We start from the raw sequence: 57671 nt of genomic DNA on the forward strand, positions 1-57671 counted from the left end.
ACCTCTAAAAGTCATAATATCTGATGTTACTTGTTGCATGTCATCATTCCTCTTTCTTTTTTATTGTAATATATTGTAAATAAATAGTAATCGTATGTATATTGAATGTCATGCTAAATAAAGTTATATTTTACTAAATGAAATATAACATTGTTTGAGGTGATTTCTCAGTGTATAAAACTTATCAATCAGTTAAAACATATTTTTATAGATGGTGGGGATATTAAGTTAAAAAGCTTAAAAACATCTTATCATAAATATTAATCTTAAGTTAGCACTCACGAAAAGGTCATTGTTAACATTAGCATTTAAGGTCAAGTCGCGATGATTTAGAGAATCCTCGACATTTTTTGAAATAATCATTAACTTGCTCACTATATTATTTGATGAGTATCTCTCAGAAAAGCGGGTATATATTTAATGATTATTCTATATATGATAGTATAATGAACTGTAGACAGGTATTTAATTTAACAGAGGTGAAATTGAGATGTGGAATTTTATTAAATGTGTATTTAAATTCGTATTTAGCTTAGTTGCTATTACAACGCTAGTTGCTGGTGTTGGTGTGGTAGCTTTTGCATATATCTTCAAGAAAGATTTTGAAGATATTGAAAGAAAGACTAAAGAAATTATTTCTGATATTGAAAGTAAAAATAATTAATAATACCGAGGCGAGAACAATATTGATTGTTCTTGCCTTTTTTTTGAGAAAAATTAAGATAACTAGACAATATCTAAAATATCAAATACAGAAAGTTTTTGGCGTTGTTGTGATTTATAAATATGACCTTCAATTTCATAATTTATAGCATCAATACGATAAATGATTAAACGAAGAGAATCAATAAAGCCGTTATTATAAAATTTAATTTCTACCGGTTGCGCATATTGTAATGCTTCATGTAATCGGATATTTAACTCAGTCAATTGATCATCTGATAATATGGGACGAGTGATTTTGTTCTGATCGATAATATACCGTTGAATTGTTTCGAATTGCTCAGGTAATGTTGCAAAAGGTGCCCATTTTATCATGCCTCTTCCCATAGGTATATTGCTATCTAATAATTCACATGGAATATTACGATAATCAGTTTCCTCTTCATAATTTGTCATCATTTACTCACCTCAATCTAATAATTACATTATACGAACATACGTTCTATTTTGCAACAAGAAATTGGTAATGATAATAAAATTTACTTTGAATTTAGCGAATGATGTTTTATAAAAAGGGATATTTGATGGCGAATTTGTTGCGTCAATAAAAAGATTTTTAATAATATTTATAAATATGACTTTAAGTTAACGATACAAATCTTAAACTATTATCCTCAGTATTGGATATAATTCGCTGGTGTTTTTATGAGTGTGTACATGATAAATAATTGTTAATTCGCACTAAAATTTAATAAAATAGATATAAGACTAACATGGAGGGGTTAAAGCTATGACACAAGGATATATTGGTTCATATACTAAAAAAAACGGCAAAGGAATTTATCATTTTGATTTAAATGAAGACCAGTCAAGTATGGATTTATTAGAAACAGGATTTGAATTAGAAGCATCTACATATTTAGTACGTAATAACCATTTTTTATATGGAATCACTAAAGAAGGTGAGCAATGTGGTGTTGCCAGCTTGAAAATTGATGGAAATGGCAAATTAAGTTTGTTAAACAAGTGTTTACCTTCAACAGCTGGGACAGGTTGTTATGTATCACTTTCAGAAGATAAGCAATACTTATTTGAAGCTGTATACGGTGCTGGAATTATACGCATGTATGAATTAGACACATATACAGGTGAAATCGTACGCTTGGTTCAAGAACTCACACACGATTTTCAAACAGGTTCACATGACAGACAAGACCGACCACACGCACATTATATTAATCAAACGCCAGATGGTAAGTATGTTGCTGTAACGGATTTAGGTGCAGATAGAATCGTTACTTATACATTTGATAAAAATGGCTTTGAATTTTACAGCCAATCTCAATTTAAAGACAGTGATGGTACAAGACATATTGAGTTTCATAATAATGGAAAATATGCATACGTTGTGCATGAATTATCAAATACTGTAAGTGTGACTAAGTATAATGATGGCAAATTTGAAGAAGTTGAACGTCATTTAACAATTCCTGAAAATTTTGATGGAGATACTAAACTGGCAGCAGTAAGATTATCCCAGGATCAACGATTCTTGTATGTATCAAATAGAGGGCATGATAGTATTGCAATTTTTAAAGTACTTGAAAATGGTCAACACTTAGAATTAGTCACAATTACTGAAAGTGGAGGAGAATTCCCAAGAGACTTTAATATTACATCATCAGATAAGTTTCTAGTTTGTGCACATGAACAAGGAGATTCAGTCGTTACTGTGTTTGAAAGAAGTAAAGAGACGGGTGAAATTACACGATGTGATAGTAGTCAAAAAGCTCCTGAAGGTGTATGTGTTATATTTTAACTATTAATAGATAATAAGAAAGAAACCATGTTTCCGAACTAATTGAATGTATCTTGCAAAATAATATTTTCAAGACATCATAGCAGGGAAGCATGGTTTGTTTTAATTTTATTATCTAATTTTTAAAGAAAGCTTTAATGTATTTGAATTTACCTTTATATGGTGGTAAATGTAGCCCTGATTCTAATCGAGTAGATTTGAAAATGTAACTTTTTTCATGAGTAAAGGTATCGAATGAATATTTACCATGATAACGCCCCATACCTGATGTACCTACACCACCAAATGGTAAATTAGGATTTGCTAATTGCATCAATGTGTCATTAATAGCACCACCACCAAACGATAATTCATTTAATACACGTTGTGTTGCATTTTCATCTTCGCTAAATAAATAAAGACTTAAAGGTTTAGGTCTTTGTTGAATAAAATTAATAGCTTCATCAAATGATTGATACGTTAAAATCGGTAAGATTGGGCCGAATATTTCTTCTTGCATAATTGCTGCATCACTAGTTACATTATCTAACAATGTCGGCTCAATGTAACGTGCTTCTTCATCACTATGACCACCAAATACAATATTCATTTGCGCATCATTAAGTAAAGTTGTAAGACGATGATGATGCTTCAGATTTACAATGCGTCCATAATCTGGACTTTGTTGAATATTTTGACCATAAAATTCACGCAATGTTTTGGATAGGGCTGTTATTAAATCATCTTTCACAGATTCGTGGACTAAAATATAATCTGGTGCGACACATGTTTGTCCTGCATTTGTGAATTTACCAAAACAAATCCGCTCACTTGCAACTTTAATATTTGCTGTTTCATCTACAATGACAGGGGATTTTCCGCCCATTTCTAATGTTACTGGTACTAAATTTTGGCTTGCAGCTTGATAAACCACTTTACCTACATTTTCACTTCCTGTAAAGAAGATGTAGTCAAATGGTAAATGAATTAAAGTTTGTGTTTCTTCAATCCCACCTTCAATAACTTCAATGTAATTTGCATCAAATGTATCATTGATTAAACGCTTTATAACATTGGCAACATTTGGTGTTAATTCAGACGGTTTAATGATAGCTGTATTTCCAGCAGCAATTGCTCCTATAAGTGGTTCGAATATTAATTGGAAAGGGTAGTTGAAAGGCGCAATAATTAGTACTGTTCCATAAGGTTCTTTTTTGATATAACTTTTGGTTGGAAATAAATATAAGGGTGTGTCTACGTTTTTAGTTTTAGTCCAATTTTTAAGTTCTTTCCGTGCATTTTTGATACTTTTTAAAGTAATACCGATTTCTGTGGCATATGCTTCAACTTTGTTTTTACCCAAATCTTGAAATAATGCTTCTAAAATATCATGTTCATATGATTTGATGGCTTTACTTAATTTTTTTAACTGTTGTTTACGAAAATTAACATCTTTTGTCTGTTGTGTATTGAAAAAGGCTTTATTATTATAAAATGATTGCTCGATACTATTCATATTGATAAGAACCTCCTTATTATTAATTTTTTTGAAAAGATGACAGATAGCTTTTTTAGCGTATTTTAAAAATTTAATCGTCATCTTAATAATATATTGTTAATGTTAAAAAAGTGTGATGAGTCAATTGTAAATATATTTATAACTTTAATCATAACGAAAAAGGTATAGAGAAAACAAAAATTTATACTTGGCGTTGTAAATATAGTTTTAAAAGGTAAAAGAATGTCGGAATAAAGTTACAGAAATTACTATATATTATATTCATCAAGGTCAAGTAGTAGTGCTAAAGTTAACATCACGGGATAGCTATATCGTGACCTTAAAATGGTAAATGTATGTACATATCTCTCGTTTTGCAGTGAGTATATTATTTTTCGACGTACAAAAAACAGTTCATTAAAAGTAAAATTACATCTACTTTAATGAACTGTTGTTAAATTATATAATGTCAAAAATTGAGCAGTTACGTATGAAATTTATTTTGTCAATGCTTCAGTGATTTGAGGTACTATTTGTTTTTTACGAGAAACAACACCAGATAAAAATGCCATATCATCTTCTAATTGAACATTGAATGCCTCACCGACTTTATCTTTTTCAGCACCTACAACTAAGATTTTAGAATCACTATTAATAATATCAGTTACAACAAGTACGAATAAGTCGTATTTTTCTTGAGCACTAACAGCAAGCATTTCTCGTTCTAAATCTTCTTTGCGATTTAACACTTCATCAAGGTCAACTGCATTGACTTGTGCAATACGTGTCACGTAATCACCCATAGTGAATGATTTAGCATCCATATTTAATAAGAATTCAACTGATTTGTCAGTTGTTGAAGCGCCTGCTTTTAACATATCTAAGCCGTATTTTTGAATATCAACTTTAGCGATATCTTTTAATTCTTCAGCTGCTTTAACATCTTGTTGTGTACATGTTGGTGATTTGAAAAGTAAGCTATCTGAGATAATTGCTGATAACATTAAACCAGCAATTTCAGGTTTAATTTCAAAGCCACGTTCTCTGAACATTTTGTAAAGGATTGTAGCTGTACAACCAACAGGTTCAGCACGATAACATAAAGGACCAGCAGTTTCGAAATTCGCAATTCTATGATGATCGATTACATGCTTAATTGTAGCAGCGGCAATTGTATCAGAGCTTTGTTGAAATTCGTTGTGGTCAACTAAGATAACATCTTGTCCTTCAAGATTATCAGTTAGTAATTCCGGAGCAGGTACATTAAATGTATCTAACGCGAATTGTGTTTCTGCGCTTACATCACCTAAGCGGTATGCTTTAGCACCTGAATTGCCTCTAAGTTGTTCAAATTCTGCCATAATAATCGCAGATGAAATTGCATCAGTGTCTGGATTTTTATGTCCGAAAATATATGTTTTAGCCATTGTCAAATATCTCCCTTGTATATTGTATTCTTTAAAATTATTTTAGCATGATTTAAACGTGTTGTTCTACCTCTGCACCTAATGAGTTTTTGAAATGTGCAAGTGCCCACTCATGCCCTTTTTGATTAAATGAAGCTACACCCTCAGCAGGCACTGAAATTTTATAGCCTAAATTGTATGCAGAAATTGCCGTGTGTAATACGCAAATATCAGTACATACGCCAACGATTTCTACTTGATTAATACTTCTTTCTCTCAATAAACTATCAAGTGGGGTACCAAAGAACGAATCGTAGCGGGTTTTGTCAATGAAATGTACATTAGATTGCGCTTTGATTGTTTCATATAATTTACCAACTTTACCGTATAATTCTCTGCCACGAGTTTCTACTATATTGTGTGGTGGGAATAATTTACTTTCAGGATGATGAATGTCATGTAAATAATGTAAATCCATTAAAAAGAATATATGGTCTTGATAATAATTAAAATCATTGATACGAGAAACAATAAAATCTTCTATATTTTGTCCGGGTTTACCACAAGTAAGTAAGCCATCGTCTGCGATAAAATCATATGAATAGTCAACAACTAATAGTGCGCGATGTGTCATTCAACATCTCTCCTATATAATAATAAAATAAACTCCCATCTATTCATAAATGCTAGAGTAATTTTTAACCCAAATGGTTAATATATAAATATAGATTAAGTATATAGATTAATCAACTTTTTTGGAAGAGTAAATAACGTAATCACTCAATATTATGGGATATTTTTGAACTATATTTTAAAAAATGAATTTATAAATACTAGATTTGGCAGGTAAGTAACTAAGATTGCAATGCGGCGATTTATGAATATATGTATGCTGTGGATTTTAAAAAAGTAACTTAAAGTAATGTTGGTACGTGAATCTAAACAAATATATAAGGTTATAAATTAAATAATGGGATATTATAAGAAGTAATTAGAAAATAAACAAAGGATGACAATTTATGCATATTAATGCGAAAGATTTTGGATTAACTGGTCATAATACAAAGAAAGATACACGAGCAATACAACGCGCACTAAACTATGGTTATCGGAAGCAGACAACGGTGCATATACCAAAAGGTACATATGATATTTGTAAACCATTAACGATATATGGTAATACAACATTAGTTCTGGATAATGAAACGATATTAAGACGTTGTAATTCTGGAACGTTATTAAAGAATGGACACCGTTATGGATTTTATAGAGGTTATAATGGTAACAGCCATATTCATATTAAAGGTGGAACGTTTGATATGAATGGTGTGGATTATCCTTACAATAACACGGCCATGTGTATGGGACATGCGGAAGACATTCAATTAATTGGCGTGACAATTAAAAATGTAGTTAGTGGTCATGCTCTTGATGCGTGTGGTATTAATGGACTTTATATCAAAGATTGTTCGTTTGAAGGATTCGTCGATTATAGTGGAGAACGTTTTTACTCTGAAGCGATACAGCTAGATATTCAAGTACCTGGCGCTTTTCCGAAATTCGGAACCACAGATGGCACGATTACTAAAAATGTCATAATTGATCATTGTTATTTTGGACCTTCTGAATTGCCTGAAATGAGAAGCTGGAATCGAGCTATTGGCTCACATGCGAGTAGACATAATTGTTATTACGATAATGTTCACATTATTAATAATACATTTGAAGATATACAAGGCTATGCATTGACACCTTTGAAATACAAAGATACGTACATTATTAATAATAGATTTATTGATTGCCAAGGTGGAATAAGATATCTAGGAGTAAGAGATGGTAAAAATGCAGCGGATGTATTAACTGGACAAGATTTAGGATCACAGGCTGGTATAAATCTGAATATCATTGAAAATGAATTTTTAGGACCAATGGAAAAAGATGCTATACATGTGCGCAATTACAATAACGTAAAACATAAAGATGTTCTAATAGTAGGTAATAAATTTAATAATCTATTGCAGGAGATACATTTAGAAGATATTGATAGAGTATTTTTAAGTTCAATTGAAGCGGATATTAAAGTGACGACAATTAATGTCAATGATATAAAAAAATAGAAAGTGGATATAAATAGGATTGAGAGTAAGAAATAATTTCTTGAAAGCGCATTCATAAAACGGTATAAATATGCTATAATAAACCCAATTATCTGAAAAAAGGGGCATTTTGACGGTAATGATAATACAAGTTATACAACTTTCTGTATGTTTTTAAAGTTAGTTAGCTATGCTTGGCAGAATCAAATGAGGGGGATTTTTATGGCTATTTTTAACCAATATCAATTAACGACTTCAAAAAGATATTTAACTTTCTTTTCAACATCAAAGAAAAAGAAACCATTTAGTATGGGACAACTTATTGGGCTAATATTAGGGCCATTACTATTTCTTTTAACTTTAGTGTTTTTTCATCCACAAGACTTACCTTGGAAAGGCGTTTATGTATTAGCAATTACTTTATGGATTGCAACATGGTGGATTACAGAAGCGATACCAATCGCAGCGACAAGTTTATTGCCAATTGTGTTGTTGCCATTAGGACATATACTTACACCAGAACAGGTATCATCTGAATATGGTAATGATATTATCTTTTTATTTTTAGGTGGATTTATATTAGCGATTGCTATGGAAAGATGGAACTTACATACGAGAGTAGCTTTAACAATAATTAATTTAATTGGTGCGAGCACTTCGAAAATATTACTTGGATTTATGGTTGCAACGGGATTCTTATCGATGTTTGTATCGAATACTGCGGCAGTAATGATCATGATTCCAATTGGTTTAGCAATAATTAAAGAGGCACATGATTTGCAAGATGTTAATACGAATCAAGAAAGTATTAAAAAATTTGAAACATCATTAGTTTTAGCAATTGGCTACGCTGGTACTATTGGTGGATTAGGCACGCTTATCGGAACGCCCCCATTAATTATTTTAAAAGGACAATATATGCAACATTTCGGACATGAAATTAGTTTTGCGAAATGGATGATTGTAGGGATTCCGACAGTCATTATTTTATTAGGCATTACTTGGCTTTACTTAAGGTATGTTGCATTTAGACATGACTTAAAATACTTACCTGGTGGTCAGGACTTAATTAAACTAAAGTTAGATGAGCTTGGAAAGATGAAGTATGAAGAAAAAGTGGTACAAACCATTTTTGTCCTCGCCAGTTTATTATGGATTACAAGGGAATTTCTATTGAAAAAATGGGAAGTAACTTCAGCTGTAGCAGATGGTACAATAGCTATTTTTATTTCAATACTATTATTTATTATTCCAGCTAAAAATACTGAAAAACATCGACGTATCATTGACTGGGAAGTAGCAAAAGAGCTCCCTTGGGGCGTATTAATTTTATTTGGTGGAGGTTTAGCTTTAGCAAAAGGGATTTCGCAAAGTGGTTTGGCAAAATGGTTAGGTGAACAGTTGAAATCATTAAATGGTGTTAGCCCAATTCTTATCGTAATAGTCATTACTATTTTTGTTTTATTTTTAACTGAAGTAACATCGAATACGGCTACGGCAACGATGATTTTACCAATTTTAGCAACATTATCTGTAGCTGTGGGTGTTCATCCATTGTTATTAATGGCGCCAGCAGCGATGGCGGCTAATTGTGCATACATGTTACCAGTTGGAACGCCGCCTAATGCAATCGTCTTTGGCTCTGGAAAAATTTCTATTAAACAAATGGCATCAGTAGGATTTTGGGTAAACTTAATTAGTGCGATTATCATTATATTAGTTGTATATTATGTCATGCCGATAGTTTTAGGTATTGATATAAATCAACCATTGCCTTTGAAATAGCAAATGAAGTTTAGAATAAAAATAAAAAGCAACATTAACATATGCAAGAACTAGTTGTAAATATATATAAACAATGCAAACAAAAGAAAGTCAACCAAGGATGGATTCCAATTTTAATCCTTGGTTGACTTATTATTTTAATTAAATTATAGAACCTAGAAAATAAAGTTTAATTAAAGGCGCCAATCATTTCTACTTTGAAATCTAAGGTTTCTAAAATAGCAATGACTTTCTTTATATCTGTTGTAATTGCAGAATCAGCCTGAACGAAAAAACGATACATACCTAATTGTGTTTTTAAAGGACGAGACTCGATCCAAGATAAATTAATATTAAACAAGGCAAATGTATTAAGTACACTTGCTAACAACCCAGGTTTATCATGCATTGGTGTAATTAGAAACATCAGTGATGTCGCATTTTGATCAAATCGCTGCTGATTTTTAATAACTAAAAAACGTGTCACGTTATGTGGGTAGTCTTCAATATGTGTATCAATAGGTGTAAAACCATAAGATTCACCACTACCCAAAGGTGCAATTGCTGCAACGCCATTTTCAATTTTGGTCAAACTTTGAATTGTACTGTCGACATAATCGTATTCAAATTGATGTTGATGTATGTAATTTGTTGTTTGACTGATTGCTGGTGCAATAGAATACACTTTTTTAATATCAGAAATGGAATCTGTATCAATACCATATAATGCAAAGTTAATATCTAAACGTATTTCACCGTGTGCAAAGACATCTTGTTGTGCAAGTGCATCTGCCACAATGTTGATTGTTCCTTCTATAGAATTTTCAATAGGGACAACACCAATCGATGTATTATCATCTGCAACTGCTTTGATGACTTCAAATAAATTTGACTTTGGTTGAAAAGTTATTTCATTTTCAGAAAAATACTGACGACAAGCCAAATATGAAAATGTACCTTTAGGTCCTAAATAATATAATTGCATATGCTACACCTCTACTAACTTAATGATGGAAAGGGCACTGGTTAGCATTTGATTCTTTCTTTTTATAGAAAAAGTTTGGATCTTTTACTGTATTGTCATATCCATGGTGATAATTTGACGTCAATGTTGGAGATAATGGCGGTGCTAGCCAAGACCATTTTCCAGTAACTTGACGACCTTGTTGTGCTTCATTACGTTCGAATAGTTCGAATTGCTTTGCAGCAGTCAAATGATCGACAATTGATACGCCTTCTTTTTTAAAGGAATGATACACAGCATAGTTCAGTTCAACAAGTGCTCGATCTTTATTAAATGAATTATTTTTAAGTGTATCAAATTCGAACGCATCTGCAACTTTTTCTAGTAAATTGTAACGGTAATCATCAATAAAGTTACGTACGCCAATTTCAGTTACCATATACCAACCGTTAAAGGGTGCGGTTGGATATACAATGCCGCCGATTTTTAAATCCATATTGGAAATGATAGGGACTGCATACCATTTTAAGTTCAATTTTTTTAATTTTGGATAGCAATCATGTTCAATGGGTACTTCTTTAATTAATGAAGTAGGATATTCGTAAAATTTAACTGATTCATTAGGTAATTGGTAAATTAACGGTAACACGTCAAAATTAGTACCTTTTCCTTGCCAACCTAAATGATTTGCTAAGCGTGTGACTTCTTTTTCAACAGGATCACCACAATTGTCATAGCCTGCATATCGAATAAGTTGATTGTTGAAGATTTTGGGCCCATTTTTTGGTGCATATATAGTAATATAAGGCTTTAATTTACCATTGTTTGTGGCTTGAGTAATATGATTAATAATTGATGATAAAAATGATTCTTCATCCTGTACATCTCTCGCATCAACTACATTGAGTGAATCCCAAAATAAGCGTCCAATACAACGATTTGAATTACGCCAAGCCATCTTAGCACCATAAATAAGTTCTTCTTCTGTATGTGTATATGTCCCAGTTTCTTTTATTTCTAGTTCTATGTCATGTAAACGTTTATTGATAATTTGCGTTTCATAATGACACTCTTTATACATGTTTTCTATGAAAGCTTGAGCCTCTTTAAATAACATTAACAACACCTCACTTTATATTATAATCTACATTTTTAAAATACTCTTATAAATTATGTATCTGTCATTAAATTGTTGCATGATTAAGATTGAAAGTCTGTAAAATAAGGGACTCTATTACATATTAAAAATTGAATTATGATAAAATGTAAGAAAATATTTAGGTCGATTGGAGAGATACGAGTGTACCAATTAAAAGACGACAGTTTAATGCTACATAATGATTTATATCAAATAAATATGGCTGAAAGTTATTGGAATGATAATATACATGAAAAAATGGCTGTATTTGATTTATATTTTAGAAAAATGCCATTTAACAGTGGATATGCAGTTTTTAATGGTTTAAAACGTGTGATTGATTTTATAGAGCATTTTGGTTTTTCAGAATCAGATTTAGAATATTTAAAATCTATCGGATATAAAGATGATTTCTTGTCATACTTAAAAGATTTAAAATTTACAGGAAGTATTCGTTCAATGCAAGAAGGAGAACTATGTTTTGGAAATGAGCCATTACTTCGTGTGGAGGCACCGTTAATTCAAGCACAGTTAATTGAAACTATTTTGTTAAACATTGTAAATTTCCATACTTTAATTACAACAAAAGCAAGTCGAATTCGTCAAATTGCATCAAATGATAATTTAATGGAATTTGGTACACGTCGTGCCCAAGAGATTGATGCTGCATTATGGGGGGCTAGGGCTGCATACATTGGTGGATTTGATTCTACTAGTAATGTCAGAGCAGGGAAACTATTTGGTATACCGGTTTCAGGAACACATGCACATGCATTTGTACAAACTTATGGAGATGAATATACTGCTTTTAAAAAATATGCTGAAAGACATAAAAATTGCGTATTCTTAGTAGATACATTCCATACTTTAAAATCAGGAGTGCCGACTGCAATTAAAGTGGCTAAAGAATTAGGCGATAAAATTAACTTTGTAGGTATTCGACTTGACTCAGGAGATATTGCATATTTATCTAAAGAAGCAAGACGTATGCTTGATGAAGCAGGATTTACTAATACTAAAATTATTGCATCAAATGATTTAGATGAAGAGACAATTACAAGTTTAAAAGCACAAGGAGCTAAAGTAGATTCATGGGGTGTTGGCACTAAATTGATTACAGGGTATGACCAACCAGCATTAGGTGCAGTATATAAACTTGTTTCGATAGAAAATGAAGATGGGACATATAGCGATCGCATTAAATTATCAAACAATGCAGAAAAAGTTACGACTCCCGGTAAGAAAAAAGTATATCGCATCATTAATAAGAAAACCGGTAAAGCAGAAGGGGACTATATTACTCTAGAAAATGAAAACCCATATGATGAAAAGCCGTTAAAACTATTTCATCCTGTTCATACCTATAAAATGAAATTTATAAAATCTTTCGAAGCGATTGATTTACATCATAATATTTATGAAAATGGAAAATTAGTATATCAAATGCCGACGGAAGATGAATCACGAGATTATCTAACTCAAGGTTTACAATCGATTTGGGATGAAAATAAACGATTCTTAAACCCACAAGAGTATCCAGTCGATTTAAGCAAGGCATGTTGGGATAATAAACATAAACGTATTTTCGAAGTAGCAGAACATGTTAAGGAGATGGAAGAAGATAATGACTAAATTACAAGATGTTATTGTAGAAGAAATGAAAGTCAAAAAAAGTATTAATAGTGCTGAAGAAATTGCAGAATTAAAACAATTTGTAAAAAGCTATGTACAATCACATTCATTTATTAAATCACTCGTATTAGGTATTTCAGGTGGGCAAGATTCAACATTAGTAGGAAAGTTAGTACAAATGGCAGTAAATGAATTACGTGGAGAAGGTAATGAATGTACATTTATAGCAGTTAAGTTACCTTATGGTATTCAAAAAGACGCACACGAAGTTGAACAAGCATTGAAGTTTATTAATCCGGACGAGATTGTCACAGTAAATATTAAACCTGCAGTTGATCAAAGTGTTCAATCATTAAAAGAAGCAGGCATTGTACTTACAGATTTTCAAAAGGGAAATGAAAAAGCCCGTGAACGTATGAAAGTACAATTTTCAATTGCATCAAATCGTCAAGGTATTGTAGTAGGAACCGACCATTCAGCCGAAAATATTACAGGTTTTTACACGAAATATGGTGATGGAGCTGCAGATATTGCGCCAATATTTGGTTTGAATAAACGACAAGGACGTCAATTATTGGAATACTTGGGGGCGCCAAGACAATTATACGAAAAAACACCAACGGCAGATTTAGAAGACGACAAACCGCAGCTTCCTGATGAAGAAGCATTAGGAGTGACTTATGAAGCAATTGATGATTACTTAGAAGGAAAACCAGTTGCATCAGAAGATCAAAAAGTGATTGAAAATCACTATGTTAGAAACGCACATAAACGTGAATTGGCATATACAAGATACACATGGCCAAAAGTATAAAAGCAAGACTTTTATTAGGCAGAGGTAATTGTATATTTAGCTAAATGACTGAATCAACGATAAATGAGACAAAAATGAAAATCTTAAATAAATATTTTAAAATTCAAATCTGTGAAATGTGCATATAAAGCTAACTGAAATAATTTTAAGTATAAATCTAAAATAAGCTTAATTCACTATTTATTTCTTAGAGATTTCGTACTATATTATATTAATATGCATTCATTATGATTAGATTGAAACGGATCGAAAATTAAAGTGTAATTGAAAGAGAGTGTGGCGTCTTATGTCATTCGTAACAGAAAACCCATGGTTAATGGTATTGACTATATTTATCATTAACGTTTGTTATGTAACGTTTTTAACGATGCGAACAATTTTAACGTTGAAAGGATATCGTTATATTGCAGCGTCAGTAAGCTTTTTAGAAGTATTGATTTATATCGTTGGTCTAGGATTAGTAATGTCTAATTTAGATCACATCCAAAATATTATTGCATATGCATTTGGCTTTTCAATTGGTATCATTGTTGGTATGAAAATTGAAGAAAAACTTGCACTTGGTTATACAGTAGTAAATGTAACTTCGGCAGAATACGAGCTTGATTTACCAAATGAATTGCGAAATTTAGGGTATGGCGTTACACACTATGCTGCATTTGGACGAGATGGTAGTCGAATGGTAATGCAAATACTGACACCAAGAAAATATGAACGTAAATTAATGGATACAATCAAAAATTTAGATCCAAAAGCATTTATCATTGCGTATGAGCCAAGAAATATACATGGTGGTTTCTGGACAAAAGGCATTCGTCGTAGAAAACTTAAAAATTATCAACCGGAAGAACTTGAAAGTGTTGTAGAACATGAAATTCAAAGTAGCTGATAATGAAACTATTACTGATTGTTTAACTCGAATGAAGAAGCAAGGATATATGCCTGTAAAACGTCTTGAAAAACCTGTATTTCAAGAACAAAAAGATGGAACAATTGAAGTTTCACATCAAGAAATCATTTTTGTCGGAAAGAAAATTCAATAACATAATCCAATTTAAATAATGATTATTTGAATTGGAAAGGCTATTCAAAGTTTGAGTGATTATAATTTGAATAGCCTTAGTATTTATACATGCAAGATGCTCAATCCATATTGTATGAGAAACCCCCAGCAAGCTATATAAAGCATATGCTGGGGGTTCTTAATATTTTAAAATCATTGTTAAATTATATATATCATCGCTTTTTCTAAAACAATCTCATCGCATGAAATTTTTTCTTCCTAGAGACCTTTAATAAGATTAATAGTTTACTTAATCATATCTAGATAGTCTTATGACCTATGTTTAATGAAAGTCATTCTAGGAGAAGTTCCCAAAGCTTCTGTGTTCATTATTGTTAGTAGTATTTTATTATCATTTGGTATAAATATTTCAATAACAATTGAGCTATTATTTTTATTATATAATGTGAGTTGTTTGTGTTCTGCATTTATATATTTGCAAATGTAATCAGAATCGTCTGAGGTACTGAGAATAAATTTTAAAGGGCTATCATTTAAATCTTGAGGATGCCATTCTCCCTCAATAATATTAAGATAATACTTAGCCTCTGAATTACATTTGAATTTATCAATACTAAATAATTCAAATTGTTCCATAATATTATTTACCTTTCTAAAATACAAATTTTAATAACCATAAATAGATGAATACCATTGATAATGGTCGCCATTGGATACTGGAATAACATTGTTTTTAGCATCTTGAGTCATAAAACCATTATCCCATGGATTCCATATAATGATAACCTCTTGTCCATTGTCTAATTTAGCGTTCCCAACAACTGCCATGGCATGCCCTGCGTGCATACCGTTTCTTGATTCTACTCTACTACCTAAAACAGCAATTCCTTTATTATTTTTAGTAAGATTGTCAACTTCATTATATGTAGTCATTCTATTAAGAAATTGTGGATTTCTTCCCTGAGTTTGTCCAAAATAAATCATCTCTCTTGGTGTTAAACCAGTAAATTGGAATTGTTGTCCTTGTATGTTTGGGTGTAAAAATCTCATAACAGCTTCTGCATGATATTTGTTAGTATTATAAGTTGCATTTAGTAATGCAGACATCGTATAGCCTGCACACCAACCATTGTTACCTTGAGTTTCTCTTATATTGAAATTCTCAAGTTTATTTACATATTGCTCGTTGTAAGTATAATTATTACTTTTAAATTGACTAGTTGGCATAGTGACAGAAGCTTTTTGCTTTAGTTGCGTTACATTATTGCCAGTAGGTATACTCTCGGTCTTTTTTACCTTTTTATCTTCTAGACGTGGTGTTTTTAGTACGAGTTTAGCTTTATGATTTTGAGTTACCACATAGTAACCTTTTGAGTTTGTCAAAATAGTAATTTGTTGATCTTTATATTGATTTAAGACTTTAGATAAAAATGGAGAAACATTGATTGTGTATTTAGAAGATGAACTAGAATACTTAGTGACTTTTGGTGAAATTGTAACTATATAATCGATATTACCTTCAGTGTTCAAAACTGGAAAATAATAATTACCATCACTCTTCTTGTTGAATTTATAAATTTTAAAAGGTTCACCAAGTGTATACGAGGCTTTCTCTTTATTATAGATTTTATCAAGTGAAGTAACATAAGAAAGATAGTCTTTTTGCGCTAAATTACGTACGTCAGTAGGAACTCTCTTATCCTCGACATTAACTTGCACATGCTTCTTATCTTTTGCTTTGATATTTGAATTGCTCTCAGCGTTTGCAATAGGGGTAACACTTAAAGAAAGTATTAAACTTAAAGCTATTAATTTTGGAAAGTTTCTTTTCATATAAAAACTCCTTTATTTTATTATAAAATAATTATATTAAATTTAGTTAAGAGTTTCAATATAATTTTTTAATCTATGTTTAAAAAATATTTAATTTTTACACATTATCAGTTTATGTAATAATTTAGTAGCTTATTTACTAAATTGTTAGCATCTCATTCAATAATTAATATGATCGAAAGTTTCATGAAAATATATTAGTCGATTTTGAAAGAAGCGTAGTTAATTTATGTCTTTCTATAAGAATTTACTATTAAGAAAATCTCTGCGTATTTTTCTATAATCAGTTTCGTATTTATACGATTCTGGAGTTCAATATTAATGGCTTATATTTAAAATGTTACACCTATGCAATAGAACATATATTCTTTTTGTGAGTAGAAAATTTGTTATATTAGAAGTGAATAATTTTAAAACATATTATGAAATCTAAGAAGAAATATTATGAAACTAGGTAAAGTAGATTGTTGAAAATTCCATACAATAGGAGAAGTAAAGTGAATAATATCTGGTATTACTAAAGCTATTGATTGTCCTAATTGTAATAAAAAGTTGGATAGTGTAGGTGAGGGGAGAAAAACTAAAATGCAATAATATATTCTTAATGGATCATTATAAATGCCAATTAGATTAAAGTGTTGCGAACATTTACAATTAGAAATCAGTATTAATCTGCAATAGATAATTGTATTAATGTAAAAAATAAAATAAAATGAGAATATACGGAAATTTTTTATACATTTATAACCAATTCTGTTAAACTGTGAAGAGTAGAGTTAAAAACGAACATTATAAAACTTATAACGATTAATGTTCTGTTTATTATAAAAAATCTGAGTATACATACGATAGGAGTTAAAAAAATGATTGAACGTTATTCTAGAGAAGAAATGTCTAATATTTGGACTGATCAAAATCGCTATGAAGCATGGTTAGAAGTAGAAATTTTAGCATGTGAAGCATGGAGTGAATTAGGTCATATTCCTAAAGAAGATGTACAAAAAATTCGCCAAAATGCAAAAGTAAATGTCGAACGTGCTCAAGAAATTGAGCAAGAAACGCGCCATGATGTTGTAGCTTTTACTAGACAAGTCTCTGAAACACTAGGTGAAGAACGTAAGTGGGTACATTATGGTTTAACTTCTACTGATGTTGTAGATACAGCTTTGAGTTTTGTTATTAAACAAGCGAATGACATTATTGAAAAAGATTTAGAAAGATTTATCGAAGTTCTAGCTGAAAAAGCGAAAAATTATAAATATACATTAATGATGGGACGTACACATGGTGTTCATGCAGAACCAACAACATTTGGTGTTAAAATGGCACTATGGTATACGGAAATGCAACGTAACTTAAAGCGTTTTAAACAAGTTAGAGAAGAAATCGAAGTTGGTAAAATGAGTGGTGCAGTAGGTACATTTGCTAACATTCCACCTGAAATTGAAAGTTACGTTTGTAAGCATTTAGGAATCGGAACAGCGCCTGTTTCAACACAGACATTACAACGCGACCGACATGCTTATTATATTGCGACATTGGCATTAATCGCGACGTCTTTAGAAAAATTTGCGGTTGAAATTCGTAATTTACAAAAGACTGAAACAAGAGAAGTGGAAGAAGCTTTTGCAAAAGGACAAAAAGGATCATCTGCAATGCCGCATAAACGAAATCCAATAGGTTCTGAAAATATAACTGGTATTTCAAGAGTAATTCGAGGATACATTACAACTGCATATGAAAATGTGCCACTATGGCATGAAAGAGATATATCTCATTCTTCAGCTGAGCGAATTATGTTACCAGATGTTACAATAGCATTAGATTATGCATTGAATCGTTTCACTAACATTGTGGATCGCCTGACAGTATTTGAAGATAACATGCGTAATAATATTGATAAAACTTTTGGATTAATTTTCTCACAACGAGTTTTACTTGCATTAATTAATAAAGGCATGGTTCGCGAAGAAGCTTATGATAAAGTACAACCAAAAGCTATGACATCATGGGAAACAAAAACACCTTTCCGTGAATTAATTGAACAAGATGAAACAATTACAAATGTTTTATCAAAAGAAGAATTAGATGAATGTTTTAATCCTAAACATCACTTGAATCAAGTTGATACTATTTTTGTACGTGCAGGATTATCAGAATAATTGACGAAGTGACGCTATAGACCCGAACATAAGTATAAATTGCTACACTTTAGTAGATTAATGCGTTAAAATGACATAAAGAATAAAATTATAGGGGTTGTTTCGATATGCAAATTGAAAAATTACGTGGTAAAGCGTTAGATGAATTATTTGATGCAATACTAACGTTGGAGAATAGAGAAGAGTGTTACCAATTTTTCGATGATTTGTGTACTGTAAATGAAATTCAATCACTGTCTCAAAGATTACAGGTTGCGAAAATGATTAAGCAAGGTTATACCTATGCAACAATCGAACAAGAATCTGGGGCGTCAACGGCAACGATTTCTAGAGTGAAGCGTTCATTGCAATGGGGTAATGATGCTTACACAATGATTTTGGATCGTATGAATATTGAAACAAATGAATAATAAATAAACAGCAAACAATGATTATCTATCCTTTAAATCAAGATAGATAATCATTGTTTTTTCACGAAAATTTTTATATAGAAAAAGACGATAAAATTCATGTTAAGTCTTTAGAACTAGACACTTAAAAATGCTATAATCATATGTATGTTAAAAAAGGAGTTTCGGAAAATGTATGACATTAAAAAATGGCGCCATATTTTTAAATTAGACCCAGCAAAACACATTTCGGATGATGATTTAGATGCAATTTGTATGTCTCAAACTGATGCAATCATGATTGGTGGAACTGATGACGTTACAGAAGATAATGTTATTCATTTAATGAGTAGAGTTAGACGGTACCCATTACCTTTAGCGCTCGAAATTTCAAACCTTGAAAGTGTTATGCCTGGATTTGATTTTTATTTCATACCAACAGTTTTAAATAGTACAGATGTGTCATTCCACAACGGTATATTACTACAAGCACTTAAAACATTTGGGCATAGTATTGATTTTGAAGAAGTAATATTTGAAGGATATGTTGTTTGTAATCCTGAAAGTAAAGTAGCAAAGCATACAAAAGCGAATACAAATTTATCGAAAGAGGATATTGAAGCATATGCTCAAATGGCAAATTACATGTATCGTTTACCAGTAATGTATTTAGAATATAGTGGTGAATATGGAGATAGTTCTATAGTAAAAGCTGCCTCAGAACATTTAACAGAAACGCAGCTATTTTATGGAGGCGGTATTTCATCAGAACAACAAGCAGTAGAGATGGCAGCTATTGCAGATACAATTATTGTCGGTGATATTATTTATAAAGATATAAAAAAAGCATTAAAAACAGTGAAAATAAAGGAGTCTAGTAAATGAATGCGTTATTAAATCATATGAATACAGAACAAAGTGAAGCTGTAAAAACAACAGAAGGACCATTGTTAATTATGGCAGGTGCTGGTTCAGGAAAGACACGTGTTTTAACACATCGAATTGCTTATTTATTAGACGAAAAAGATGTCTCACCTTACAACGTTTTAGCAATTACTTTTACTAATAAAGCTGCAAGAGAGATGAAAGAACGTGTTCAAAAATTAGTTGGCGATCAAGCAGAAGTGATTTGGATGTCTACATTTCACTCTATGTGTGTTCGTATTTTACGTCGTGATGCGGATCGTATTGGTATTGAGCGTAATTTTACGATAATTGATCCTACTGACCAAAAGTCTGTTATTAAAGATGTTTTGAAAAATGAAAATATTGATAGTAAAAAGTTCGAGCCACGTATGTTTATTGGAGCAATCAGTAATTTGAAAAATGAACTTAAAACACCGGAAGATGCTCAAAAAGAAGCAACTGATTACCATTCACAAATGGTTGCTACAGTTTATAGTGGGTATCAGCGACAATTATCGCGTAATGAAGCATTAGATTTTGATGATTTAATCATGACAACTATTAATTTATTCGAACGTGTACCAGATGTATTAGAATATTACCAAAATAAATTCCAGTATATACATGTAGATGAATACCAAGATACGAATAAAGCACAATACACATTAGTTAAGTTATTAGCTAGTAAATTTAAAAATTTATGTGTTGTAGGTGATTCGGATCAATCAATCTATGGCTGGCGTGGTGCTGATATTCAAAATATTTTATCCTTTGAAGAAGATTATCCAGAAGCGAAAACAATCTTTTTAGAGCAAAATTACCGTTCAACAAAGACAATTTTAAATGCGGCAAATGAAGTAATTAAAAATAATTCTGAGCGTAAGCCAAAAGGGCTATGGACTGCGAATACAAATGGTGAGAAAATTCATTATTATGAAGCAATGACTGAACGTGATGAAACGGAATATGTTGTACGTGAAATTATGAAACATCAGCGTAATGGCAAGAAATATCAAGATATGGCAATCTTATATAGAACGAATGCTCAATCACGTGTGCTTGAAGAAACATTTATGAAATCGAATATTCCATACACTATGGTTGGTGGTCAAAAGTTCTATGATCGTAAAGAAATCAAAGATTTACTTAGTTACTTGCGTATGATAGCCAACAGTAACGATGACATAAGTTTGCAACGTATTATAAACGTCCCAAAACGTGGTGTCGGGCCTTCATCGGTTGAAAAGATTCAAAATTATGCACTTCAAAATAATATCAGTATGTTCGATGCACTTGGTGAAGCTGATTTTATTGGATTATCTAAGAAGGTGACACAAGAGTGTCTTAATTTTTACGAATTAATTCAGAATTTGATAAAAGAACAAGATTTTTTAGAAATTCATGAAATCGTTGATGAAGTTTTAAAAAAATCAGGATATCGAGACATGCTTGAACGTGAAAATACACTAGAATCTCGAAGTAGATTAGAAAACATCGATGAATTTATGTCAGTTCCACAAGACTATGAAGAAAATACACCATTAGAAGAACAATCACTTATTAACTTTTTAACAGATTTATCATTAGTTGCAGATATTGATGAAGCGGACACTGAAAATGGTGTTACTTTAATGACTATGCACTCTGCAAAAGGTCTTGAATTTCCAATAGTCTTTATAATGGGTATGGAAGAATCATTATTCCCACACATAAGAGCTATTAAAAGTGACGATGATCATGAAATGCAAGAAGAGCGACGTATTTGTTATGTGGCAATAACTAGAGCAGAAGAAATATTATATATCACACATGCGACATCTAGAATGTTATTTGGTCGTCCACAGTCAAATATGCCATCAAGGTTTTTAAAAGAGATTCCAGAATCATTATTAGAAAATCATTCAACTTCAAAACGACAAACGATTCAACCAAAATCTACACCATTTGCGAAACGGGGGTTTAGTCAACGAACAACATCAACGAAAAAACAAGTGACGTCATCTGATTGGAACGTAGGTGACAAAGTGATGCATAAAGCATGGGGAGAAGGTATGGTAAGTAACGTAAATGAAAAAAATGGTTCTATTGAACTGGATATTATTTTTAAATCACAAGGACCAAAACGTTTACTAGCACAATTTGCCCCAATTGAAAAAAAGGAGGATTAAGGGATGGCTGATTTAACGTCTCGTGTTAACGAGCTACATGATTTATTAAATCAATACAGTTACGAGTATTATGTACAGGATAGTCCATCTGTGCCAGATAGTGAATATGACAAATTATTACATGAACTTATCCAAATTGAAGAGGAACATCCTGAATATAAAACTGTAGATTCACCAACAGTTAGAGTTGGTGGCGAAGCCCAAGCCTCTTTTAATAAAGTTAATCATGATACACCTATGCTTAGTTTAGGAAATGCCTTCAATGAAGAAGATTTAAGAAAATTTGATCAACGCATACGTGAACAAATTGGTAGTGTTGAATATATGTGTGAATTGAAAATCGATGGCTTAGCAGTATCATTAAAATATGTTGATGGATACTTTGTTCAAGGTTTAACACGTGGTGATGGAACAACAGGTGAAGATATTACCGAAAATTTAAAAACAATTCATGCGATACCTTTGAAAATGAAAGAACCATTGAATGTAGAAGTTCGTGGTGAAGCATATATGCCGAGACGATCATTTTTACATTTAAATGAGGAAAAAGAGAAAAATGGGGAGCAATTGTTTGCAAATCCTAGAAATGCTGCAGCTGGTTCATTAAGACAGCTAGATTCTAAACTTACTGCAAAACGAAAACTAAGTGTATTTATTTATAGTGTGAATGACTTCACTGATTTTAATGCCCGTTCACAAAGTGATGCTTTAGATGAATTAGATAAGTTAGGTTTTAAAACAAATAAAAATCGTGAACGTGTAAGAGATATTGATGGTGTTTTAGAATATATTGAAAAATGGACGAGTCAAAGAGAATCATTACCCTATGATATCGATGGTATCGTAATCAAAGTAAATGATTTAGACCAACAAGACGAAATGGGATTCACACAAAAATCACCAAGATGGGCTATTGCCTATAAATTTCCGGCAGAAGAAGTTGTTACTAAATTATTAGATATTGAATTAAGTATTGGACGAACAGGTGTGGTGACACCAACTGCTATATTAGAACCTGTAAAAGTTGCTGGAACAACTGTTTCAAGAGCATCACTACACAACGAAGATTTAATTCATGAAAGAGATATTCGTATTGGTGATAGTGTAGTCGTTAAAAAAGCAGGAGACATTATACCTGAAGTTGTGAGAAGTATACCAGATCGTCGACCTGATGATGCTGTAACTTATCATATGCCAACACATTGTCCGAGTTGTGGTCATGAATTAGTTCGCATTGAAGGTGAAGTTGCACTTCGCTGTATTAATCCAAAATGCCAAGCTCAACTTGTTGAAGGCTTAATTCATTTTGTATCAAGACAGGCCATGAATATTGATGGCTTAGGTACTAAAATCATTCAACAATTATATCAACATGAGTTAATTAAAGATGTGGCTGACATTTTTTACTTAACTGAAGAAGACTTACTTCCATTAGAAAGAATGGGACAGAAAAAAGTTGATAATTTATTGGCAGCAATTCAACATGCTAAATCGAATTCACTTGAACATTTATTATTTGGTTTAGGTATCAGACATTTAGGAGTTAAAGCAAGTCAAGTTTTGGCAGAAAAATATGAAACGATGGAACGTTTATTGACAGTAACTCAGGAAGAATTAATTGAAATTCATGATATTGGTGATAAATTGGCACAATCCGTAGTCACATATTTAGAAAATGAAGATATTCGTGCTTTAATTCAAAAATTAAAAGATAAACATGTTAATATGATTTATAAAGGTATCAAAACATCAGATATTGAAGGACATCCTGAATTTAGTGGTAAAACAATGGTATTGACTGGTAAGTTACATCAAATGACGCGTAATGAAGCATCTAAATGGCTTGCATCACAAGGTGCTAAAGTAACGAGCAGTGTAACTAAAAATACAGATGTTGTCATTGCAGGTGAAGATGCGGGATCAAAATTAACTAAAGCACAAAGTTTAGGTATTGAAATTTGGACAGAACAACAATTTGTAGATAAGCAAAATGAATTAAATAGTTAGAGGGGTATGTCGATGAAGCGTACATTAGTATTATTGATTACAGCAATCTTTATACTCGCTGCTTGTGGAAATAATAAAGATGACCAAGCTGGAAAAGATAACAAAAAGCATAACAGTAGTTCAAGTCAAGTAAAAGAAATTGCCACTGATAAAAATGTGCAAGGTGATAACTATCGTACATTATTACCGTTTAAAGAAAGTCAGGCAAGAGGACTTTTACAAGATAATATGGCGAATAGTTATAATGGTGGCGACTTTGAAGATGGTTTGCTGAACTTAAGTAAAGAAGTTTTTCCAACAGATAAATATTTATATCAAGATGGTCAATTTTTAGATAAGAAAACAATTAATGCTTATTTAGACCCTAAGTATACAAAACAAGAAATTGATAAAATGTCTGAAAAGGATAAAAAAGATAAGAAAGCAAATGAAAACTTAGGTCTCAATCCGTCACATGAAGGTGAAACGAATCCTGAAAAGATTGCGGAAAAATCACCTGCATATTTATCCAACATTTTAGAACAAGATTTTTATGGTGGTGGAGATACAAAAGGTAAGAATATTAAAGGTATGACAATTGGTTTAGCTATGAATAGTGTTTATTACTACAAAAAAGAAAAAGATGGACCGACTTTTAGTAAAAAACTAGATGATAGCGAAGTTAAAAAGCAAGGTAAACAAATGGCTAGTGAAATATTATCAAGATTACGTGAAAATGACGATTTAAAAGATATACCAATTCATTTTGCAATTTATAAGCAATCAAGTGAAGATTCAATTACACCAGGTGAGTTTATCACACAAGCGACTGCAGAAAAGAGTCAAACAAAGCTTAATGAATGGCATAATATCAATGAAAAATCAGCTTTATTACCTTCTTCAACAGCAGCAGATTATGATGAAAATTTAAATAATAATTTCAAGCAATTTAATGATAATTTGCAATCATATTTTTCTAATTTCACACAAGCAGTAGGGAAAGTTAAATTTGTTGATAAAAAACCACAACGTTTAGTGGTAGATTTGCCAATCGATTATTATGGACAAGCTGAATCAATTGGTATTACTCAGTACGTTACTGAACAAGCGAATAAATATTTCGATAAAATTGATAACTATGAAATTCGTATTAAAGATGGTAACCAACCACGCGCTTTAATTAGTAAAACAAAAGATGATAAAGAACCACAAGTTCATATTTATAGTAATTAATTACTAATACATTTAAATAAAGCAAAAAGGTACTATTGCTAATCTAATTTGATTAACAGTAGTACCTTTTTAATATGTTAAAACTAATGATTTATTTTTCTCGAACAATATCTCTAACTTTATTTAAATCTGTTTCTACAAATGCACCTGGTTTTTTAGTAAGTTTACTTACAACATACGTAACGATAACACTTACAATAAATCCTGGAATGATTTCGTATAAACCAAAGATTTCATTAATCTGTGCTAATGGTTTAATCCATGCAATCCAAATAATAACAACAAGGGCACCTGATACCATGCCGCTTACAGCACCTGCACGTGTTAAACCTTTCCAATAAAGTGAGAATAACACAAGTGGACTGAATGATGCGCCGAATCCTGCCCAAGCATTACCAACTAGGTTTAAAATTGTATCATTTGGATTCCATGCGATAGAAATTGCAACAATAGCTACTACTAATACTGATAATCGTCCAACCATAACGAATTCTTTTTGATGCGTTTTTGCTTTTTCTTCACCACGAATTAATTTGTAAAAATCTTCTGTTAATGAGCTTGAAGTTACAAGTAATTGTGATGAAATTGTACTCATAATTGCCGCTAAAATTGCAGCTAGTAAGAAACCACCAACAAGAGGATGGAAGAGTACTTGGCTCATTACTATAAATAATGTTTCTGGATCTTCTAATTTAATATGATAAGCAGGTACAAATGCGATACCAGTTAATCCAACAGCAACTGCACCTAATAAACCAACTGCCATCCAGCTAATTCCTAAACGTCTAGCTTTTGGTAACATTTTATGTGATTTGATAGACATAAATCTTACTATAATATGAGGTTGACCGAAATAACCTAATCCCCATGAAAATAGTGAAATAATACCTATGAATGATAAGCCTTTAAATAAATTTAAATTAGTAGGTTTCATAGCAGCTACATCATGAAACGTACCCCAACCATTTAAGTTCATCATAGCAACAATAGGGACCATAACCATCGCGATTAACATAATGACACCTTGGAAGAAATCTGTAATTGATACAGCTAGATAGCCACCAAAGAACGTATAGAAAATAACAATGAAAGCAACTAAAATTAAACCGAAATGGTAGTTTAAACCGAAGGCACTTTCAAATAATTTACCACCTGATACGAATCCGGAATGTGTATATAAAGTAAAGAATACAACAATGATTAATCCTGAAATAATTTTAAGAATATTATTTTTATCGTTTAAGCGGTTTTTAAAGAAGTCAGGTAACGTAATGGCATCTCCAGCTAATTCAGTATAAACACGAAGCCTAGGTGCAACAACAAAATAATTAATGTAAGCACCTAATGTCAAACCGATTGTAATCCACATTGCTGAAAGTCCAGTACTATACACAGAACCTGGAAGACCCATAATCATCCAACCACTCATATCCGATGCTCCAGCTGATAAAGCAGTGATGTATGGACCAATGCTACGTCCACCTAACATATACTCGCTTAGGTTGCCAGTTGCTTGTTTATAGCCATAAAAACCAATAACAATAAGTATTAAGAAATACACGGCAATCATTATATAGGTTTGCCAATTGGCGTCAACTTGTTGACTTAATGCTGTCCCCATTGTAAGCATGATAAACACTCCCTTTATTTAATTTATAATTTAGTTACATGAAAACATTATACATAAAGATAAAAGTTTAGAAAAGTAGGAAAATTAAATTTATTCAGTTGTAAATACTTTTATAGCAATAAAGAAAACGCTTACGTAATTTTGGTTATGTGCAAATTTTTATAATTAAAATTGCATAATCATAATATTATATTAAGGTACACAAAATATAAAATGACTTTGAACACTTTAAATAGTGAACGTCTTATGAGTGAGTAAACCTATACAGATTGTATAAATTTATAGTTGCATCTCATAAATACTTAGATTTTTAAATGGAAATTTGATACAATTTAGTGATGAATGAATAAAAGGAGGCTTTTATTAATGACAAAAGTTACACGTGAAGAAGTTGAGCATATTGCAAATCTTGCACGACTTCAAATTTCTCCTGAAGAAACGGAAGAAATGGCCAACACATTAGAAAGCATTTTAGATTTTGCAAAACAAAATGATAGCGCAGATACAGAAGGCGTAGAACCTACATATCACGTTTTAGATTTACAAAACGTTTTACGAGAAGATAAAGCAATCAAAGGTATTCCACAAGAGTTAGCTTTGAAAAATGCCAAAGAAACAGAAGATGGACAATTTAAAGTGCCTACAATCATGAATGAGGAGGACGCGTAAGATGAGTATTCGTTACGAATCGGTTGAGAATTTATTAACTTTAATTAAAAATAAAAAAATTAAACCATCTGATGTTGTTAAAGATATATATGATGCAATTGAAGAGACAGATCCCACAATCAAGTCGTTTTTAGCACTTGATAAAGAAAATGCAATAAAAAAAGCACAAGAGTTAGATGAATTACAAGCTAAGGACCAAATGGATGGCAAATTATTTGGTATTCCTATGGGGATAAAAGATAACATTATCACTAATGGTTTAGAAACAACTTGTGCAAGTAAAATGTTAGAAGGCTTTGTACCAATTTATGAATCAACTGTAATGGAAAAACTTCATGGTGAAAATGCTGTTTTAATCGGTAAATTAAACATGGATGAGTTTGCAATGGGTGGTTCAACTGAAACTTCATATTTCAAAAAGACAGTTAACCCATTTGATCATAAAGCTGTACCTGGTGGTTCGTCAGGTGGATCTGCAGCAGCAGTTGCAGCAGGCTTAGTACCATTCAGTTTAGGCTCAGATACTGGTGGTTCAATCAGACAACCAGCAGCATATTGCGGTATTGTAGGTATGAAACCAACTTATGGTCGCGTATCTCGATTTGGATTAGTTGCTTTTGCATCGTCATTAGATCAAATTGGGCCATTAACTCGTAATGTAAAAGATAATGCATTAGTATTAGAAGCAATTTCAGGCTTAGATGCAAATGATTCTACAAGTGCACCTGTTGAAGATGTAGATTTTACATCTGATATCGGTAAAGATATTAAAGGATTAAAAGTTGCATTACCTAAAGAATATTTAGGTGAAGGTGTAGCAGTGGATGTCAAAGAAGCAGTTAATAAAGCTGTAGAAACATTAAAATCTTTAGGCGCTATTGTTGAAGAAGTGTCATTACCAAATACAAAATTTGGTATCCCATCTTACTATGTTATCGCGTCATCTGAGGCTTCATCAAACCTATCACGTTTTGATGGTATTCGTTATGGATATCACTCTAAAGATGCACATTCTTTAGAAGAATTATATAAAATGTCAAGATCTGAAGGTTTTGGTAAAGAAGTTAAACGTCGTATTTTCTTAGGTACATTTGCGTTAAGTTCAGGATATTACGATGCATACTATAAAAAATCTCAAAAAGTTAGAACATTGATTAAAAATGACTTTGATAAAGTATTCGAAAATTATGATGTAGTAGTTGGTCCAACAACACCTACAACTGCATTTAACTTAGGCGAAGAAATTGATGATCCATTGACAATGTATGCCAATGATTTATTAACAACACCAGTAAACTTAGCTGGCTTACCTGGTATTTCTGTTCCTTGTGGACAATCAAATGGCCGACCAATCGGTTTACAATTCATTGGTAAACCATTCGATGAAAAAACGTTATATCGTGTCGCTTATCAATATGAAACACAATACAATTTACATGACGTTTATGAAAAATTATAAGGAGTGGAAATCATGCATTTTGAAACAGTTATAGGACTTGAAGTTCACGTAGAGTTAAAAACGGACTCAAAAATGTTTTCTCCATCACCAGCGCATTTTGGAGCAGAACCTAACTCAAATACAAATGTTATCGACTTAGCATATCCAGGTGTCTTACCAGTTGTTAATAAGCGTGCAGTAGACTGGGCAATGCGTGCTGCAATGGCACTAAATATGGAAATTGCGACAGAATCTAAATTTGATCGTAAGAACTATTTCTATCCTGATAATCCAAAGGCATATCAAATTTCTCAATTTGATCAACCAATTGGTGAAAATGGATATATTGATATTGAAGTTGACGGTGAAACAAAACGAATCGGTATTACACGTCTTCACATGGAAGAAGATGCTGGTAAGTCAACACATAAAGGTGAGTATTCATTAGTTGACTTGAACCGTCAAGGTACACCGTTAATTGAAATCGTATCTGAACCAGATATTCGTTCACCTAAAGAAGCATATGCTTATTTAGAGAAATTACGTTCAATTATTCAATACACTGGTGTATCAGACGTTAAAATGGAAGAAGGGTCTTTACGTTGTGACGCTAACATCTCTCTACGTCCGTATGGTCAAGAGAAATTTGGTACTAAAGCCGAACTGAAAAACTTAAACTCATTTAACTATGTACGTAAAGGTCTAGAATACGAAGAAAAACGCCAAGAAGAAGAATTGTTAAATGGTGGAGAAATTGGACAAGAAACACGTCGCTTTGATGAATCTACAGGTAAAACAATTTTAATGCGTGTTAAAGAAGGTTCTGATGATTACCGTTACTTCCCAGAGCCAGACATTGTACCTTTATATATTGATGATGCTTGGAAAGAACGTGTTCGTCAGACAATTCCTGAATTGCCAGATGAACGTAAAGCTAAATATGTAAATGAATTAGGATTACCTGCATATGATGCACACGTATTAACATTAACTAAAGAAATGTCAGATTTCTTTGAATCAACAATTAAACACGGTGCAGATGTTAAATTAACATCTAACTGGTTAATGGGTGGCGTAAACGAATATTTAAATAAAAATCAAGTAGAATTATTAGACACTAAATTAACACCAGAAAATTTAGCTGGCATGATTAAACTTATCGAAGACGGAACAATGAGTAGTAAAATTGCTAAGAAAGTCTTCCCTGAGTTAGCAGCTAAAGGTGGAAATGCTAAACAAATTATGGAAGACAATGGCTTAGTTCAAATTTCTGACGAAGCAACACTTCTAAAATTTGTAAACGAAGCATTGGATAATAATGAACAATCAGTTGAAGATTATAAAAATGGTAAAGGCAAAGCTATGGGCTTCTTAGTTGGTCAAATCATGAAAGCTTCAAAAGGTCAAGCTAATCCTCAGTTAGTAAATCAACTATTAAAACAAGAATTAGATAAAAGATAAATATAAATAACAACCCTTGATTGTAGATAATGGTGCAATCAAGGGTTTCTTCATAGCTATCAAAAATTATATAGTTTATTCGATTATTCATAGTTCATGTAATTAGTAAAAATATTAATTTTATTAATGTGTTAGCTTTAATTATATAAAGGCAAACTGTATAATATAAAGGTATAAAACATTTTGTATAAAGACAACTTCATATTTACAACTTCATTTTTAAGAGAGAATATCAAAAATGGCAATCAAAATATAGTCGATATCATATTGCTTGGAGAATGTTCATAGTAGCTCAAGTACATAAAGATATGTCGTGAATGAAGCATAAAAGTCTATAAAGGTAAAATATAAAAGAGCGTGCTGAAATTACACTAAGTATACAAGTATTTGGTGTATACCTAAAAGATCGTTTAATATAAAATATATGAATTTTAAGTAGAGGGATAAGATATGAGGAAACGTGCAAGAATCATTTATAACCCGACATCAGGTAAAGAACAATTTAAAAGAGATTTACCTGATGCCTTAATAAAATTAGAAAAAGCCGGATATGAAACGAGTGCATATGCAACTGAGAAAATTGGGGATGCCACACTTGAAGCGGAAAGAGCTATGCATGAAAATTATGATATAATCATCGCTGCCGGTGGAGACGGTACATTAAATGAGGTAGTTAATGGAATTGCAGAGAAACCGAATCGTCCTAAATTAGGTGTTATTCCTATGGGAACAGTAAATGATTTTGGACGTGCTTTACATATACCTAACGAAATTATGGGTGCATTAGACGTCATCATTGAAGGTTATTCTACTAAAGTAGATATAGGTAAAATGAATAATCGTTACTTTATCAATTTAGCTGCTGGTGGACAATTGACTCAAGTATCATACGAAACCCCAAGTAAGTTGAAATCAATCGTTGGTCCTTTTGCCTATTACATTAAAGGTTTCGAAATGTTACCTCAAATGAAAGCTGTTGATTTAAGAATTGAATATGATGGTAATGTTTTCCAAGGAGAAGCTTTATTATTCTTTTTAGGTTTGACAAATTCAATGGCAGGTTTTGAAAAATTAGTACCAGATGCGAAATTGGATGATGGATATTTTACTTTAATTATTGTTGAAAAATCAAATCTTGCAGAACTAGGGCATATTATGACTTTAGCTTCACGAGGTGAACATACAAAACATCCAAAAGTTATATACGAAAAAGCCAAAGCAATTAATATTTCTTCATTTACAGATTTACAGTTAAATGTAGATGGTGAGTATGGTGGGAAATTACCAGCTAATTTCTTGAATTTAGAACGTCATATTGATGTTTTTGCACCAAATGATATTGTTAATGAAGAATTGATAAATAATGATCATGTTGATGACAATTTAATCGAAGAATAAACAGAAGTAGTGAAATATATAATGGCAGGTTAGGAAGCGCATAATTTTGTTCCTAACCTGTTCATTTTGGAGGTAAAATTTTGCAAGCGATAGCTAAAAATGACATTAAAACAGGGACTGTAGTTGATTTAACACATGAAGGACATGGTGTCGTAAAAATAGATAGGTTTCCTATTTTTATCCCTCAAGCGCTAATCAATGAACAAATCGAGTATAAAGTAATAAAAGTTAAAAAGAATTTTGCGATTGGTAAATTGCTGGCTGTTAATACAGAAAGTGAGCACCGAGTGGAACCGCCATGTATATATTATGAACGTTGTGGTGGGTGCCAACTTCAACACTTATCATACGGAGCACAACTTGAAATGAAAAAGGAACAAGTGATTAATTTGTTTCAGCGAAAAGCACATTTTGATAATTCTACGATTAACGATACAGTTGGCATGACAGATCCTTGGAGATATCGAAACAAGTCCCAGATTCCAGTTGGTAAGAATGAACAGAATGAAGTTATTATGGGCTTTTATCGTCAAAGAAGCCATGACATTATTGACATGGAAAGTTGTTTAATACAAGATTCACAACATCAAGAAGTGATGAATGAAGTTAAATCTATTTTAAAAGATTTAAATGTAAGTATTTATCAAGAACAATTGAAAAAAGGTTTAATGAGACATTTGGTTGTAAGAACAGGATATCATACAGACGAAATGATGATTATTTTTGTAACTAATGGTAAAAAGTGGCCACAAAAAAATGCTGTTGTTGAGAAGATATTAGATGCATTTCCTAATGTGACAAGCATTAAACAAAACATTAATGATAGCCACTCTAATGTTATTATGGGACGTCAGTCTATAACGCTATATGGTAAAGATACAATTATTGATCAATTAACAGATAGTACATTTAAAATAAGTGATCAGTCATTCTACCAAATTAATTCTGAACAAACAGAGAAATTATATAATAAAGCAATTGAGTATGCGCAATTGACAGGTAATGAAATTGTATTAGATACCTATTGTGGTATTGGAACAATAGGGCTATATATGGCACCACATGCAAAACATGTATACGGTGTTGAAGTTGTTCCCTCTGCAATTGAAGACGCACAACAAAATGCGACTATAAACCAATGCAATAATACAACTTTTGTCTGTGGGAAAGCTGAAGAAGTTATTTTACAATGGAAAGCACAAGGGATTAAACCAGATGTTGTAATGGTTGATCCTCCAAGAAAGGGCTGTGACGAAACGTTTATTCAGACTTTGCTTACATTAGAACCTAAGCGTATTGTCTATATTTCATGTAATCCCGCAACACAGCAACGTGATGCATTATTATTAGCTGAAAAATATCAACTTGAAGAGGTAACACCGGTAGATATGTTTCCACAAACAACACATGTTGAGACAGTGGCATTATTCAATTTGAAATAACGCACATGATTTGAGATAAAATTTCGCCTTAATAAGTGAAGAAAGAAGTCGTATATTAAAATTTTATTACAGCCAATTTAATTTCTTGATATGAACTTTTTAAATTAAATGTGACATTGTATACTATATTTAAAGAAGAATAAGAATGTCATGATCGGGAGGGTTGGCAATGCATAAAATTGATTTAACGACAAATAATTTTCAAATGCGAAGGTTTATTATCTTGCAACTTGTTATTGCGTTATTCGTGATTTTATTTACGTATAAGTGGGCGTTAGGTGTCACAGCGGTTGTCGATCAAAATATCATCATCAATCTTGTATATGGGTTTGCTGGATTCATTATTTTATTGATTTTACATGAACTTATCCATAGAGCATTATTTCTTTTATTTAAAAAAGATAGCAAACCTATGTTTAATATAAAAAAAGATAGAATGTTATTTCAAACTGCAGACGCATGTTTTAACAAATGGCAATTTTCAATTATTATGCTGTCACCACTAATCCTATTAAGTACTGGCTTGCTTATTTTAATTAAGGTATTTGGTTATTCATCACTTATTTTTATGTTTAGTATGCATACTGCTTATTGCTTTATAGATATTCTGCTTGTTGCATTAACATTATCTAGTAATTTTAAATATGTGCAACAAGATAAAGATAGCATTTACTTATATCATCAAAAGCCGATTCAATAATAAATTTAAATAAGATGATATCAACAAAATGAATATGCTGAATTACTTTGGATTACCTATGTTTTCTTACTCAATCGTCATCATCGTAATGCTTAAATAGCAATTGATTTTATATCAACTTGTAGTCATCTCAATATAGTTATCGCTAAGTGCAAGATTTATGTAAAAAAATCATACACAGCGTATAATTATGTTGAGATATTTTTGTGCTTTATAAAAGTATAAATTAATAGGGAGGTGAGCACTTGACTGAGAGACGAATTATTCATATAGATATGGATTATTTTTTTGCACAAGTTGAAATGAGAGATAACCCCAAATTGAAAGGCAAACCAGTCATTGTTGGTGGTAAAGCAAGTAGTAGGGGTGTTGTCTCAACAGCATCATACGAAGCACGAAAATACGGCGTCCATTCAGCAATGCCGATGTCACAAGCACATAAACTATGTCCAAATGGATATTTTGTCACAAGTAATTTTGGTGCTTACCGAGAAACATCCGCACAGATTATGTCTATTTTCCGAAGTTATACAGATAAGGTAGAACCGATGTCTTTGGATGAAGCGTATTTAGATATTACAGAATTAGTGAGACCAGACCTTCCTGCTTCGAAAATTGCTCAGTATATTAGAAAAGATATATTAGTGCAGACTCATTTAACAGCGTCTGCAGGGGTATCTTATAACAAATTTTTAGCTAAATTAGCGAGTGGTATGAATAAACCTGATGGTATGACTGTGATTGATTATCAAAATGTCCATGATATTTTGATGGCATTAGATATCGGAGATTTTCCAGGTGTAGGTAAAGCTTCCAAAAAAGTAATGCATGATAATGGTATTTTTAATGGTAGAGATTTATATAATAAAACGGAATTTGAATTAATTCATTTGTTTGGAAAGAGAGGTCGTGGTTTATATAACAAGGCACGCGGCATTGACCAAAGTGAAGTGAAATCATCAAGAGTAAGAAAATCAGTAGGGACTGAACGCACATTTGCTACAGACGTGAATGATGATGAAGAGATTTTAAGAAAAGTGTGGGAGTTGTCAGGTAAAACGGCTGAACGTCTTAATAAATTACAGAAGTCAGCTAAAACGATAACGGTTAAAATTAAAACATATCAATTTGAAACGTTATCTAAGCAAATGAGTTTGAGAGATTCAGTAAGTTCTGAAGAAGATATCTATAACATTGCATATTTACTTTATAACGATTTAAAAGATCCAGATGTACCAATTCGACTTATTGGTGTCACTGTAGGTAATTTAGAACGATCAACTTATAAAAATATGACCATATATGACTTCATATAAACAAACGCCCAATAAAATGTCACTTTTAAAGTGACATTTTATTGGGCGTTTAATGTTGGGTTAGCCTTTATCTTTTAAATTTTTACCATAAATATTAGTTACATGTGTTAAATTTTCATAATTTTTCAATAGTCTAAAAGTAATCATTGCACATGCTTTGGCATCATTTAATGCATCGTGATGACCATGAAAATCTAATTGGTAAAATTCCATCATATGTTTCAAACCGTATCGATAAGAATCGACTGTTCTTTTAGCGAGTTGATAGCTACAAAAGTAAGTTAAATTTGGTGTCGGCAAACCAATATTTTGTATACTTTGATGTAAAACGTTCATATCAAATGCCGCGTTATGTGCGACAACAGGTAAATCTGCAATGAATTGCATCATATATGGGAATACAAAGTCGAATGTAGGTGCACTTTCAACATCTTCAGGTTGAATGCCATGGACTTTGATATTTTGTTGTGAAAAATAATCTTGTGGGTTCACAAGTGTATGAAACGTTTCTGTAATTTGACTATCAATGACTTTTACCATACCGACAGAACAAATACTAGTACGTTTCCCATTTGCTGTTTCAAAATCAAGTGCGACAAATGCATTGTTCATTTTGTATATTACAGCTCCTTAAAGATAAGTTTCATGTTTATAACTTTACATTAAAATTCAGATATATCATAATGATTTTGCTTTAAAAATATGTATTTTTTAGAAAGAGATGGTTTGTTCGTGCTTAAAATTGAAAGCGGATTGATTCAAGGTTATTATCGAAATAATATGTATCATTTTTTAGGAATACCATATGCTGAACCACCTGTAAGTAATTTAAGATGGAAGGCACCGAGAGCTCCACAAAAATGGAAGGGCATTTATCTAGCAAATGAATTTGGTCCTGTGTGTCCACAAAGAGGTGGTGCTAGCTTCAATTTACGTACTGAAAAGCAAAGTGAAGATTGCTTATACTTAAATGTGTGGTCTACAACTATTGATGCAACTGCTGAACAACCCGTTATGGTATGGATGCATGGCGGTGGTAATCTTGGAGGTGCAGGGTCTGAAGATGCCTTTGATGGAGAGAAATTAGCACAAAATGGAGTGACAGTTGTTACATTTAATTATAGGTTAGGTGCATTCGGCTATATTGCTGACCCAAATATCGGTTGTAATTTTGCTGTTTTAGACCAAATCGCAGCATTAAGATGGGTTGCTAACAATATACGAAAATTTGGTGGTAATCCTGACAATGTAACAATATTTGGAGAATCAGCTGGAGCGCAGGCAGTAAGGTATTTATTATCAGCGAAAAATGCAAAAGGCTTATTTCATAAAGTAATCATTCAAAGTGCCGGCTTTGAAAAGTATGTGTTCTCAGAAGAACCTACATATGAAAAAGTAGCTAAACAAACAAGTAAAATGTTTGAAGAGTTAGGCAGTCATAACCTAGAAGAACTTCAAAGTGTATCTACTGAACGTTTATTAGATATTTCGACTAAGTATTCTGGTGTACGACCACCTAGAGGACAAGTTCATACACCTGCAAATTTAGTATGGAATCAGGTCCCAGATGGAGAGATTATTTCGAAATCACATTTCCCTGCATTATCGAAAGATATACCGATATTAATTGGATGTGTTGAAAACGAAGCTAGATATTTTATAAAACCAAATAAAACATATCCTGAAGAAGTATTATTGAAAATGGTAGATACTTTGGCTAATAGCAAGAAAGAACTCATTTTGTCATATTTTAAACAGCATAATTATTCAAATTATGAAGCATTAGATAAAGTTTTTACCACTGTTATTTGGTTTGAACCTTGTTTAGCAACAATAAAACGTTTTGAGAAGTTGTGTGAACATATATATTATTATCACTTTGCAAGAGTTTCACCTAAGTATAAAATGAACAACGAGTTAGCTAAACATACCTCTGAGATAAAATATATATTTGGAAATTTAACACCTGAAGAAGATTATGACGAAATCGACAAAGAGGTTTCTTATAAAATGCAATATGCATGGTCAACTTTTGCGAAATATGGTGTGCCGAAAAATATAGATCATTCTAATTGGTGTCATTACGACAAAAATAATCCATACTACACATTGATTAACAATCGCATTCAAACTAAACCATTAAAGATAAATCAGTTAACAGGGTATATACAAGAAATAAGAAACTAAATTACCCGAGAAGATTTAATATTGAAGGCTCTTAATAATAATATAGTAAAGAAATAAAAAAATTCATATGTTTAAGTCGGATGGATATAAAAGGTTTAATCGTTTTTATCTGTGCGACTTTTTTGTTTTGACAAATAAAAAAACGCAGATCAATGATTTAGAAAATAAATCTAAAGATCTCCGCAATACAAAATAATATAGACATTGGGTGTTTAATAGAAACCCAAATGTCTATCATGTCGTATGATATCTACCTGTTTGTTAATATAGTTTGTTAATTATTCTTCGTCAAAAGTACGAGCGCCTAATTCTTTTTCATAAAGATATAATGCGTTGCTATCATCACCAATACGAGTTAAGTAATTGATGTGTGTTTCAAACATTGCTTCTTCTTCTACTTGCTCATCTAAGAACCAATTTAAGAATGAAATAGTTGCATAGTCTTTATCTTGACGTGCAATTTCTGATAAGTTGTAAAAGCGTTTAGTTACCTCTTGTTCTTGAGATAAGCTATCTTTGAAAGCTTCTAATATGCTTGAGAAATCAATTTTTGGTGCAGGAATTGCTCTGAATTCCGCATGAGCACCTCTGTCATTAATATAGTTATAAATTTTATGACCATGGAATCGTTCTTCTTTAGCTTGTTGAATGAAAAAGTTTGCGAAACCTTCATATGATTCTTTATCACAATATGCTGCCATTGCCATATATGCATGTGCTGCAAAGTACTCATGATTCATTTGATCGTTTAATGCTTCTAATAGATTTTTACTTAACATTGTAATACACCTCTTATTTGTAAATTAAAATTACTATGAATTGCATTTAGTATAACAGACTCATTCTCAATTGTAAATAATAATAATTATAATTTAAACCCTAAAATTAATAGTCTAATTGAGAAAATATATCATTTAGTAATATATAATTGAGAATAAATATCATTTCTAGTAACCTAAATGAGAATCATTATAAATTAGAGATGATAGATCGATTTATGATTGAGAAACTTTTTTGAAGTTACCTTATCATGTTATAATGATGCGAGTGGAAATTAGAGGAGGAAACACATGAGACAGTGGACGGCAATCCATCTAGCGAAGTTGGCGCGTAAAGCAAGTAGAGCGGTAGGTAAAAAGGGTACTGATTTACCAGGACAAATCGCTAGAAGAGTGGATATAAATATATTAAGAAAATTAGCTGAACAAGTTGATGATATTGTATTTATTAGCGGAACAAACGGTAAAACAACAACTTCAAACTTAATTGGACATACTTTAAAAGCAAATAATATTGAAATCATACACAATAATGAAGGCGCTAATATGGCAGCTGGTATTACGTCAGCATTTATCATACAGTCAACGCCGAAGACTAAAATCGCGGTAATCGAAATTGATGAAGGATCGATTCCACGTGTTTTAAAAGAAGTAACACCTTCTATGATGGTGTTTACAAATTTCTTTAGAGATCAAATGGATCGATTCGGTGAAATTGATATTATGGTTAATAACATTGCAACGACAATTAGTAATAAAGGCATCAAATTATTGCTAAATGCTGATGATCCATTTGTGAGTCGTTTAAAAATCGCAAGTGATACGATTGTGTACTATGGTATGAAAGCACATGCCCATGAATTTGAACAAAGTACGATGAATGAAAGTCGCTATTGTCCAAACTGTGGTCGCTTATTGCAATATGATTATATCCATTATAATCAAATCGGACATTATCACTGTCAGTGTGGTTTCAAACGAGAACAAGTTAAATATGAGATTTCAAATTTTGAAGTTGCACCGTTTTTACACTTAAATATTAATAATGAAAAATATAATATGAAAATTGCTGGTGACTTTAATGCGTATAATGCATTAGCTGCATATACTGTATTAAGAGAGTTAGGGCTTAATGAAGGAGCAATTAAGAATGGGTTTGAAACTTATACATCAGATAACGGTCGCATGCAGTATTTTAAAAAAGACAATAAAGAAGCGATGATAAACTTAGCTAAAAACCCTGCAGGTATGAATGCAAGTTTATCAGTTGGTGAGCAATTAGAAGGTGAAAAAGTGTATGTTATTTCCCTAAATGATAATGCTGCTGATGGACGTGATACTTCATGGATATATGATGCAGATTTCGAAAAATTATCTAAGCAACAAATTGAAGCTATCATCGTGACAGGTACTCGAGCAGAAGAACTTCAATTGCGATTGAAGTTAGCAGAGGTTGAAGTACCTATTATTGTTGAACGTGATATTTACAAAGCAACAGCAAAGACAATGGATTATCAAGGGTTTACAGTTGCTATTCCTAACTACACGTCATTAGCGCCTATGCTTGAACAATTAAATCGTTCATTTGAAGGAGGTCAATCATAATATGCATGAATTGACTATTTATCATTTTATGTCAGATAAATTGAATTTATATAGTGATATTGGAAATATTATTGCTTTAAGACAACGCGCCAAAAAACGTAATATTAAAGTTAATGTCGTTGAAATTAATGAAACAGAAGGTATTACATTTGATGATTGTGATATTTTCTTCATTGGTGGTGGAAGTGATAGAGAACAAGCGCTTGCTACAAAAGAATTAAGTAAAATTAAGGCCCCACTTAAAGAAGCGATTGAAGATGGTATGCCAGGACTAACAGTTTGTGGTGGCTACCAATTTTTAGGAACAAAATATATTACACCTGACGGAACAGAATTAGAAGGGTTAGGTATTTTAGATTTCTATACTGAGTCAAAGACAAGCCGCCTTACAGGTGACATTGTCATTGAAAGTGATACATTTGGTACTATTGTTGGTTTCGAAAACCACGGTGGTAGAACATATCATAACTTCGGTACACTTGGTCATGTTACATTCGGTTACGGTAATAATGACGAAGATAAAAAAGAAGGCATTCATTATAAAAATTTATTAGGAACATATTTACATGGACCAATCTTACCTAAAAACTATGAAATTACTGACTATTTATTAGAAAAAGCGTGTGAACGTAAGGGTATTCCGTTTGAGCCTAAAGAAATAGATAATGAAGCGGAAAAACAAGCGAAACAAGTATTAATAGACAGAGCAAATAAATAGAAGAAATCTCGTTAACTCTGAGCATCGTATCAATGGATTTAAAATTGATAAACGATGAAGAATAGCAATTAATCATATTCGTATAGACACACATCATTTTGGAAGCAAATAGCCAAATTGATGTGTGTGTTTTTCTTCTAGTGAATAATTATTATACAATGAGTATCTATCCCATAATTATCAATAGTAATGGTGATTAAACAACTAAAAAATAAATAATAAAAGGAACTTGACGATGAACCCTACTAAAGTAATTTTAACAGATGCATCTTTTTTACATAGCAAAGCATCAATAACATTTATTTTAAAAGATGTAGTTATCGAAGAGGAAAGTGAAATTTTTTATTTCGACACTAATGCAACTTTCGAAAATCAAGAAATTAAATTTGAATTAGCACTTTTTGATAGTGATATGGACAATTTGAAACATTTAGAATACGACAATCCAGTTACTGAAATATGTTTTATAGAACCTGACTTACATTTTACGATTATTGATTTTAATCAAGAACTGCTTTGTATTTATATTGATTTTGATTCTGGTTTAAGGCATTCAAACATGGCAACAGATTCTGGTATTTCATTAAGGATAAATGTTACCAAAACAGACTTTACTAAATTTATTAATGAATTAGCCTCGTTACATTAAATGTATCGAACTTGTACATGGTTATTATCAAAAAAGAAACATACTAAGATTAGGTATAAGTATAGATACGGATTTTTTGAAAGTCACATACAATATACGCTAAAAATACTTATAAAGGCAGAGTATCTTTAATGGTGCCAATAAGCATAAGGCAGTTAAATTAAGCATATCTGCTGTCTAGCAGTCGATAAATCATTAAAACTTCATACAGTATATGACTTTTAATTTGATTTTCACCACTAATTTCAAGTGCTTTTATTGTCGAACGTAAAGTTTCTACAGAATCATCTTCTCTTTTAAATGAACCATCATAAAAAATATCTTTGATGCTACTACTAATTTTTAGCAATGCCATTTTTTCGTCACCTGAAAAGTTAACACGGGTATTTTTAGGCAAGTAAATGATATTTGAAAGATGCGTAATAAACAAACGATTCGTATATGCACGTTTGGTTAATTGATTGAGCAATTTCCAATCGCATTCTTTTTTCTTATGATAACTTAATTCATCACGTTGATAACTTATTAACGTTTCAACTTGATTGTTTAAATTGAAAATATTTTTATATGATTTTTCGCTTTTATCAGATTGCAGCCTTGATAAGATAAGTTCTTGGCAGCGATTGTAAAATAATTTATACATCAAAGCATCTGTCTTACTTAATTTTTCTTCGACCTGACCATAATACTTAGGTGGAAACACCATGAAGTTGATTAAACCTGAGGTAACGAGACCAATAATCGCTGTCAATGTTCGAGACAAAAAGTTGAATATATAGGCATCGTGAATACCTGGAATCATAGCCAATGATGTTAGTACAGCGACATTCGTACCAACTTGTAATTTGAGTTTTGTACAAAATAAAATCGTAAATGTAGCACTTAATGCATATGTAAAGGGGGATTGATCACCAAAAAGAAATGTGAATAACACTGCAAATCCAGAGCCGATTACAGTTGCAGGTAGGCGACGATACCCTTTGATCAGTGATGCCTTGGCGGTTGGTTCAATTGTAACAACAGCAGTTAAAATAGCATAGATAGGTGTTAGATCTAAAGCCATACAAAAAACAGCTGTTAAAAAAATGGCGATACCAGTTTTAATAGTTCTGGCACCAATTAAATGTTTGTACCATTGTTCATTCATTTTTTAACCTCTAATCATCGTAAAATCTAAACGAGCGCATTATAATATAGAGTACCGTACATTGGAAAAGATAATGGATATAAAATATTTGAAATAATCAAGCTTAATTCATTATATTGAATTTCAGATACATTAATGAAAGTCTTAGACTCTACAATGTTACATTAGCAGTAGTTGACTGAATGAGAACATGCGCTTGTAATAAGATTTTTCAATTTTAGTCAACCATGCATGGGGCGGGCCCCAATATAGAGAATTTCAAAAAGAAATTCTACAGACAACGATAAAGAAATACTTTTTCTTTAGAAATTAGTATTTCTTATGCATGAGTTTTACTCATATATTCTTATTTTTAAGTACACATTAGCTGTGGTTATTGATAAAGAACCACTACATAATAAATCATTAGTAGTTCTTTATCACTTCTGTCTCACTATTTTTCCAAAATACAATAAGTAACATCTTTAGTATATCAAAGAATTTTTGCTATAATAAGTTATAATAATATAAAAAAGGAACGGGATAAAATGATTGTAAAAACAGAAGAAGAATTACAAGCTTTAAAAGAAATTGGATACATATGCGCTAAAGTGCGCAACACAATGCAAGCTGCTACAAAGCCAGGCATTACAACAAAAGAGCTTGATAATATTGCAAAAGAATTATTTGAAGAATATGGTGCAATTTCAGCTCCAATTCATGATGAAAACTTTCCAGGTCAAACTTGTATAAGTGTCAATGAAGAAGTAGCACATGGTATCCCTAGTAAACGTATTATTCGTGAAGGTGACTTAGTCAATATCGATGTGTCAGCATTGAAAAACGGTTATTACGCAGATACAGGGATTTCATTTGTAGTTGGTGAATCAGATAATCCGATGAAGCAAAAAGTATGTGATGTAGCGACAATGGCATTTGAAAATGCAATTTCAAAGGTAAAACCAGGTACAAAATTGAGCAACATTGGCAAAGCAGTACATAATACGGCTAGACAAAATGATTTAAAAGTTATTAAAAATTTAACTGGTCATGGAGTTGGTTTATCTTTACATGAAGCACCAGCACATGTACTTAATTATTTTGATCCAAAAGATAAAACTTTGTTAACTGAAGGTATGGTATTAGCCATCGAACCGTTTATTTCATCAAATGCGTCGTTTGTAACAGAAGGTAAAAATGAATGGGCATTTGAAACGAGTGATAAGAGTTTTGTTGCCCAAATAGAACACACTGTTATTGTGACAAAAGATGGTCCAATTTTAACAACTAAGATTGAAGAATCATAGAAAAATCAAATACTAAGACTAAAGTATGAACATCATTTAGTTCCGGAGCCTATTCATATTGGTTTCGGAACTGTTTTATAATAATGGAGAACACAATTAATGCGTCATTAATAAAAGATATTTTGCAATAAACTAGTTTAATTAGCATAAATATTAGCAGCACCGAAGAAGAAACATAGCGCATTAGATATTTAAATACTTATTATAAAAGGTGATAATGATGAACTATGTTGACCGTTATATAGAACAATTTTTAAGAGAAGTCGTTAGAAATAATATTAAGCATTATCTTTTAATGCTTGACGAGAAAATAAAAAATTTAGATGATTATATGCATTATTTAAAAGCTAAAAAAGAACAGCTCAGCAAGATGATTGACAGTCTAATGCTAACATTAGAAAATAAATATGTTGATATCACAGAAACATTTCACATTCAATGTGCTAGAGAAATTAATAATCAAGAAATTGAAAATATTAAAGCTGAGTTAAATAAAGTCGAAGCATATTATGCACAAATTGAAATGCAGATTCAACAAGCTTCAACTGAAAAATTAACAACTGAAAAAACATCGTATCTAATCAATTATATGAACGCTGTGGCATAGAAAGGCGGCGAAACATGACACACAAATATATATCAACACAAATGTTGATCATTTTTACTGCATTAATGATTATTGCCAATTTTTATTACATATTTTTTGAAAAAATTGGGTTTTTACTGGTTCTACTATTGGGATGTGTATTAGTGTATGTAGGCTATCTTTATTTTCATAAAATAAGAGGACTTTTGGCATTTTGGATAGGGGCATTATTAATTGCTTTCACGCTACTATCTAATAAATATACGATTATTATCTTGTTCGTATTTTTATTATTGCTCATAGTTCGTTATTTGATACACAAATTCAAACCTAAAAAAGTGATTGCAACTGATGAGGTCGTAACCTCACCTTCGTTTATTAAACAAAAATGGTTTGGGGAACAACGTACGCCGGTATATGTTTATAAATGGGAAGATGTGCAAATACAACATGGTATTGGTGATTTGCATATTGATTTAACGAAAGCAGCAAATATTAAAGAAAATAATACTATTGTTGTTAGACATATTTTGGGTAAAGTACAAGTTATCTTACCAATTAATTATAATATTAATTTACATGTCGCGGCTTTTTATGGCAGTACTTATGTAAATGAAAAGTCATATAAAGTTGAAAACGATAATATTCATATCGAAGAAATGGTTAAACCAGATAATTATACCGTTAATATCTACGTATCAACGTTTATTGGAGACGTAGAGGTGATTTATCGATGAACCATTATATTAGAACAATTGGTTCGATGCTAATCTTAGTGTACAGCATGTTGGCAGCATTTCTTTTTATAGATAAAGTTTTCGTCAATATCATTTATTTTCAAGGCATGTTTTATACACAAATATTTGGGATTCCAGTCTTTTTATTTTTAAATCTCATTATAATTTTGCTGTGCATCATCGTTGGATCAGTGCTCGCATACAAAATCAATCAACAAAATGATTGGATTAAGACGCAAATTGAGCGTTCGATGGAAGGTGAGACAGTAGGTATTAATGATCAAAATATAGAAATTTATAGTGAGACATTAGATTTATATCATACGTTAGTACCTTTAAATCAAGAATTGCATAAGTTGCGACTTAAAACTCAAAACTTAACCAATGAAAATTATAATATTAATGATGTGAAAGTTAAAAAGATTATTGAAGATGAACGTCAACGACTAGCACGAGAACTTCACGATTCTGTTAGTCAGCAACTTTTTGCGGCAAGTATGATGCTATCTGCTATCAAAGAAACGAAGTTAGAACCACCATTAGATCAACAAATACCTATTTTAGAGAAAATGGTTCAAGATTCGCAATTAGAAATGCGAGCGCTGTTGTTACATTTAAGACCACTCGGTTTGAAAGATAAGTCATTAGGTGAAGGTATTAAAGATTTAGTTATTGATTTACAAAAGAAAGTACCAATGAAAGTTGTGCATGAAATACAAGATTTTAAAGTGCCAAAAGGTATTGAGGATCATTTGTTTAGAATTACGCAAGAAGCAATATCTAATACTTTGAGACATTCAAATGGCACGAAAGTAACTGTAGAATTATTTAATAAAGATGATTATTTATTGTTAAGGATTCAAGATAATGGTAAAGGTTTTAATGTAGATGAAAAATTAGAACAAAGCTATGGACTTAAAAATATGCGTGAAAGAGCTTTGGAAATTGGTGCAACGTTCCATATTGTATCACTACCAGATTCAGGTACACGTATTGAGGTGAAAGCACCTCTAAATAAGGAGGATTCGTATGACGATTAAAGTATTGTTTGTGGATGATCATGAAATGGTACGTATAGGAATTTCAAGTTATCTATCAACGCAAAGTGATATTGAAGTAGTAGGAGAAGGTGCTTCAGGTAAAGAAGCAATTGCTAAAGCCCATGAGTTAAAACCGGATTTGATTTTAATGGATTTACTTATGGATGATATGGATGGTGTAGAAGCGACTACTCAAATTAAAAAAGATTTACCACAAATTAAAGTATTAATGTTAACAAGTTTTATTGAAGATAAAGAGGTGTATCGCGCCCTAGATGCAGGTGTTGATAGCTATATTTTAAAAACAACGAGTGCAAAAGATATTGCTGATGCAGTTCGTAAAACATCTAAAGGTGAATCTGTATTTGAACCAGAAGTATTAGTAAAAATGCGTAACCGTATGAAAAAGCGTGCCGAGTTATATGAAATGTTAACAGAACGTGAAATGGAAATATTATTATTAATTGCCAAAGGTTATTCTAATCAAGAAATTGCTAGTGCATCACACATTACAATTAAAACGGTTAAGACACATGTAAGTAACATTTTAAGTAAGTTAGAAGTACAAGATAGAACACAAGCCGTTATTTATGCATTCCAACATAATTTAATTCAATAGCTCGTATTAAATTAAGATATGTGATTATTGCTAATTGCTTCGACGGTACATAAAATTAAAAACAGAGGTTTTCGTTATTTATCGCGAAAACCTCTGTTTTTCTTTAGTTGCTTAATCTTTTTTTAATTTATCTACAATTTTATCTTTTAAATTTTTATTATCTTCTGGATAGCTATCTTCAGGATGTTTATCAACATGATATGTTTTTTGATTTGGAGTGTTAGTCTTTTCATCATATTCATATCTTGTATTTTCATTATAGTGGTTTTTATTATTATCATCATGCTCCAAAGCAGCTTCTTCAGGTGTCTTACTTTTAATAACATTACGCTGATGAATTATCGCATTGATTTCAGCCCCTACGATAATAATAAAGCTAGTAATATATAACCATACTAATAAAATGATGATACCAGCAATACTACCATACGTTTTAGAATAGTTACCAAAATTTGAAATATACCAACCAAAACCAAATGAACCAACTAACCAAATAATGGATGTAAATACTGCACCTGGTAATACTGATTTAAGTTTCGTTTTAACGTTAGGTGCAACCGAGTACAACACGATAAATACGATGAATATAATAATGATTGGTAACACAACTCTGATAAGATTAAAAATCCATTTCACTTGTTCATCAAATCCAAGTGGACCGAATAGGAAATGACTAATCAGAGAACCAAGCGTTGGTAATGCTAGAGCAACTACAAACACAACGCCCATAACTACAGTGAAGACAACACTTAGTAGTTTTAATATAATTCCATTACGGCTATCTTCTACATCGTAAGCAACATTGAAGGAATTCATAATTGCAGTCATTCCATTTGAAGCTGACCAAATTGCTAAAATCAAACCGATAGATAATAAGCCACCACTGGAGTTTTGAGTTATGTCACCAATTACACTCTTAATTAGAGTAGATGTTTCAGCGGGTGCATTACTTAACATATTAGTAATTTGACTCTGCTTAATATTGAAAAATGGTAATAATGTTAATAGGAAAAGCAACATGGGGAACATAGCAAGTACGAAATGGTAAGTCATTTGCGCTGCTAGTCCTGATGCATCATCTTTTCCTATGCGATAGATGAGATATGATAAGAAATTAGAGTCTTTCTTATATTTTGCAGGTTTATTTAATCTTGATAAGAAGAAAACCTGATTATCTTTTTTAGGTTTCTTAGATTGGAATTGTTGAGGTTCAATATATGTACGATCAACATCAATTTTGGGATTACTTTTATTTTTCTTTTTTGACTCCTCTTGAGCTTCCTTAACAGAATTAAGGTATTTTGAAGAAGAGTGATCCTTTTTCGACATGTGCACTCCTTAACCTTTCTCTATGTATTGTTGTAAAAGTAGCTATTAGTATTTATCCAAATATAAAAAAAATAAACAATAATTTGGTTCGAAAATGATAATAATATAAAAATTAATTGCTCTAAATTTTTCAGAACCTTTTTGACTGTAAAATAAAACAAAGGCAATACCCATGCAATGTAATAAAGCCAATCAATATATCACTTTATTAAGTGAAGCATTTGAAAGGGATATAATACATTGTATAATATTACCTTTAATTAATTATTAAACTGACATTAACGTTGATTCTTTCTATTAACAAATGTTTCTTTTGCATCTTTCAAAGAGCGTTCTAATTCAGGGTTATTACGACGAATTTCTTCCACAACATCTTTCCAGTATAAAACTTCGTCTTTAATTTTGCTGACTTTAGAAGGCTTGCGAGTGCGGTTACCATTTTTAGCGTCTTTAACTGATTGAACTAAAGCTTGGCGTGTAGATTTATCAGCTAAAGTAATCGCACCACCAATAACGGCACCAATTAAAATACCAGGAACAAATTTATTTTCCATTAAAAACTACCCCTCTTTCAAATTTGCATCTTTTACGATGTAATCTATTAAATTATCACAAGATGATAATACCATGTCGTATACACCTTCAAAATTATTGGTGTAGTATGGATCTGGCACATCACTCTCTTCCATATTACTAAATTCTAACAGTTTGAACAATTGTCCCTTAAGATTAGGATTAATAGATTTAATGTTATCAACATTGCTTTGATCCATTGCAATAATGTAATCAAAATCATCGGTTGGTTCAAATAATTCACTAATCATGCCATCAAATGGAATATTGTGTTTGTTAAGAATCTTTTTTGTACCTTCATGAGGTGGTTCACCTAAGTTCCAATGTCCAGTACCTCTAGAGTATACTTTAATTTCATTAATATTTCTGTCTTTAAGTCTTTGTCGCATGATTGCTTCTGCCATTGGAGAACGACATATGTTGCCAAGACAGACAAATGCTACATCCACCATTTTAATTCCTCCAAACTATGTAGTTATATCCCCATTTTAAAGCGACTTTAAACAATAAGGAAGCAGATTATATAAATTTCTATTAAAGTTTATTAAATTGTGATACTTTGATAACATAACTATAATTAGAGGTGAGCAATAAGGCTATGACAAATGAAGAGAAAGTATTAGCTATTAGAGAGAAGTTAAATATTGTTAATCAAGGACTGTTAGATCCTGAAAAATATAAAAACGCAAATGAAGAAGATTTAAAAGATATATATGATTTTGTTCAATCAAGAGAAAGATTGTCGCCGAGTGAAGTGACAGCTATCGCTGATGCTTTAGGGCAATTGCGACATGACTAGGAGTGAGTAAATTGAAAGATTACAAACAAAAGTTACAACAATATGCTGAACTATTAGTAAAGGTAGGTATGAATGTTCAACCGAAACAACCTGTTTTCATAAGAGCTTCAGTTGAAACATTAGAATTAACACATTTAATTGTCGAAGAAGCATATAAATGTGGTGCGTCAGATGTACGTGTTGTATATAGCGATCCAACCTTAAAGCGCTTGAAATTTGAAAATGAATCTGTGGAATACTTTGCTAATCAAGAGATAAAATCATATGATGTTGAAGAAAGAATGGATTACGTTAAACGTGGTGCTGCGAATTTAGCATTAATTAGTGAAGACCCTGATTTAATGAATGGTATTGACAGTAGAAAATTGCAAGCATTCCAACAGCAAAATTCACGTGCATTTAAAGGATATATGGAGCGCGTTCAAAAAAATCAATTCCCATGGGTAGTTGCTGCATTCCCATCAAGAGCTTGGGCTAAGCGTGTTTATCCTAAGTTAGCTGTTGAAGAAGCATATGCTAAGTTCATAGATGAAGTATTTGAAATTGTACGCATCGATGGCAATGATCCAGTTGAAAATTGGCGCCAACATATTGCGAATTTAAGTATATATTCTAAAAAATTACAACAAAAAAATTATCAAGCGCTACGTTATGTATCTGCAGGTACAGATTTAACAGTAGGTCTTGTTAAAAATCATATTTGGGAAGATGCAACAAGTTATGTAAATGGCAATGAACAAGCATTTATTGCTAATATTCCTACAGAAGAAGTATTTACAGCACCAGATAGAAATAGAGTAGATGGCTACGTTACAAATAAATTGCCACTAAGTTATAACGGTACCATTATAGATGGTTTTAAATTGAACTTTAAGGATGGAGTAATTACTGACTTCTCAGCTGAACAAGGTGAGGCGGTACTTAAAGATTTAATTAATACTGACGAAGGTTCAAGAAGATTAGGCGAGGTAGCATTAGTACCTGATGATTCACCAATTTCAAACCGCAATACAATTTTCTATAATACATTGTTTGATGAAAATGCATCTTGTCACTTAGCGATTGGTTCAGCGTATGCCTTTAATGTTAAAGGTGGTACAGAAATGTCAGTAGCAGAAAAGATAGCATGTGGATTGAATGATTCAAATGTACATGTTGACTTCATGATTGGCAGCAGTGATTTAACTATTTATGGTATTTTGGAAAATGGTACGGAAGAACTTGTTTTTGAAAATGGAAATTGGGCGTCAACTTTCTAAATAAATGTTAATTCAAAGTTTAGTAATGATAAAATAAGCAACCATTTAAATGTGTAATACGTAATCACAGTAAAGATTGGGAGATAAAATGATGACAAATCAGGACAGACCGATGAAATCTATGTCTGAATCAAAATGTTATAAAAATAGACAAGTTTTTCCTCAAGATACAAACCATCATCATACAATGTTTGGTGGAACTTTAATGGCTAATATTGATGAAATTGCTGCGATTACGGCTATGAAACATGCAGGTGCTCAAGTTGTAACTGCATCAACAGATTCTGTAGATTTCTTAAAACCGATTAAAACAGGAGATATATTACAGTATGTAGCAATGGTTTCATATGCTGGAACAAGTTCAATGGAAGTTGTTGTTCAAATCAGAATAGATGATGTATTTAACAACAAACATGACTTAGCAGCATTAAGTTTCTTAACTTTCGTTGCGTTGGATGACGATGGCAAACCACAACATGTGCCTGGTGTTTATCCAGAAGATGATGTTGAAAAATGGTTTTACGATACAGCACCACAACGTGTTGAAAGAAGAAAAGCACGTCGCATTGAAAGTAAACAAACGATTGAATATTTAGCTAAAGTACAACATATTAAAGATTAATAAATAAAGACAGATTGTGAAGGATAATAATGCCTACCCTAAAAGTTGGACTAAAAAATCTAACTTTTTAGGATACAGTACATAGAATCCTACAATCTGTCTTTTTAATTTTGGTCAACAATCAATTTTGAAAGAGGACCGGACCATTTAAAGCAGTATTTGTATCGAAAGGATAAAGTCATATCAATGTAGATTAATTCTGAATATAAATTTTAATAGTATTTAAAATTGTATAATCTGAGGTTGTTTATGCATATGGTGCTCATTTTCTTTAAAATCCATATTTGGATAGTACATGTTTTTAACGAGAACGTTCGGACCTAAGCAACTAAATTCGGCACAATGACAATTCAATGATTTAGCAAGGTCTGTTGATAACCATTTATCAAATACATCTGTTAATTTGTCTTTTTGAATGTTTGAAATTGTTCCTGTTTCATCGCCAAAGTCAGTAACGATAACGTTACCGGTAAATACATTTACATTTAAACGACTGCGACCATCTGGATCGTTTCGAGTAGTTACATTTTTAGCGTTTCTTAAACGCGTTAAAAGCATTTGATCATTATCGTCTTTTAAACAAGGGAAAACAGGTAAAGTACCAAATAACATCCAAATATCTTTATTTCTAAAGTCCAATATATCGTGAATTGTCTTTTTCATTTCTGCTAGAGTTAACACATTTAATTGACTTGCAAAGTCAGCCGGATACATAGGATGAATTTCATGTCTGCTACATTTCATATCATGTACGACTTCTTGATGTATTTTTTGTAAATGTGGTAGCGTACTTTGATTAAGCATTGTTTCAGCAGAAACAAACATACCTTGCTCTGATAATGTACGAGCGTTATCAATCATTTGCTCATATAATTTCAATTTTGCTTTTAAAGGGGGTTGTTTTTCCATAGCACCAAAACCGACATTTGCAAATTCGTCTGTTGTACCCCAGTTGTGAGAAATGTGCATAACATCAATATACTCAGCGATGTCCAGATAACGATCCTGCGGGAGTGTTAAGTTTGAGTTCATTTGAGTATATATGCCACGATCATAAGCGTATTTTAATAATGGTTTAACAACATTTCTAATAGATTTTTTAGAAAACATTGGTTCGCCACCTGTAATTGACATTGTTCTTAAATGCGGAATTTCATCTAGTCTTCGATAAATTAAATCCATACTTAATGGTTCTGGATCAACTGTTTGAAGTGTATAGCCAACTGCGCAGTGACTACAACGCATATTACATAGGTTTGTAGTTGTAAATTCGATGTTGCTCAAAGTCAATTCGCCGTGATCATTAACATCGTTGTATGCTTCCCATGGGTCATTTAGAATGCTTACAGGTTGCTTTAATTTGATGCTATTCATCATCTTAAACTTCCTTCTTTCTATTTGATTGATACCATTGTGATATCTCTTCGTATTATTATTCGTAACAAATTATCTCGTACTTTTGCCTAATTGAAAAGGTATTTTTTAAAAGTCAAAATAATTAGAATGCCATAAATGTCGTTAATATTATACCCCTTTTATGTGATTTCTGTTAGGATAATAATGAAAAAGAAAATCAAAATTAAAGGAGTTAACTTTTTTATGAATGAACAACAAACAATCGAACAAATTAAAGCACGTTTAAATAAATTTATTGAGGATATTGATCATGTGAATCCTGATGAAGTACGTGTAGAAGACATAGATGAATGGATTGGGTTGTTAGATCAGTTAGAAGAAAAGGTTAAATTAGTTTCTAAATAATTACTATTTCTGAGATAGCAAGGAATCATATCGAGATTTGCGAATAATATTTTAAGTCGTAATATGTTTAATCAATGATTAAGTTGTCTATAGTATTGATATCAATGTTATAGAGAAAGGTGATTTTCAATGACTAAAAAAGTAGCAATTATTCTAGCAAATGAATTTGAAGATATAGAATATTCAAGTCCTAAAGAGGCATTAAAAAACGCAGGCTTCGAAACCATAGTGATTGGAGATACAGCGCATAGCGAAGTCGTTGGTAAACACGGCGAAAAAGTAAATGTTGATGTGAGTATTGCAGATGCGAAACCAGAAGATTATGATGCATTATTAATTCCTGGTGGATTTTCACCGGATCATTTACGTGGAGATGTTGAAGGGCGTTATGGAACATTCGCTAAATATTTCACTAAAAATGATGTACCAACATTTGCTATCTGTCATGGACCACAAATTTTAATAGATACAGATGATTTAAAAGGTCGTACATTAACAGCAGTATTAAATATACGTAAAGATTTATCTAATGCTGGTGCACAAGTAGTTGATGAATCTGTTGTAGTTGACAATAATATTGTAACTAGCCGTGTACCAGATGATTTAGATGATTTTAATAGAGAAATCGTCAAGCAGTTACAAAATTAACTATTAATGAGTTTGACATAAATTAATGAAATGCTCCCTTCAATGTCTACTTTGAAGGGAGCATTTCATAATGTCCTAGGCTTTACAATAAGGCTGAGACATAAATCAATGTTCTATGCTCTAAATAGTTATATTGGCAGTAGTTGACTGACCGAAAATGCGCTTGTAACAAACTTTTTTCAATTCTAGTCAGGGGCCCCAACAAAGAGAATTTCAAGAAGAAATTCTACAGGCAATGCGAGTTGGGGTAACGATAAATCATTAGTAGTTCTTTATCATTTCTGTCACACCTCAAGAATTATTACCGGAATTTTTATAGCTAATGATAGAGTTATATATATAATAATAAGTTCATTAATATCTAAGGGTCATTTCTATATTTTAAATAGGGGTGACCTTTTTATTTTTGAATATCAATATGGTTTTTATGCATCATCAATGTTTGATTTTAAAAATTTTATAATGAATGATTAGAAAGGTGTAGTTGTTATAAATTTAGTAAGTATGATGATGTATGTAAGTATAAGCCCTTGGACTGATTTTTCTAAAAAGTGTAGCCTATTAGTGATAGTACTGGTAAACTCAAGGTATACCAAGTGAGTTTTAAAAGAAGGAGCAAACGCATGAAAAGAAGCGATAGGTACCCAAGCTCAAATGAACATATTGAGCAAAAGAATCATGAACCTCACTATAATACGTATTATCAACCAGTTGGTAAACCACCAAAAAAGAAAAAGAGTAAAAGAATACTATTAAAAATACTATTAATAATCATAGTTATTATCGCATTGTTTATTGGTATCATGTATTTTTTATCTACACGCGATAATGTAGATGATTTAAGAAAAATTGAAAATAAAAGTAGTTTTGTATCAGCCGATGATATGCCAGATTATGTAAAAGGTGCTTTTATTTCAATGGAAGATGAACGTTTCTATAAACACCATGGATTTGATTTAAAAGGGACAACAAGAGCGTTATTTTCAACAATTAGTGATAGAGACGTACAGGGTGGAAGTACAATCACACAACAAGTAGTTAAAAATTATTTTTATGATAACGATCGTTCATTTACTAGAAAAGTAAAAGAATTATTTGTGGCTCATCGAGTTGAGAAACAATATGATAAGAACGAAATTTTAAGCTTTTATTTAAATAATATTTACTTTGGGGATAATCAGTATACGATTGAGGGAGCAGCAAACCATTACTTTGGAACAACCGTCAATAAAAATAGTACATCAATGTCTCATATAACAGTTCTACAAAGTGCTATTTTAGCAAGTAAAGTAAATGCACCAAGCGTATACAACATAAATAATATGTCAGAGAACTTTACGCAACGTGTAAGTACAAATTTAGAAAAAATGAAGCAACAAAATTATATAACTGAAACACAATATCAACAGGCAATGTCTCAATTGAATCATTAAAGTAAAATAATAATAAGTCTGATTTTAAATGTATTCTATAGATAGAATTAATCGGACAATTTGAATGATTATAATAGCTTACGAATCCTTTTGATTTATGAATCACACTTACATTTTTCATGTTTGTGTGGTTTTTTTATTGTCATAAAATGGTAAATTAAGTTTGAAACTTCTATTTTAAAATGTTCAATAATATTGAGTCGATGTTTATAAGAGTTTTATTTTGAGTAATATTTTAATTGTAAATTAACTATCAATAAATAATTAAAGTTAAACATTTGCTATAGGAAGTTGCTTGTTGAATAATATAATAGTATATAACTGAAATTAAGAATGTAGTGAGGTGAAAAAATGCCTAAGGTTACTAAAATAGAAGTTCAAAAGAAAAATAAAGAACGTTTTAATCTTTTTTTAGACGAACAATTTGAAATGGGTATAGATATCGATACATTAGTCAAATTTAATTTAAAAAAAGGTCAACAACTTGAAGCTGCTGACATGGCAGAGATTCAAAAGTATGATCATTATCGCATAGGTTTAAATAAAGCAATCCAATATTTATCATATAAAAAAAGAACGGAAAAAGAAGTTGTTCAATATCTGCAAAAAGAAGAGATTTCAGAGCAAGCCATTTCTGAAGTTATTGAATACTGTTATCGTGAAAAATTAATAGATCATCATGATTATGCTGAAAGTTTAAAAAATACAATGATTCGAACGACAGATAAAGGACCTAAAATTTATCAACAAAAACTATACCAACTTGGTATTGAACCAAATATCATTGAAATATATACAGAACTTTATAGAGAACAACAGGAACTTGATGATATTATTCAAATTGCTGAAAAAATATCTAAAACTAAAAAAGGACCACAAACTAAGGTAAAAGAAAAAGTAATGCAATCTTTAATTCAAAAAGGGTTTGATATGGAAACCATTCATGCTGTATTGAATGAAATGGATTTCACACAAGATGAAACGGTTTTAGACGATCTATTACAACGAGATTTAGAAAAAATTTATAATAAAAATCGAAAGAAGTACACGCAACAGAAATTAATTTCAAAAACTATCGAAGGCCTTATGAGAAAAGGATATAATTATGATAAAATTAAAGCTAAATTAGAAGAAAGTGGTATTGCCGATGGAACAGAAGAAATTGAGTGAGATGTCTGAACCAGAACTAAGACACGAAATACAACTTTACAAAGAAAAAATGAGAAAAGCTGAGATGAATGGTATTTTAAATGAATACGATGTATATCAAAGTAAAGTCATTGTTGCCGAAAGTTACTTAGTAGATCGAGAAAAGATTGAAATAGGTAGAATTTATAAATTGACAGATGGTAGTAACCAATACTTTAAAGTTGAAAGATTAAAAGGTATTTTTGCATGGGGATTTAGATTTAATAGTAATGAACCTGAGGAAGGCTTACCTATAGCGTTATTACAATTATAGAAGGATGAAAATAGATGGGAAGTTCAATTGTTTTAAAGTTGCTTAAAGTAACTCACTACTATAGGAATAAACAAAATAAAAAATGGTATTTACCTTTTGGATATGATGCTGAAGATATTGATTTAAACAATATCAGTTTGCATATTTATCAAGGAGAAGCATTAGGTATTATTGGAGAAGAGGAATCTTCTAAAGCACTTGTTGGTCAATTGTTAGCAGGTGCAATTAAACCCGACAAAGGTAAAGTAGTATGTACTGAAGATTTGTTTTACGGTTTTATAGAAGACCAATCGTTAATTCATCAAACTGTAGAAACATATACGGCACAGCTAGTACAACTTTTTCCATACGAAATTAACGATCATAAAGCAGAACAAATTATTCAATATGCACATTTAGGCGAATATAAAACGATGCCTGTCAATCAAATTTCGAAAGCAGCATATGCACAACTACTTCTAAGTATTGCACGATCATCAAAATCAAATATTATTATTTTAAACCATGTCATCGACTATTTACCGCCACAATTTATAGAGCGAGCGATTGAGCTGACAAATGATTATATCGAAAATAATTTAACAATCGTAACAATCGGTGATGATGTTGATAAAATCGCTCAAGTGAGTAACTATATTGCTTGGTTTTCACATGGTCAATTAAGAATGGAAGGTTCATTGAAACAAGTGATTCCATTGTTTAAAGAACATGAACGTGATCGATTAAGTTTAGAATCGGAAGAAGAAATACAAAACTTTGATTTAGATTGGAAAAAGAATCGTACAAGAATCCCAGAAATGACATATAATTTTAAGCGTATTGAACGTTATAATCATGCTAAACCCCCTAAATTTCTTGTGCGTTTTTGGACGATGGCATCTGGAATTATTTGCGGAATTGTATT

General features: G+C 31.5%; 57 protein-coding genes and 1 pseudogene (2 of these 58 cut by a window edge). 41 read left to right on the top strand and 17 right to left on the bottom strand.

Features of this window, described 5'->3' with window-relative positions:
* On the bottom strand, window positions 1–39 hold the beginning of the coding sequence (locus CD116_RS04635) for a C45 family autoproteolytic acyltransferase/hydrolase (protein ID WP_047450260.1). Its footprint begins 1002 nt before the window's first position; 39 of the gene's 1041 nt are visible here — the first part of the coding sequence; its start codon is at window positions 37–39; its stop codon lies beyond the left edge, outside the window.
* 451 nt (window positions 40–490) lie between these two features.
* Here CD116_RS04635 and CD116_RS04640 point away from each other — a divergent pair, with 451 nt between their 5' ends.
* Entirely contained in the window at window positions 491–664 is a 174-nt protein-coding gene (locus tag CD116_RS04640; RefSeq protein ID WP_000267034.1) for a hypothetical protein, read from the top strand.
* A gap of 62 nt (window positions 665–726) precedes the next feature.
* Here the strand turns inward: CD116_RS04640 and CD116_RS04645 are convergent, their stop codons facing one another.
* Window positions 727–1119, bottom strand: coding sequence for a YolD-like family protein (locus CD116_RS04645; RefSeq protein ID WP_047550505.1), 393 nt, complete (start codon window positions 1117–1119; stop codon window positions 727–729).
* A gap of 334 nt (window positions 1120–1453) precedes the next feature.
* Here CD116_RS04645 and pglS point away from each other — a divergent pair, with 334 nt between their 5' ends.
* A complete protein-coding gene (pglS, locus tag CD116_RS04650) occupies window positions 1454–2482 on the top strand; it encodes a 6-phosphogluconolactonase (protein WP_047550502.1) in 1029 nt (342 codons plus the stop codon).
* 115 nt (window positions 2483–2597) lie between these two features.
* On the opposite strand, the gene CD116_RS04655 is transcribed toward pglS, so the two are convergent.
* Window positions 2598–3977 (bottom strand): aldehyde dehydrogenase, encoded by a 1380-nt coding sequence (locus CD116_RS04655; RefSeq protein WP_047531535.1) that lies wholly within the window; start codon window positions 3975–3977, stop codon window positions 2598–2600.
* Between the two features lie 137 nt (window positions 3978–4114).
* Here CD116_RS04655 and CD116_RS14115 point away from each other — a divergent pair.
* A pseudogene (locus CD116_RS14115) lies at window positions 4115–4198 on the top strand (hypothetical protein); the annotation flags it as partial.
* A gap of 258 nt (window positions 4199–4456) precedes the next feature.
* On the opposite strand, the gene CD116_RS04660 reads toward CD116_RS14115, so the two are convergent.
* Together CD116_RS04660 and CD116_RS04665 are read right to left on the bottom strand one after the other, a co-directional pair.
* Complete coding sequence (locus CD116_RS04660; RefSeq protein ID WP_001140874.1) at window positions 4457–5386, bottom strand: manganese-dependent inorganic pyrophosphatase; 930 nt, start codon at window positions 5384–5386, stop codon at window positions 4457–4459.
* Between the two features lie 52 nt (window positions 5387–5438).
* Complete coding sequence (locus CD116_RS04665) at window positions 5439–5999, bottom strand: cysteine hydrolase family protein (RefSeq protein WP_000149689.1); 561 nt, start codon at window positions 5997–5999, stop codon at window positions 5439–5441.
* Window positions 6000–6384: 385 nt separating this feature from the next.
* On the opposite strand from CD116_RS04665, the gene CD116_RS04670 reads away from it, so the two are divergent.
* Together CD116_RS04670 and CD116_RS04675 are read left to right on the top strand one after the other, a co-directional pair.
* On the top strand, window positions 6385–7482 hold the full coding sequence (locus tag CD116_RS04670; protein WP_047550500.1) for a glycosyl hydrolase family 28-related protein: 1098 nt from the start codon (window positions 6385–6387) through the stop codon (window positions 7480–7482).
* Window positions 7483–7683: 201 nt separating this feature from the next.
* Window positions 7684–9246, top strand: a complete 1563-nt coding sequence (locus CD116_RS04675; protein ID WP_047531542.1) for an SLC13 family permease — start codon at window positions 7684–7686, stop codon at window positions 9244–9246.
* 169 nt (window positions 9247–9415) lie between these two features.
* Here the strand turns inward: CD116_RS04675 and CD116_RS04680 are convergent, their stop codons facing one another.
* Together CD116_RS04680 and CD116_RS04685 are read right to left on the bottom strand one after the other, a co-directional pair.
* Window positions 9416–10210 carry a prephenate dehydratase gene (locus CD116_RS04680; RefSeq protein WP_047550497.1) on the bottom strand — a complete coding sequence of 265 codons (795 nt, stop codon included), beginning with the start codon at window positions 10208–10210 and terminating at the stop codon, window positions 9416–9418.
* A 19-nt stretch (window positions 10211–10229) separates the two neighbouring features.
* Complete coding sequence (locus CD116_RS04685) at window positions 10230–11306, bottom strand: nitric oxide synthase oxygenase (protein WP_047531546.1); 1077 nt, start codon at window positions 11304–11306, stop codon at window positions 10230–10232.
* Between the two features lie 183 nt (window positions 11307–11489).
* On the opposite strand from CD116_RS04685, the gene CD116_RS04690 reads away from it, so the two are divergent.
* The 4 genes from CD116_RS04690 to CD116_RS04705 all read left to right on the top strand — a co-directional run bounded on the left by CD116_RS04690 (window position 11490) and on the right by CD116_RS04705 (window position 14816).
* Window positions 11490–12959, top strand: a complete 1470-nt coding sequence (locus CD116_RS04690; RefSeq protein ID WP_047531555.1) for a nicotinate phosphoribosyltransferase — start codon at window positions 11490–11492, stop codon at window positions 12957–12959.
* On the top strand, window positions 12952–13773 hold the full coding sequence (gene nadE / locus CD116_RS04695; protein WP_047550494.1) for an ammonia-dependent NAD(+) synthetase: 822 nt from the start codon (window positions 12952–12954) through the stop codon (window positions 13771–13773). Before CD116_RS04690 ends, nadE begins: the two co-directional genes overlap by 8 nt.
* A gap of 286 nt (window positions 13774–14059) precedes the next feature.
* Window positions 14060–14662: a DUF2179 domain-containing protein gene (locus CD116_RS04700; protein ID WP_000011540.1), complete on the top strand. Its 603-nt coding sequence runs from the start codon at window positions 14060–14062 to the stop codon at window positions 14660–14662.
* Entirely contained in the window at window positions 14643–14816 is a 174-nt protein-coding gene (locus tag CD116_RS04705) for an NETI motif-containing protein (RefSeq protein WP_047531560.1), read from the top strand. The genes CD116_RS04700 and CD116_RS04705 overlap by 20 nt, the downstream gene beginning before the upstream one ends.
* 290 nt (window positions 14817–15106) lie before the next feature.
* Here CD116_RS04705 and CD116_RS04710 read toward each other — a convergent pair whose 3' ends face one another.
* Window positions 15107–15433: a staphostatin A gene (locus CD116_RS04710; protein WP_047427406.1), complete on the bottom strand. Its 327-nt coding sequence runs from the start codon at window positions 15431–15433 to the stop codon at window positions 15107–15109.
* A 30-nt stretch (window positions 15434–15463) separates the two neighbouring features.
* The gene (gene scpA, locus CD116_RS04715; RefSeq protein WP_047531567.1) at window positions 15464–16630 is read right to left on the bottom strand and encodes a cysteine protease staphopain A; all 1167 of its coding nucleotides are present in this window, start codon (window positions 16628–16630) and stop codon (window positions 15464–15466) included.
* A gap of 863 nt (window positions 16631–17493) precedes the next feature.
* Here scpA and purB point away from each other — a divergent pair.
* From purB to CD116_RS04750, 6 genes are all read left to right on the top strand, one after another.
* On the top strand, window positions 17494–18792 hold the full coding sequence (purB, locus tag CD116_RS04725) for an adenylosuccinate lyase (protein WP_047427410.1): 1299 nt from the start codon (window positions 17494–17496) through the stop codon (window positions 18790–18792).
* A gap of 107 nt (window positions 18793–18899) precedes the next feature.
* The gene (locus CD116_RS04730; protein WP_047427413.1) at window positions 18900–19202 is read left to right on the top strand and encodes a YerC/YecD family TrpR-related protein; all 303 of its coding nucleotides are present in this window, start codon (window positions 18900–18902) and stop codon (window positions 19200–19202) included.
* Window positions 19203–19373: 171 nt separating this feature from the next.
* Window positions 19374–20066, top strand: a complete 693-nt coding sequence (pcrB, locus tag CD116_RS04735; RefSeq protein ID WP_047550489.1) for a heptaprenylglyceryl phosphate synthase — start codon at window positions 19374–19376, stop codon at window positions 20064–20066.
* Window positions 20063–22255 carry a DNA helicase PcrA gene (gene pcrA, locus CD116_RS04740; protein WP_047427417.1) on the top strand — a complete coding sequence of 731 codons (2193 nt, stop codon included), beginning with the start codon at window positions 20063–20065 and terminating at the stop codon, window positions 22253–22255. The genes pcrB and pcrA overlap by 4 nt, the downstream gene beginning before the upstream one ends.
* 3 nt (window positions 22256–22258) lie before the next feature.
* Window positions 22259–24262 carry an NAD-dependent DNA ligase LigA gene (gene ligA, locus CD116_RS04745; RefSeq protein WP_047550486.1) on the top strand — a complete coding sequence of 668 codons (2004 nt, stop codon included), beginning with the start codon at window positions 22259–22261 and terminating at the stop codon, window positions 24260–24262.
* A gap of 12 nt (window positions 24263–24274) precedes the next feature.
* Complete coding sequence (locus CD116_RS04750; RefSeq protein WP_047550483.1) at window positions 24275–25474, top strand: CamS family sex pheromone protein; 1200 nt, start codon at window positions 24275–24277, stop codon at window positions 25472–25474.
* 91 nt (window positions 25475–25565) lie between these two features.
* Here CD116_RS04750 and putP read toward each other — a convergent pair whose 3' ends face one another.
* Complete coding sequence (gene putP, locus CD116_RS04755; protein WP_047427423.1) at window positions 25566–27104, bottom strand: sodium/proline symporter PutP; 1539 nt, start codon at window positions 27102–27104, stop codon at window positions 25566–25568.
* Between the two features lie 366 nt (window positions 27105–27470).
* On the opposite strand from putP, the gene gatC reads away from it, so the two are divergent.
* The 7 genes from gatC to dinB all read left to right on the top strand — a co-directional run bounded on the left by gatC (window position 27471) and on the right by dinB (window position 35528).
* Window positions 27471–27773 carry an Asp-tRNA(Asn)/Glu-tRNA(Gln) amidotransferase subunit GatC gene (gatC, locus tag CD116_RS04760; RefSeq protein WP_000170162.1) on the top strand — a complete coding sequence of 101 codons (303 nt, stop codon included), beginning with the start codon at window positions 27471–27473 and terminating at the stop codon, window positions 27771–27773.
* Between the two features lies 1 nt (window position 27774).
* The gene (gene gatA, locus CD116_RS04765; RefSeq protein WP_047550480.1) at window positions 27775–29232 is read left to right on the top strand and encodes an Asp-tRNA(Asn)/Glu-tRNA(Gln) amidotransferase subunit GatA; all 1458 of its coding nucleotides are present in this window, start codon (window positions 27775–27777) and stop codon (window positions 29230–29232) included.
* Between the two features lie 12 nt (window positions 29233–29244).
* Entirely contained in the window at window positions 29245–30672 is a 1428-nt protein-coding gene (gene gatB / locus CD116_RS04770) for an Asp-tRNA(Asn)/Glu-tRNA(Gln) amidotransferase subunit GatB (RefSeq protein ID WP_047427430.1), read from the top strand.
* Window positions 30673–31122: 450 nt separating this feature from the next.
* Window positions 31123–32070: a diacylglycerol kinase gene (locus tag CD116_RS04775; protein WP_047531587.1), complete on the top strand. Its 948-nt coding sequence runs from the start codon at window positions 31123–31125 to the stop codon at window positions 32068–32070.
* Between the two features lie 80 nt (window positions 32071–32150).
* Complete coding sequence (gene rlmD, locus CD116_RS04780) at window positions 32151–33512, top strand: 23S rRNA (uracil(1939)-C(5))-methyltransferase RlmD (RefSeq protein ID WP_047531590.1); 1362 nt, start codon at window positions 32151–32153, stop codon at window positions 33510–33512.
* 169 nt (window positions 33513–33681) lie between these two features.
* Complete coding sequence (locus CD116_RS04785) at window positions 33682–34212, top strand: DUF3267 domain-containing protein (RefSeq protein WP_047531596.1); 531 nt, start codon at window positions 33682–33684, stop codon at window positions 34210–34212.
* A gap of 245 nt (window positions 34213–34457) precedes the next feature.
* Window positions 34458–35528, top strand: a complete 1071-nt coding sequence (dinB, locus tag CD116_RS04790; RefSeq protein ID WP_047531605.1) for a DNA polymerase IV — start codon at window positions 34458–34460, stop codon at window positions 35526–35528.
* Window positions 35529–35588: 60 nt separating this feature from the next.
* Here dinB and CD116_RS04795 read toward each other — a convergent pair whose 3' ends face one another.
* Window positions 35589–36140, bottom strand: a complete 552-nt coding sequence (locus CD116_RS04795) for a 3'-5' exonuclease (protein ID WP_047550477.1) — start codon at window positions 36138–36140, stop codon at window positions 35589–35591.
* A gap of 90 nt (window positions 36141–36230) precedes the next feature.
* Here CD116_RS04795 and CD116_RS04800 point away from each other — a divergent pair, with 90 nt between their 5' ends.
* Complete coding sequence (locus CD116_RS04800; protein ID WP_047550475.1) at window positions 36231–37715, top strand: carboxylesterase/lipase family protein; 1485 nt, start codon at window positions 36231–36233, stop codon at window positions 37713–37715.
* A gap of 278 nt (window positions 37716–37993) precedes the next feature.
* Here CD116_RS04800 and ftnA read toward each other — a convergent pair whose 3' ends face one another.
* Window positions 37994–38494: an H-type ferritin FtnA gene (gene ftnA, locus CD116_RS04805; protein WP_047550473.1), complete on the bottom strand. Its 501-nt coding sequence runs from the start codon at window positions 38492–38494 to the stop codon at window positions 37994–37996.
* Window positions 38495–38785: 291 nt separating this feature from the next.
* On the opposite strand from ftnA, the gene murT reads away from it, so the two are divergent.
* From murT to CD116_RS04825, 4 genes are all read left to right on the top strand, one after another.
* On the top strand, window positions 38786–40099 hold the full coding sequence (gene murT / locus CD116_RS04810) for a lipid II isoglutaminyl synthase subunit MurT (RefSeq protein ID WP_047550471.1): 1314 nt from the start codon (window positions 38786–38788) through the stop codon (window positions 40097–40099).
* Window position 40100: 1 nt separating this feature from the next.
* On the top strand, window positions 40101–40817 hold the full coding sequence (gene gatD / locus CD116_RS04815) for a lipid II isoglutaminyl synthase subunit GatD (protein WP_047550469.1): 717 nt from the start codon (window positions 40101–40103) through the stop codon (window positions 40815–40817).
* 98 nt (window positions 40818–40915) lie between these two features.
* Complete coding sequence (locus CD116_RS04820; RefSeq protein ID WP_047550466.1) at window positions 40916–41017, top strand: hypothetical protein; 102 nt, start codon at window positions 40916–40918, stop codon at window positions 41015–41017.
* A gap of 35 nt (window positions 41018–41052) precedes the next feature.
* Window positions 41053–41466, top strand: coding sequence for a hypothetical protein (locus CD116_RS04825; protein WP_047550463.1), 414 nt, complete (start codon window positions 41053–41055; stop codon window positions 41464–41466).
* A gap of 160 nt (window positions 41467–41626) precedes the next feature.
* Here the strand turns inward: CD116_RS04825 and CD116_RS04830 are convergent, their stop codons facing one another.
* The gene (locus tag CD116_RS04830; protein WP_047531879.1) at window positions 41627–42613 is read right to left on the bottom strand and encodes an FUSC family protein; all 987 of its coding nucleotides are present in this window, start codon (window positions 42611–42613) and stop codon (window positions 41627–41629) included.
* Window positions 42614–43140: 527 nt separating this feature from the next.
* On the opposite strand from CD116_RS04830, the gene map reads away from it, so the two are divergent.
* The 5 genes from map (at window position 43141) to vraR (ending at window position 46881) form a co-directional block, all read left to right on the top strand.
* Window positions 43141–43899 (top strand): type I methionyl aminopeptidase, encoded by a 759-nt coding sequence (gene map / locus CD116_RS04835; RefSeq protein WP_047450567.1) that lies wholly within the window; start codon window positions 43141–43143, stop codon window positions 43897–43899.
* Window positions 43900–44119: 220 nt separating this feature from the next.
* A complete protein-coding gene (locus tag CD116_RS04840; protein WP_047427468.1) occupies window positions 44120–44506 on the top strand; it encodes a hypothetical protein in 387 nt (128 codons plus the stop codon).
* 14 nt (window positions 44507–44520) lie between these two features.
* Window positions 44521–45222 (top strand): cell wall-active antibiotics response protein VraT, encoded by a 702-nt coding sequence (vraT, locus tag CD116_RS04845; RefSeq protein ID WP_000149061.1) that lies wholly within the window; start codon window positions 44521–44523, stop codon window positions 45220–45222.
* Complete coding sequence (gene vraS, locus CD116_RS04850; protein ID WP_001017131.1) at window positions 45219–46262, top strand: sensor histidine kinase VraS; 1044 nt, start codon at window positions 45219–45221, stop codon at window positions 46260–46262. The genes vraT and vraS overlap by 4 nt, the downstream gene beginning before the upstream one ends.
* Window positions 46252–46881 carry a response regulator transcription factor VraR gene (vraR, locus tag CD116_RS04855; protein ID WP_000153529.1) on the top strand — a complete coding sequence of 210 codons (630 nt, stop codon included), beginning with the start codon at window positions 46252–46254 and terminating at the stop codon, window positions 46879–46881. Before vraS ends, vraR begins: the two co-directional genes overlap by 11 nt.
* A gap of 111 nt (window positions 46882–46992) precedes the next feature.
* Here the strand turns inward: vraR and CD116_RS04860 are convergent, their stop codons facing one another.
* The 3 genes from CD116_RS04860 to CD116_RS04870 form a co-directional block, all read right to left on the bottom strand.
* The gene (locus tag CD116_RS04860; RefSeq protein ID WP_047550459.1) at window positions 46993–48210 is read right to left on the bottom strand and encodes a YihY/virulence factor BrkB family protein; all 1218 of its coding nucleotides are present in this window, start codon (window positions 48208–48210) and stop codon (window positions 46993–46995) included.
* Between the two features lie 278 nt (window positions 48211–48488).
* Window positions 48489–48764, bottom strand: coding sequence for a YtxH domain-containing protein (locus tag CD116_RS04865; protein WP_000428174.1), 276 nt, complete (start codon window positions 48762–48764; stop codon window positions 48489–48491).
* Between the two features lie 6 nt (window positions 48765–48770).
* Entirely contained in the window at window positions 48771–49235 is a 465-nt protein-coding gene (locus CD116_RS04870) for a low molecular weight protein-tyrosine-phosphatase (RefSeq protein ID WP_047427479.1), read from the bottom strand.
* A gap of 146 nt (window positions 49236–49381) precedes the next feature.
* Here CD116_RS04870 and CD116_RS04875 point away from each other — a divergent pair, with 146 nt between their 5' ends.
* The 3 genes from CD116_RS04875 (at window position 49382) to CD116_RS04885 (ending at window position 51463) form a co-directional block, all read left to right on the top strand.
* Entirely contained in the window at window positions 49382–49582 is a 201-nt protein-coding gene (locus CD116_RS04875; protein ID WP_047427482.1) for a DUF1128 domain-containing protein, read from the top strand.
* Between the two features lie 11 nt (window positions 49583–49593).
* Window positions 49594–50841, top strand: coding sequence for an aminopeptidase (locus CD116_RS04880; RefSeq protein ID WP_047550456.1), 1248 nt, complete (start codon window positions 49594–49596; stop codon window positions 50839–50841).
* Between the two features lie 91 nt (window positions 50842–50932).
* On the top strand, window positions 50933–51463 hold the full coding sequence (locus tag CD116_RS04885; protein WP_000184380.1) for an acyl-CoA thioesterase: 531 nt from the start codon (window positions 50933–50935) through the stop codon (window positions 51461–51463).
* A gap of 222 nt (window positions 51464–51685) precedes the next feature.
* On the opposite strand, the gene yfkAB is transcribed toward CD116_RS04885, so the two are convergent.
* A complete protein-coding gene (gene yfkAB, locus CD116_RS04890) occupies window positions 51686–52837 on the bottom strand; it encodes a radical SAM/CxCxxxxC motif protein YfkAB (RefSeq protein WP_047427532.1) in 1152 nt (383 codons plus the stop codon).
* Window positions 52838–53062: 225 nt separating this feature from the next.
* Here yfkAB and CD116_RS04895 point away from each other — a divergent pair, with 225 nt between their 5' ends.
* From CD116_RS04895 to CD116_RS04920, 6 genes are all read left to right on the top strand, one after another.
* Window positions 53063–53224: an SE1561 family protein gene (locus CD116_RS04895; RefSeq protein WP_001005407.1), complete on the top strand. Its 162-nt coding sequence runs from the start codon at window positions 53063–53065 to the stop codon at window positions 53222–53224.
* 129 nt (window positions 53225–53353) lie between these two features.
* Window positions 53354–53872 carry a type 1 glutamine amidotransferase domain-containing protein gene (locus CD116_RS04900; RefSeq protein ID WP_047550453.1) on the top strand — a complete coding sequence of 173 codons (519 nt, stop codon included), beginning with the start codon at window positions 53354–53356 and terminating at the stop codon, window positions 53870–53872.
* Between the two features lie 623 nt (window positions 53873–54495).
* Entirely contained in the window at window positions 54496–55305 is an 810-nt protein-coding gene (sgtB, locus tag CD116_RS04905) for a monofunctional peptidoglycan glycosyltransferase SgtB (protein ID WP_000830376.1), read from the top strand.
* Window positions 55306–55656: 351 nt separating this feature from the next.
* Window positions 55657–56475, top strand: coding sequence for a recombination regulator RecX (gene recX / locus CD116_RS04910; RefSeq protein WP_047550450.1), 819 nt, complete (start codon window positions 55657–55659; stop codon window positions 56473–56475).
* On the top strand, window positions 56453–56767 hold the full coding sequence (locus tag CD116_RS04915; RefSeq protein ID WP_000435805.1) for a YfhH family protein: 315 nt from the start codon (window positions 56453–56455) through the stop codon (window positions 56765–56767). The genes recX and CD116_RS04915 overlap by 23 nt, the downstream gene beginning before the upstream one ends.
* A 14-nt stretch (window positions 56768–56781) precedes the next feature.
* A protein-coding gene (locus tag CD116_RS04920) for an ABC transporter ATP-binding protein (RefSeq protein ID WP_047531864.1) crosses the window boundary here: on the top strand, window positions 56782–57671 show its 5' portion. 628 nt of this gene lie beyond the right edge of the window; 890 of the gene's 1518 nt are visible here — the first part of the coding sequence; the start codon lies at window positions 56782–56784; its stop codon lies off the right edge, out of view.

Source organism: Staphylococcus schweitzeri (genome assembly GCF_002902405.1).
Classification (GTDB): Bacteria; Bacillota; Bacilli; order Staphylococcales; family Staphylococcaceae; genus Staphylococcus; species Staphylococcus schweitzeri.

Bases quoted from the DNA above. Each gene is read 5' to 3' on its own strand.
- CD116_RS04915 (WP_000435805.1), top strand. From the start codon at position 56,453: ATGGAACAGAAGAAATTGAGTGAGATGTCTGAACCAGAACTAAGACAC.
- gatB (WP_047427430.1), top strand. From the start codon at position 29,245: ATGCATTTTGAAACAGTTATAGGACTTGAAGTTCACGTAGAGTTAAAA.
- murT (WP_047550471.1), top strand. From the start codon at position 38,786: ATGAGACAGTGGACGGCAATCCATCTAGCGAAGTTGGCGCGTAAAGCA.
- ftnA (WP_047550473.1), bottom strand. From the start codon at position 38,494: ATGTTAAGTAAAAATCTATTAGAAGCATTAAACGATCAAATGAATCAT.
- putP (WP_047427423.1), bottom strand. From the start codon at position 27,104: ATGCTTACAATGGGGACAGCATTAAGTCAACAAGTTGACGCCAATTGG.
- scpA (WP_047531567.1), bottom strand. From the start codon at position 16,630: ATGAAAAGAAACTTTCCAAAATTAATAGCTTTAAGTTTAATACTTTCT.
- vraR (WP_000153529.1), top strand. From the start codon at position 46,252: ATGACGATTAAAGTATTGTTTGTGGATGATCATGAAATGGTACGTATA.
- sgtB (WP_000830376.1), top strand. From the start codon at position 54,496: ATGAAAAGAAGCGATAGGTACCCAAGCTCAAATGAACATATTGAGCAA.
- pcrB (WP_047550489.1), top strand. From the start codon at position 19,374: ATGTATGACATTAAAAAATGGCGCCATATTTTTAAATTAGACCCAGCA.
- map (WP_047450567.1), top strand. From the start codon at position 43,141: ATGATTGTAAAAACAGAAGAAGAATTACAAGCTTTAAAAGAAATTGGA.
- ligA (WP_047550486.1), top strand. From the start codon at position 22,259: ATGGCTGATTTAACGTCTCGTGTTAACGAGCTACATGATTTATTAAAT.
- CD116_RS04750 (WP_047550483.1), top strand. From the start codon at position 24,275: ATGAAGCGTACATTAGTATTATTGATTACAGCAATCTTTATACTCGCT.
- CD116_RS04730 (WP_047427413.1), top strand. From the start codon at position 18,900: ATGCAAATTGAAAAATTACGTGGTAAAGCGTTAGATGAATTATTTGAT.
- CD116_RS04875 (WP_047427482.1), top strand. From the start codon at position 49,382: ATGACAAATGAAGAGAAAGTATTAGCTATTAGAGAGAAGTTAAATATT.
- CD116_RS04840 (WP_047427468.1), top strand. From the start codon at position 44,120: ATGAACTATGTTGACCGTTATATAGAACAATTTTTAAGAGAAGTCGTT.
- CD116_RS04645 (WP_047550505.1), bottom strand. From the start codon at position 1,119: ATGACAAATTATGAAGAGGAAACTGATTATCGTAATATTCCATGTGAA.
- CD116_RS04775 (WP_047531587.1), top strand. From the start codon at position 31,123: ATGAGGAAACGTGCAAGAATCATTTATAACCCGACATCAGGTAAAGAA.
- CD116_RS04655 (WP_047531535.1), bottom strand. From the start codon at position 3,977: ATGAATAGTATCGAGCAATCATTTTATAATAATAAAGCCTTTTTCAAT.
- CD116_RS04825 (WP_047550463.1), top strand. From the start codon at position 41,053: ATGAACCCTACTAAAGTAATTTTAACAGATGCATCTTTTTTACATAGC.
- CD116_RS04785 (WP_047531596.1), top strand. From the start codon at position 33,682: ATGCATAAAATTGATTTAACGACAAATAATTTTCAAATGCGAAGGTTT.
- nadE (WP_047550494.1), top strand. From the start codon at position 12,952: ATGACTAAATTACAAGATGTTATTGTAGAAGAAATGAAAGTCAAAAAA.
- CD116_RS04865 (WP_000428174.1), bottom strand. From the start codon at position 48,764: ATGGAAAATAAATTTGTTCCTGGTATTTTAATTGGTGCCGTTATTGGT.
- CD116_RS04895 (WP_001005407.1), top strand. From the start codon at position 53,063: ATGAATGAACAACAAACAATCGAACAAATTAAAGCACGTTTAAATAAA.
- gatA (WP_047550480.1), top strand. From the start codon at position 27,775: ATGAGTATTCGTTACGAATCGGTTGAGAATTTATTAACTTTAATTAAA.
- vraT (WP_000149061.1), top strand. From the start codon at position 44,521: ATGACACACAAATATATATCAACACAAATGTTGATCATTTTTACTGCA.
- CD116_RS04705 (WP_047531560.1), top strand. From the start codon at position 14,643: ATGAAATTCAAAGTAGCTGATAATGAAACTATTACTGATTGTTTAACT.
- pglS (WP_047550502.1), top strand. From the start codon at position 1,454: ATGACACAAGGATATATTGGTTCATATACTAAAAAAAACGGCAAAGGA.
- purB (WP_047427410.1), top strand. From the start codon at position 17,494: ATGATTGAACGTTATTCTAGAGAAGAAATGTCTAATATTTGGACTGAT.
- CD116_RS04640 (WP_000267034.1), top strand. From the start codon at position 491: ATGTGGAATTTTATTAAATGTGTATTTAAATTCGTATTTAGCTTAGTT.
- CD116_RS04665 (WP_000149689.1), bottom strand. From the start codon at position 5,999: ATGACACATCGCGCACTATTAGTTGTTGACTATTCATATGATTTTATC.
- pcrA (WP_047427417.1), top strand. From the start codon at position 20,063: ATGAATGCGTTATTAAATCATATGAATACAGAACAAAGTGAAGCTGTA.
- CD116_RS04710 (WP_047427406.1), bottom strand. From the start codon at position 15,433: ATGGAACAATTTGAATTATTTAGTATTGATAAATTCAAATGTAATTCA.
- CD116_RS04680 (WP_047550497.1), bottom strand. From the start codon at position 10,210: ATGCAATTATATTATTTAGGACCTAAAGGTACATTTTCATATTTGGCT.
- CD116_RS04885 (WP_000184380.1), top strand. From the start codon at position 50,933: ATGACAAATCAGGACAGACCGATGAAATCTATGTCTGAATCAAAATGT.
- yfkAB (WP_047427532.1), bottom strand. From the start codon at position 52,837: ATGAATAGCATCAAATTAAAGCAACCTGTAAGCATTCTAAATGACCCA.
- CD116_RS04670 (WP_047550500.1), top strand. From the start codon at position 6,385: ATGCATATTAATGCGAAAGATTTTGGATTAACTGGTCATAATACAAAG.
- CD116_RS04795 (WP_047550477.1), bottom strand. From the start codon at position 36,140: ATGAACAATGCATTTGTCGCACTTGATTTTGAAACAGCAAATGGGAAA.
- CD116_RS04830 (WP_047531879.1), bottom strand. From the start codon at position 42,613: ATGAATGAACAATGGTACAAACATTTAATTGGTGCCAGAACTATTAAA.
- CD116_RS04700 (WP_000011540.1), top strand. From the start codon at position 14,060: ATGTCATTCGTAACAGAAAACCCATGGTTAATGGTATTGACTATATTT.
- gatD (WP_047550469.1), top strand. From the start codon at position 40,101: ATGCATGAATTGACTATTTATCATTTTATGTCAGATAAATTGAATTTA.
- CD116_RS04800 (WP_047550475.1), top strand. From the start codon at position 36,231: ATGTATTTTTTAGAAAGAGATGGTTTGTTCGTGCTTAAAATTGAAAGC.
- CD116_RS04685 (WP_047531546.1), bottom strand. From the start codon at position 11,306: ATGTTATTTAAAGAGGCTCAAGCTTTCATAGAAAACATGTATAAAGAG.
- CD116_RS04675 (WP_047531542.1), top strand. From the start codon at position 7,684: ATGGCTATTTTTAACCAATATCAATTAACGACTTCAAAAAGATATTTA.
- CD116_RS04900 (WP_047550453.1), top strand. From the start codon at position 53,354: ATGACTAAAAAAGTAGCAATTATTCTAGCAAATGAATTTGAAGATATA.
- CD116_RS04860 (WP_047550459.1), bottom strand. From the start codon at position 48,210: ATGTCGAAAAAGGATCACTCTTCTTCAAAATACCTTAATTCTGTTAAG.
- CD116_RS04870 (WP_047427479.1), bottom strand. From the start codon at position 49,235: ATGGTGGATGTAGCATTTGTCTGTCTTGGCAACATATGTCGTTCTCCA.
- gatC (WP_000170162.1), top strand. From the start codon at position 27,471: ATGACAAAAGTTACACGTGAAGAAGTTGAGCATATTGCAAATCTTGCA.
- CD116_RS04660 (WP_001140874.1), bottom strand. From the start codon at position 5,386: ATGGCTAAAACATATATTTTCGGACATAAAAATCCAGACACTGATGCA.
- recX (WP_047550450.1), top strand. From the start codon at position 55,657: ATGCCTAAGGTTACTAAAATAGAAGTTCAAAAGAAAAATAAAGAACGT.
- vraS (WP_001017131.1), top strand. From the start codon at position 45,219: ATGAACCATTATATTAGAACAATTGGTTCGATGCTAATCTTAGTGTAC.